At 72.3% G+C, this 56688-nt stretch carries 53 protein-coding genes, 1 pseudogene and 1 riboswitch (1 of these 55 cut by a window edge); of the genes and pseudogenes, 25 read left to right on the top strand and 29 right to left on the bottom strand.

Annotated elements, in window-relative coordinates; all coding sequences use genetic code 11:
• The 4 genes from Pma05_RS33490 to Pma05_RS33475 form a co-directional block, all read left to right on the top strand.
• On the top strand, nucleotides 1–72 hold the final stretch of the coding sequence (locus Pma05_RS33490; protein ID WP_203861515.1) for a hypothetical protein. Its footprint begins 1098 nt before the window's first position; 72 of the gene's 1170 nt are visible here — the last part of the coding sequence; its start codon lies off the left edge, out of view; it ends in the stop codon at nucleotides 70–72.
• 206 nt (nucleotides 73–278) lie between these two features.
• Nucleotides 279–1814 (top strand): multicopper oxidase family protein, encoded by a 1536-nt coding sequence (locus Pma05_RS33485; RefSeq protein ID WP_203861514.1) that lies wholly within the window; start codon nucleotides 279–281, stop codon nucleotides 1812–1814.
• A 112-nt stretch (nucleotides 1815–1926) separates the two neighbouring features.
• Nucleotides 1927–2775, top strand: coding sequence for an HAD family hydrolase (locus Pma05_RS33480; protein ID WP_203861513.1), 849 nt, complete (start codon nucleotides 1927–1929; stop codon nucleotides 2773–2775).
• A gap of 31 nt (nucleotides 2776–2806) precedes the next feature.
• Nucleotides 2807–5185: a glycoside hydrolase family 65 protein gene (locus tag Pma05_RS33475; protein WP_203861512.1), complete on the top strand. Its 2379-nt coding sequence runs from the start codon at nucleotides 2807–2809 to the stop codon at nucleotides 5183–5185.
• Nucleotides 5186–5260: 75 nt separating this feature from the next.
• On the opposite strand, the gene Pma05_RS33470 is transcribed toward Pma05_RS33475, so the two are convergent.
• Nucleotides 5261–6289: a coiled-coil domain-containing protein gene (locus Pma05_RS33470; protein ID WP_203861511.1), complete on the bottom strand. Its 1029-nt coding sequence runs from the start codon at nucleotides 6287–6289 to the stop codon at nucleotides 5261–5263.
• A 3-nt stretch (nucleotides 6290–6292) separates the two neighbouring features.
• A riboswitch (cyclic di-AMP (ydaO/yuaA leader) is annotated at nucleotides 6293–6423 on the bottom strand.
• 243 nt (nucleotides 6424–6666) lie between these two features.
• Nucleotides 6667–7131, bottom strand: coding sequence for a cupin domain-containing protein (locus Pma05_RS33465; protein ID WP_203861510.1), 465 nt, complete (start codon nucleotides 7129–7131; stop codon nucleotides 6667–6669).
• A gap of 116 nt (nucleotides 7132–7247) precedes the next feature.
• On the opposite strand from Pma05_RS33465, the gene Pma05_RS33460 reads away from it, so the two are divergent.
• Nucleotides 7248–7718, top strand: coding sequence for an RrF2 family transcriptional regulator (locus Pma05_RS33460; protein ID WP_203861509.1), 471 nt, complete (start codon nucleotides 7248–7250; stop codon nucleotides 7716–7718).
• A 75-nt stretch (nucleotides 7719–7793) separates the two neighbouring features.
• Here Pma05_RS33460 and Pma05_RS43040 read toward each other — a convergent pair.
• The 6 genes and pseudogenes from Pma05_RS43040 to Pma05_RS33435 all read right to left on the bottom strand — a co-directional run.
• Nucleotides 7794–7898: pseudogene (locus Pma05_RS43040) on the bottom strand (GntR family transcriptional regulator); the annotation flags it as partial.
• Nucleotides 7899–8019: 121 nt separating this feature from the next.
• Nucleotides 8020–8325: an XRE family transcriptional regulator gene (locus Pma05_RS33455; RefSeq protein ID WP_203861508.1), complete on the bottom strand. Its 306-nt coding sequence runs from the start codon at nucleotides 8323–8325 to the stop codon at nucleotides 8020–8022.
• Entirely contained in the window at nucleotides 8306–8695 is a 390-nt protein-coding gene (locus tag Pma05_RS33450; RefSeq protein ID WP_203861507.1) for a type II toxin-antitoxin system RelE/ParE family toxin, read from the bottom strand. Before Pma05_RS33450 ends, Pma05_RS33455 begins: the two co-directional genes overlap by 20 nt.
• Before the next feature lie 202 nt (nucleotides 8696–8897).
• Nucleotides 8898–9056 (bottom strand): hypothetical protein, encoded by a 159-nt coding sequence (locus Pma05_RS33445; protein WP_203861506.1) that lies wholly within the window; start codon nucleotides 9054–9056, stop codon nucleotides 8898–8900.
• Nucleotides 9057–9133: 77 nt separating this feature from the next.
• Complete coding sequence (locus Pma05_RS33440; protein WP_239313650.1) at nucleotides 9134–9328, bottom strand: DNA-binding protein; 195 nt, start codon at nucleotides 9326–9328, stop codon at nucleotides 9134–9136.
• A gap of 297 nt (nucleotides 9329–9625) precedes the next feature.
• Nucleotides 9626–9829, bottom strand: coding sequence for a hypothetical protein (locus Pma05_RS33435; protein ID WP_203861505.1), 204 nt, complete (start codon nucleotides 9827–9829; stop codon nucleotides 9626–9628).
• Nucleotides 9830–10043: 214 nt separating this feature from the next.
• Here Pma05_RS33435 and Pma05_RS33430 point away from each other — a divergent pair, with 214 nt between their 5' ends.
• Both Pma05_RS33430 and Pma05_RS33425 read left to right on the top strand, forming a co-directional pair.
• On the top strand, nucleotides 10044–10697 hold the full coding sequence (locus Pma05_RS33430; RefSeq protein WP_203861504.1) for a dienelactone hydrolase family protein: 654 nt from the start codon (nucleotides 10044–10046) through the stop codon (nucleotides 10695–10697).
• Nucleotides 10609–11481 (top strand): TIGR04222 domain-containing membrane protein, encoded by an 873-nt coding sequence (locus tag Pma05_RS33425; protein ID WP_307836967.1) that lies wholly within the window; start codon nucleotides 10609–10611, stop codon nucleotides 11479–11481. The genes Pma05_RS33430 and Pma05_RS33425 overlap by 89 nt, the downstream gene beginning before the upstream one ends.
• A gap of 59 nt (nucleotides 11482–11540) precedes the next feature.
• On the opposite strand, the gene Pma05_RS33420 is transcribed toward Pma05_RS33425, so the two are convergent.
• The 4 genes from Pma05_RS33420 to Pma05_RS33405 all read right to left on the bottom strand — a co-directional run bounded on the left by Pma05_RS33420 (nucleotide 11541) and on the right by Pma05_RS33405 (nucleotide 15680).
• Entirely contained in the window at nucleotides 11541–12368 is an 828-nt protein-coding gene (locus Pma05_RS33420) for an FAD:protein FMN transferase (RefSeq protein ID WP_372441599.1), read from the bottom strand.
• A 5-nt stretch (nucleotides 12369–12373) separates the two neighbouring features.
• Nucleotides 12374–12877 carry an FMN-binding protein gene (locus Pma05_RS33415; protein WP_203861502.1) on the bottom strand — a complete coding sequence of 168 codons (504 nt, stop codon included), beginning with the start codon at nucleotides 12875–12877 and terminating at the stop codon, nucleotides 12374–12376.
• 35 nt (nucleotides 12878–12912) lie between these two features.
• A complete protein-coding gene (locus Pma05_RS33410) occupies nucleotides 12913–14550 on the bottom strand; it encodes a ferredoxin reductase family protein (RefSeq protein WP_239313646.1) in 1638 nt (545 codons plus the stop codon).
• A gap of 347 nt (nucleotides 14551–14897) precedes the next feature.
• A complete protein-coding gene (locus Pma05_RS33405; RefSeq protein ID WP_203861501.1) occupies nucleotides 14898–15680 on the bottom strand; it encodes an LppU/SCO3897 family protein in 783 nt (260 codons plus the stop codon).
• A 504-nt stretch (nucleotides 15681–16184) separates the two neighbouring features.
• Between Pma05_RS33405 and Pma05_RS33400 the strand changes: the two genes are divergently transcribed.
• The 3 genes from Pma05_RS33400 (at nucleotide 16185) to Pma05_RS33390 (ending at nucleotide 20747) form a co-directional block, all read left to right on the top strand.
• Nucleotides 16185–19286, top strand: a complete 3102-nt coding sequence (locus Pma05_RS33400; protein ID WP_203861500.1) for an AfsR/SARP family transcriptional regulator — start codon at nucleotides 16185–16187, stop codon at nucleotides 19284–19286.
• A gap of 155 nt (nucleotides 19287–19441) precedes the next feature.
• Complete coding sequence (locus Pma05_RS33395) at nucleotides 19442–20197, top strand: helix-turn-helix transcriptional regulator (protein WP_203861499.1); 756 nt, start codon at nucleotides 19442–19444, stop codon at nucleotides 20195–20197.
• 94 nt (nucleotides 20198–20291) lie between these two features.
• Complete coding sequence (locus Pma05_RS33390; RefSeq protein WP_203861498.1) at nucleotides 20292–20747, top strand: nuclear transport factor 2 family protein; 456 nt, start codon at nucleotides 20292–20294, stop codon at nucleotides 20745–20747.
• Nucleotides 20748–20870: 123 nt separating this feature from the next.
• Here Pma05_RS33390 and Pma05_RS33385 read toward each other — a convergent pair whose 3' ends face one another.
• Nucleotides 20871–21284 carry a VOC family protein gene (locus Pma05_RS33385; RefSeq protein ID WP_203861497.1) on the bottom strand — a complete coding sequence of 138 codons (414 nt, stop codon included), beginning with the start codon at nucleotides 21282–21284 and terminating at the stop codon, nucleotides 20871–20873.
• Complete coding sequence (locus Pma05_RS33380; protein ID WP_203861496.1) at nucleotides 21281–22174, bottom strand: helix-turn-helix domain-containing protein; 894 nt, start codon at nucleotides 22172–22174, stop codon at nucleotides 21281–21283. The genes Pma05_RS33385 and Pma05_RS33380 overlap by 4 nt, the downstream gene beginning before the upstream one ends.
• A 118-nt stretch (nucleotides 22175–22292) precedes the next feature.
• On the opposite strand from Pma05_RS33380, the gene Pma05_RS33375 reads away from it, so the two are divergent.
• Nucleotides 22293–22919 carry an NADPH-dependent F420 reductase gene (locus Pma05_RS33375; protein WP_203861495.1) on the top strand — a complete coding sequence of 209 codons (627 nt, stop codon included), beginning with the start codon at nucleotides 22293–22295 and terminating at the stop codon, nucleotides 22917–22919.
• Nucleotides 22920–22979: 60 nt separating this feature from the next.
• Here the strand turns inward: Pma05_RS33375 and Pma05_RS33370 are convergent, their stop codons facing one another.
• The 6 genes from Pma05_RS33370 to Pma05_RS33345 all read right to left on the bottom strand — a co-directional run bounded on the left by Pma05_RS33370 (nucleotide 22980) and on the right by Pma05_RS33345 (nucleotide 29902).
• Nucleotides 22980–24194, bottom strand: a complete 1215-nt coding sequence (locus tag Pma05_RS33370; RefSeq protein WP_203861494.1) for an AI-2E family transporter — start codon at nucleotides 24192–24194, stop codon at nucleotides 22980–22982.
• A 142-nt stretch (nucleotides 24195–24336) separates the two neighbouring features.
• The gene (locus Pma05_RS33365) at nucleotides 24337–25269 is read right to left on the bottom strand and encodes a hypothetical protein (RefSeq protein ID WP_239313643.1); all 933 of its coding nucleotides are present in this window, start codon (nucleotides 25267–25269) and stop codon (nucleotides 24337–24339) included.
• A 168-nt stretch (nucleotides 25270–25437) separates the two neighbouring features.
• Nucleotides 25438–26124, bottom strand: a complete 687-nt coding sequence (locus tag Pma05_RS33360) for a response regulator (protein WP_203861493.1) — start codon at nucleotides 26122–26124, stop codon at nucleotides 25438–25440.
• Nucleotides 26094–27254, bottom strand: a complete 1161-nt coding sequence (locus Pma05_RS33355; protein ID WP_203861492.1) for a hypothetical protein — start codon at nucleotides 27252–27254, stop codon at nucleotides 26094–26096. The genes Pma05_RS33360 and Pma05_RS33355 overlap by 31 nt, the downstream gene beginning before the upstream one ends.
• Nucleotides 27244–28395, bottom strand: coding sequence for a sensor histidine kinase (locus Pma05_RS33350; protein WP_203861528.1), 1152 nt, complete (start codon nucleotides 28393–28395; stop codon nucleotides 27244–27246). The genes Pma05_RS33355 and Pma05_RS33350 overlap by 11 nt, the downstream gene beginning before the upstream one ends.
• Nucleotides 28396–28855: 460 nt before the next feature.
• Nucleotides 28856–29902, bottom strand: a complete 1047-nt coding sequence (locus Pma05_RS33345) for an L-dopachrome tautomerase-related protein (RefSeq protein ID WP_203861491.1) — start codon at nucleotides 29900–29902, stop codon at nucleotides 28856–28858.
• A gap of 329 nt (nucleotides 29903–30231) precedes the next feature.
• Here Pma05_RS33345 and Pma05_RS33340 point away from each other — a divergent pair, with 329 nt between their 5' ends.
• Nucleotides 30232–30855: a DedA family protein gene (locus Pma05_RS33340; protein ID WP_203861490.1), complete on the top strand. Its 624-nt coding sequence runs from the start codon at nucleotides 30232–30234 to the stop codon at nucleotides 30853–30855.
• Between the two features lie 92 nt (nucleotides 30856–30947).
• On the opposite strand, the gene Pma05_RS33335 is transcribed toward Pma05_RS33340, so the two are convergent.
• Nucleotides 30948–31583: a LysE family translocator gene (locus Pma05_RS33335; protein ID WP_203861489.1), complete on the bottom strand. Its 636-nt coding sequence runs from the start codon at nucleotides 31581–31583 to the stop codon at nucleotides 30948–30950.
• Nucleotides 31584–31847: 264 nt separating this feature from the next.
• Here Pma05_RS33335 and Pma05_RS33330 point away from each other — a divergent pair, with 264 nt between their 5' ends.
• Nucleotides 31848–32810, top strand: a complete 963-nt coding sequence (locus Pma05_RS33330; RefSeq protein ID WP_239313637.1) for an aminoglycoside phosphotransferase family protein — start codon at nucleotides 31848–31850, stop codon at nucleotides 32808–32810.
• Between the two features lie 181 nt (nucleotides 32811–32991).
• Here the strand turns inward: Pma05_RS33330 and Pma05_RS33325 are convergent, their stop codons facing one another.
• Nucleotides 32992–33516, bottom strand: coding sequence for a GNAT family N-acetyltransferase (locus Pma05_RS33325; RefSeq protein WP_239313634.1), 525 nt, complete (start codon nucleotides 33514–33516; stop codon nucleotides 32992–32994).
• Between the two features lie 201 nt (nucleotides 33517–33717).
• Nucleotides 33718–34119 (bottom strand): GntR family transcriptional regulator, encoded by a 402-nt coding sequence (locus Pma05_RS33320; RefSeq protein WP_203861487.1) that lies wholly within the window; start codon nucleotides 34117–34119, stop codon nucleotides 33718–33720.
• 222 nt (nucleotides 34120–34341) lie between these two features.
• Between Pma05_RS33320 and Pma05_RS33315 the strand changes: the two genes are divergently transcribed.
• From Pma05_RS33315 to Pma05_RS43620, 3 genes are all read left to right on the top strand, one after another.
• Entirely contained in the window at nucleotides 34342–35553 is a 1212-nt protein-coding gene (locus Pma05_RS33315; protein WP_203861486.1) for a helix-turn-helix domain-containing protein, read from the top strand.
• Between the two features lie 258 nt (nucleotides 35554–35811).
• The gene (locus tag Pma05_RS33310) at nucleotides 35812–36075 is read left to right on the top strand and encodes a hypothetical protein (protein WP_203861485.1); all 264 of its coding nucleotides are present in this window, start codon (nucleotides 35812–35814) and stop codon (nucleotides 36073–36075) included.
• Nucleotides 36072–36203, top strand: coding sequence for a hypothetical protein (locus Pma05_RS43620; RefSeq protein WP_275414791.1), 132 nt, complete (start codon nucleotides 36072–36074; stop codon nucleotides 36201–36203). Before Pma05_RS33310 ends, Pma05_RS43620 begins: the two co-directional genes overlap by 4 nt.
• Before the next feature lie 663 nt (nucleotides 36204–36866).
• Here the strand turns inward: Pma05_RS43620 and Pma05_RS33305 are convergent.
• A complete protein-coding gene (locus tag Pma05_RS33305; RefSeq protein ID WP_203861484.1) occupies nucleotides 36867–38300 on the bottom strand; it encodes an endo-1,4-beta-xylanase in 1434 nt (477 codons plus the stop codon).
• 444 nt (nucleotides 38301–38744) lie between these two features.
• Here Pma05_RS33305 and Pma05_RS33300 point away from each other — a divergent pair, with 444 nt between their 5' ends.
• The 8 genes from Pma05_RS33300 to Pma05_RS33265 all read left to right on the top strand — a co-directional run bounded on the left by Pma05_RS33300 (nucleotide 38745) and on the right by Pma05_RS33265 (nucleotide 45429).
• Complete coding sequence (locus tag Pma05_RS33300) at nucleotides 38745–38960, top strand: hypothetical protein (protein WP_203861483.1); 216 nt, start codon at nucleotides 38745–38747, stop codon at nucleotides 38958–38960.
• 53 nt (nucleotides 38961–39013) lie between these two features.
• On the top strand, nucleotides 39014–39844 hold the full coding sequence (locus Pma05_RS33295) for an NAD-dependent epimerase/dehydratase family protein (protein ID WP_203861482.1): 831 nt from the start codon (nucleotides 39014–39016) through the stop codon (nucleotides 39842–39844).
• Between the two features lie 71 nt (nucleotides 39845–39915).
• Nucleotides 39916–40524: an ArsR/SmtB family transcription factor gene (locus Pma05_RS33290; RefSeq protein WP_203861481.1), complete on the top strand. Its 609-nt coding sequence runs from the start codon at nucleotides 39916–39918 to the stop codon at nucleotides 40522–40524.
• Between the two features lie 224 nt (nucleotides 40525–40748).
• Nucleotides 40749–41507 carry an SRPBCC family protein gene (locus Pma05_RS33285; protein ID WP_203861480.1) on the top strand — a complete coding sequence of 253 codons (759 nt, stop codon included), beginning with the start codon at nucleotides 40749–40751 and terminating at the stop codon, nucleotides 41505–41507.
• Between the two features lie 150 nt (nucleotides 41508–41657).
• Complete coding sequence (locus tag Pma05_RS33280) at nucleotides 41658–41864, top strand: hypothetical protein (protein WP_203861479.1); 207 nt, start codon at nucleotides 41658–41660, stop codon at nucleotides 41862–41864.
• Nucleotides 41861–43396, top strand: a complete 1536-nt coding sequence (locus Pma05_RS33275) for a multicopper oxidase family protein (protein ID WP_203861478.1) — start codon at nucleotides 41861–41863, stop codon at nucleotides 43394–43396. Before Pma05_RS33280 ends, Pma05_RS33275 begins: the two co-directional genes overlap by 4 nt.
• A gap of 6 nt (nucleotides 43397–43402) precedes the next feature.
• Complete coding sequence (locus tag Pma05_RS33270) at nucleotides 43403–44755, top strand: sensor histidine kinase (protein ID WP_203861477.1); 1353 nt, start codon at nucleotides 43403–43405, stop codon at nucleotides 44753–44755.
• Nucleotides 44755–45429, top strand: coding sequence for a response regulator (locus Pma05_RS33265; protein ID WP_203861476.1), 675 nt, complete (start codon nucleotides 44755–44757; stop codon nucleotides 45427–45429). The genes Pma05_RS33270 and Pma05_RS33265 overlap by 1 nt, the downstream gene beginning before the upstream one ends.
• 93 nt (nucleotides 45430–45522) lie before the next feature.
• Here Pma05_RS33265 and Pma05_RS33260 read toward each other — a convergent pair whose 3' ends face one another.
• The 5 genes from Pma05_RS33260 to Pma05_RS33240 form a co-directional block, all read right to left on the bottom strand.
• Nucleotides 45523–46425 carry a hypothetical protein gene (locus Pma05_RS33260; protein WP_203861475.1) on the bottom strand — a complete coding sequence of 301 codons (903 nt, stop codon included), beginning with the start codon at nucleotides 46423–46425 and terminating at the stop codon, nucleotides 45523–45525.
• Entirely contained in the window at nucleotides 46422–47693 is a 1272-nt protein-coding gene (locus Pma05_RS33255) for a CHAT domain-containing protein (RefSeq protein WP_203861474.1), read from the bottom strand. Before Pma05_RS33255 ends, Pma05_RS33260 begins: the two co-directional genes overlap by 4 nt.
• A complete protein-coding gene (locus Pma05_RS33250) occupies nucleotides 47686–51150 on the bottom strand; it encodes a tetratricopeptide repeat protein (RefSeq protein ID WP_203861473.1) in 3465 nt (1154 codons plus the stop codon). The genes Pma05_RS33255 and Pma05_RS33250 overlap by 8 nt, the downstream gene beginning before the upstream one ends.
• Complete coding sequence (locus Pma05_RS33245) at nucleotides 51147–53660, bottom strand: NACHT domain-containing protein (RefSeq protein ID WP_203861472.1); 2514 nt, start codon at nucleotides 53658–53660, stop codon at nucleotides 51147–51149. The genes Pma05_RS33250 and Pma05_RS33245 overlap by 4 nt, the downstream gene beginning before the upstream one ends.
• A gap of 233 nt (nucleotides 53661–53893) precedes the next feature.
• Entirely contained in the window at nucleotides 53894–55144 is a 1251-nt protein-coding gene (locus Pma05_RS33240; RefSeq protein ID WP_203861471.1) for a WD40 repeat domain-containing protein, read from the bottom strand.
• A gap of 208 nt (nucleotides 55145–55352) precedes the next feature.
• On the opposite strand from Pma05_RS33240, the gene Pma05_RS33235 reads away from it, so the two are divergent.
• Nucleotides 55353–56324 carry an alpha/beta fold hydrolase gene (locus tag Pma05_RS33235; protein WP_203861470.1) on the top strand — a complete coding sequence of 324 codons (972 nt, stop codon included), beginning with the start codon at nucleotides 55353–55355 and terminating at the stop codon, nucleotides 56322–56324.
• Nucleotides 56325–56688 lie beyond the last annotated feature (364 nt).

Below are 56688 nucleotides of genomic sequence, written 5' to 3'. Positions count from 1 at the left end.
TACGCGTTCTTCCGCAGCATCGACGGCAACTTCTACGCGGAGATCCTGCGTAGCCTGGGCAGCCTCTTCTGAGGCCGCCCGGGGCCGTGCCGGTTGTCGCCGTCCCGGCGTGCGGCAGCCGATGTGTCGTCGCCGGTCCCGGTGGGGTTGCGGCTCCCCGGAGAGGCGTGTCCGGGTCTCCCTGAACCGTCCCTGAGTTCCGTCGCCCGGGATGGACGACGCCCCAATACGAAGGCAGGCTACATGTAGTCATCTGAGTTATGGGGAGGTGTCGGAAAATGGCCGGCGGGGGATCACGGCTCTGGCTCCGGGTGCTGCTCGGAGTCTTCTCGGTCGCACTGCTGCTCTGCGGGGTCGGCACGGCGGTGGGCACCTGGGTCTGGACCGGGAAGGTCGTCGACACCCGTGGGGAGGTCGACTTCGTCAACCGGCTCGCCGTACCGCCGCTTGCCGAGTCGCGGATCGACGGGCAGGGGCGCCGGGTCTTCGACCTGCGGGCCCAGCCCGGCCAGCGCGACTTCGGCCAGGGCGGCCCGACCGCCACGTGGGGCTTCAACGGCGACTACCTGGGACCGACCCTGCGGGCCAAGCGCGGCGAGCAGGTGCTGGTCAACGTGGTCAACGGGGTCGGCCGGCCGACCAGCGTGCACTGGCACGGCATGCACCTGCCGGCGGTGATGGACGGCGGCCCGCACCAGATGGTCCGGCCCGGCGCGACCTGGTCGCCGTACTGGAAGGTCGACCAGCCCGCCGCCACGCTCTGGTACCACCCGCACCCGCACGGCGAGACCGCCGAGCACGTCTACCGGGGACTGGCCGGGATGTTCATCCTGGACGACGAGCCGTCGGCCGCGCTGGCACTGCCCCGCCGGTACGGCGTCGACGACATCCCGGTGATCGTGCAGGACCGGAAGTTCGAGTCCGACGGGCGACTCGACGAGGCGAACTCCGAGCTGGGCGGGATCGGCATCCTCGGCGACACCCTGCTGGTCAACGGGACGGTCGGGCCGTACCTGGACGTCAGCACCGAACGGGTCCGGCTGCGGCTGCTCAACGGCTCCAACGCCCGGACGTACGACTTCGGGTTCGCCGACAACCGCGCCTTCGAGCTGATCGGCACCGACGGCGGCCTGCTGGAACGTCCGCACCGGACCGGCCGGATCCGGCTCTCGCCCGGCGAGCGGGCCGAGGTCGTGGTGTCGATGCTGCCGGCCGAGCGGGTGGTGCTGCGCAGCTATCCGCCGAACCAGGGGATCGACTTCGTCAACGACCGCTTCACCGGCGGCGACGACACGTTCGACGTACTCGAACTGCGGGCCGCCGCCAGCCTCGCGACGTCACCGGAGGTGCCGGACCGGCTGGTACCGGTCGAGCGGCTCGACCCGGCGTCGGCCGCCGAGACCCGCCGGTTCCGGCTGAGCGGGCGCCAGATCAACGGTCGGCGGATGGATCTGGACCGGATCGACTTCGCGGTCACCCGGGGCAGCACCGAGGTCTGGGAGATCGAGAAGCAGGACGGTACGCCGCACAGCTTCCACGTGCACGACGTGCAGTTCCAGGTGCTCTCGGTGGACGGTCGGGAACCCCCGCCGGAGTTGGCCGGCTGGAAGGACACCGTGCTGCTCACCGCCGGCGACTCGATCCGGATCATCGCCCGGTTCGCCGACTACCCCGACCCGAACATGCCGTACATGTTCCACTGCCACCTGCTCTATCACGAGGACCAGGGCATGATGGGGCAGTTCGTGGTGGTCGAGCCGGGCCAGCGACCGGGGCGGCCACCGAGCGGGCCCGGACACGCCCAGCACGGCTGAGCGAGCGGGCTCCCCCCGGTGACCTCGGTCGCCGGAGGGAGCCGTCCGGCGCATCGGCGTGGCCGAACCGGAAACCGTGCCGCGCGATGCCTTCCCGGTTAGGTTGTTAGGCGTGTTGGGCCTACCCGCGCACGTGACCGCTTGTCTCTTCGACCTCGACGGTGTGTTGACCCAGACCGCCCGGGTGCACAACGCCGCCTGGGCGGAGACCTTCGACGACTTCCTCCGGCGTCGCGCCGAGGCGACCGGCGAGCCGTTCCGGCCGTACGACCCCGGCGACGACTACAACCGGTACGTCGACGGCCGTCCCCGGGCCGACGGGGTGCGGACGTTCCTCGCCTCCCGGCAGATCACCCTGCCGGAGGGCGAGCCGGACGACCCGCCGACCGTCGACACCGTCAACGGGGTCGGCAACCGGAAGAACGTCGTCCTGCTCCAGCGGATCCACGATGACGGTGTCCTGCCGTACCAGGGATCGGTGGACTACCTGCACGCCGCGCGCGCGGCCGGGCTGCGCCGGGCCGTCGTCTCGGCCAGTGCCAACGCCCGGGACGTGATTGCGGCGGCCGGCCTCGAACCCCTGGTCGAGGCCCGGGTGGACGGCGTGGTCGCCCGGCTGAGCGGGCTGCGCGGCAAGCCCCATCCGGACACCTTCCTGGCCGGCGCCGAACTGCTCGGGGTCCGCCCCGACCAGGCGGTGGTCTTCGAGGACGCGCTGGCCGGGGTGGCGGCGGGCCGGGCCGGCGACTTCGGTTACGTGGTCGGGGTCGACCGGGTGGGCCAGGCGGACGCGTTGCGCGAACACGGCGCCGACATCGTGGTACGCGACCTGTCCGAACTACTCACCGAGGCGGATGGCGGCGACTCCGACCGCCACGGTGGCCCGGCGGCGACGGAGCGAGCGGCGACCGGTCGGGGTGCTGCCGGAAGAGCGGACGCCGGGCCGGAGGTGCTCCGGTGACCGCGCGGAGGCTGACTGCGAGGAGGCGCCGATGATCCGGGAACGGGCCTATCCCGTCGAGCCCTGGCACGTCCGGGAGACCCGGCTCGACCTGGACGTACTCGCCCAGTCCGAGTCGGTGTTCGCGCTCTCCAACGGGCACATCGGGCTGCGCGGCAACCTCGACGAGGGCGAGCCGCACGGCCTGCCGGGGACGTACCTGAACTCCTTCTACGAGCTGCGGCCACTGCCGTACGCGGAGGCGGGCTACGGCTTCCCCGAGTCCGGCCAGACGATCGTCAACGTCACCAACGGCAAGCCGATCCGGCTGCTCGTGGACGACGAGCCCTTCGACGTCCGGTACGGCGAACTGCTCAGCCACGAGCGGGTGCTCGACCTGCGCGGCGGCACCCTGCAACGGTCGGTCGAGTGGCGCTCCCCGGCCGGGCGTACGGTGCGGATCTGCTCGACCCGGCTGGTCTCGTTCACCCAGCGCTCGGTGGCGGCGATCGAATACCGGGTGGAGCCGGTCGACGGGCCGATGCGGCTGATCGTCCAGTCGGAACTGGTCGCCAACGAGCAGTTGCCGGCGCAGAGCCGGGACCCCCGGGTGGCGGCGGTGCTGGAGTCGCCGTTGCAGTCCGAGGAGCACCTCGTGCACAGCGACGGCGCGCTGCTGATCCACCGCACCAAGGCGAGCGGGCTGCGGGTGGCCGTCTCGATGAGCCACGAGGTGCACGGGCCGGAACGCAAGCTGGTCGGCACCGAGGCGTACGAGGACTGGGCCCGGACCACCGTCACCTCCGTGATCAAGCCGGGTGAGGAGCTTCGGCTGGTCAAGTTCGTCGCGTACGGCTGGTCGAGCCGGCGGTCCCGCCCGGCGCTGCGCGACCAGGTGGCGGCGGCGCTGGCCGGCGCCAAGTTCTCCGGCTGGGACGGGCTCTGCACCGAGCAGCGCGGCTATCTCGACACCTTCTGGGACGACTCCGACGTGCGGGTCGAGGGCGATCCGGAGGTGCAGCAGGCGGTCCGGTTCGGACTCTTCCACGTGCTCCAGGCCGGCGCCCGGGCCGAGCTTCGGCCGATCGCGGCCAAGGGCCTGACCGGGCCGGGCTACGACGGGCACGCGTTCTGGGACACCGAGACCTTCGTGCTTCCGGTGCTGACCTACACCCTGCCGTCGGCGGTCGCCTCCGCGCTGCGCTGGCGGCACTCCACCCTGCACCTGGCCCAGGAGCGGGCCCGGACGCTGGGACTGCGCGGCGCCGCGTTCCCGTGGCGGACCATCCGGGGCCAGGAGACCTCGGCGTACTGGCCGGCCGGCACCGCCGGGTTCCACATCGCGGCCGACATCGCCGACGCGGTACGCCGGTACGTGCAGGCGACCGACGACCAGCAGTTCGAACGCGAGGTCGGGCTCGAACTGCTGGTGGAGACCGCCCGCCTCTGGCAGTCCCTCGGGCACCACGACCGGCACGGCCGGTTCCACCTGGACGGGGTGACCGGTCCGGACGAGTACACGGCGGTGAAGAACGACAACGTCTACACCAACCTGATGGCCCAGCGGAACCTGCTGGCCGCCGCCGACGCCGCCACCCGGCACGGCGAGGAAGCCTGGAAACTCGGTGTCGACGACGAGGAGACGGCCGCCTGGCGGGACGCCGCGCACGACATGCACCTGCCGTACGACCCGGAGCTGGGCGTGCACCCGCAGGTGGAGGGCTTCACCCGGTTCCAGGAGTGGGACTTCGCGAACACCCCGCCGGAGCAGTACCCGCTGCTGCTCAACTATCCCTACTTCGACCTGTACCGGAAACAGGTGATCAAGCAGGCCGATCTGGTGCTGGCGATGCACTGGCGCGGCGACGCGTTCAGCGACGAGGAGAAGGCGGCCAACTTCGCCTACTACGAGCGGCGTACGGTCCGCGACTCGTCGTTGTCGGCCTGCACCCAGGCGGTACTGGCGGCCGAGACCGGGCACCTCGAACTCGCGCACGACTATCTGGGCGAGGCGGCCCTGATGGACCTGCACGACCTCAACCAGAACACCCGGGACGGTGTGCACGTCGCCTCGCTGGCCGGGGCCTGGATCGCCCTGGTGGCCGGGTTCGGCGGCATGCGTGACCACACCGAGACGCTCTCCTTCGCACCTCGGCTGCCGAGCCGGATCGACCGGTTGGAGTTCTCGCTCCGCTATCGGGGCGTGCACCTGCGGGTCGACGTCCGGCCGCGCGAGGCGACGTACTCGCTGCGCGACGGCGTGCCGGACGACGCCCTGGAGTTGCTGCACCACGGTGAGAAGCTCCGGGTCACCTGCCTGGAGTCGGTGACCCGGCCGATCCCGCCGGCCCGCCCGGTGGGCCCGCAGCCCGCCCAGCCGGCCGGCCGCGCCCCCGTCCGCCGCGCCCCGGAAAGCGAGCCGACAACCTGACCCGGCGGAAACTCCCAGATCTTGACGACTTCTCGTCGCCCCGACAGCGAGAAGTCGTCAAGATCTGATGAGCCCCTAGACGAGTGACAGGTGTACGTGGTTGGTGTGGTCGCTGGACGGGTCGCCGTGCGCCCCGCTGTAGGACTTCCAGCCGGTTGTCGGCAACCAGATCTGCCGGTACCAGATCACGTACAGCACACCGATCCGGTCGGCGTTCCGGACGAAGAACGCGGCGAGGTTGTTGCCGTACGTCCGGTTGGCGCCCGTGGCGGCACCCCCGAAGCCGCCCGCCTCGGCGGAGAAGTCGCAGGCCCGCCCCTTCGGGTGCTCGTACGGGCCGCCGGAGCGGTAGCACCCGGTGAACCGGGTGAAGCCGGCCCGACGCGCCTCCTCGAAGGCGTGCAGGGTGCGCGGGCTGATGCAGCCGGTGGTGGTCGGGTCGGGCAGGCTGCACGACTGCGGCGGCCAGGAGCCGTCGGCGCCACGTGGCGCGGGCCGGGCCACCGGCGAGCTGGCGACGACGAAACCTCCGGTCGAGGCGCCGCCGACCTGGGCCAACGCCCGCTCGGCGGCCTCCTTCTGCCGCAGCATGATGGCGAGCTGCCGGCGCTCCTCGACCACCTCGGCGTCCAGCGCCCGCTTCGCCCGGGCGGCCCGCTCCCGGGCCTGGCTCAGCGAGCGAAGCGCGTCGTTGTCCCGCAGGGCCACCGCCTCCAGCCCACGGGCCCGCTCCAGCAACTCGTCAGCCGAACCGCTGTGCAGTAGTGCCAGCACGGGGCCGATCCGACCGGTCTGGTACGCCGCCCGGGCCACCTCCTCCACCTGGGGGCGCAGCTCCGCGATCAGCCCCTCCACCCGGCGTAGCTCGGCGGTGATCCTCGCCTGCCGAGCCTGGGCGTTGGCCAGCGCGTTCCTGGCCTGTAGATAACCTCGACCGGTCGATTCGAGCACGTCACGCAGGAGCGGTGTGTCGCCTTCGTCGCCGAGGGCGGCGGGGCTGTATGCCTCCGCCACGCCGGGCCGGAGCGCCGCCCCGGTGAGCGCGCCGAACGTGGCGAGCAGGGCCAGGGCCAGCGGCAACCGCCGACGTGTGGATCCCGTCATGCATGTCCCTCCGTCGCCCGCCTACCGAGTTAGCTGACGGGTTCGGGACGGAACAAGTCCCTACCGCGGTTGCGGACTCACCCCACCTACCTGGGTCCCCGGCTCACCCGAAGGTGATTCGGCGGCGGTCACGCCGGCGCGGAGGGGTGCGCCACCGGGCGAAACCGGGGTCAGCCTACCTGATCAACTAGGTCGAACAGGTGCATTTAGGAGTGATCCGGCGTGGAATTCGTGCCAACAGTCGAGCCCGATGTCGTCCGGAACGCGCATTGCCCGTACCCGACGCGTTCGACGTCGCGCCCGATGAAACCGCGGGCGGGGCGGCCCGTCTCCGGCCGCCCGGCCCCGGTCCCGGCTGAGGTCAGCTCATGTCGTGGTCAGCCGCGTGCCGTCCACACCGGGCTGTCCACGTAGTGGTTGTCGTAGCGATCCTGGGTCTCGCCGACTTGCTGCCAGGTGGCTTCGCCCCGGTGCACCTTGTCGAGCAGCCGGTAGTAGTCGAACCGGGGCTTGCCGGGGGTGATCACGACGAGGAAGTCGGCGTCCTGGCCGGCGGCGGGGGCGAAGGCGTGCGGGGTGTTCGGCGGAACGAAGAGCGTGTCTCCCTTGTGCAGAGTGTGCAGCTCGTCGCCGACGAGCATTTCGAGGGCGCCGTCGAGTACGAAGAACAGTTCGCCGGAGCGGGTGTGCAGGTGCGGCGGGGCGCCGTCCGTGCCGCTCTTGAGCAGGGTGCGGTTGGTGGTCAGCGTGCCGCCGGTGTGCTCGGGGTCGAGTAGCAGGGTGATCACGCTGGCCGGGTCGCTCTCCAGAACCTCGGCTTCGAGTGCGCGTACCAGGGTCATTGCCGGCTCCTTCGTTGTTCGCTGATTTCTAGACACTAGATATCCAGAATCACTCCGCGCTAGCGATCATGGCGGGCGTCACAGTTTCTGGACATGTAGAGTCCAGGACTATGCGGATGAGCCGGGGCGTCGAATGGGCCCTCCACGCGTGCCTCAACCTGAGCTGGCTGGATGACCCGGTGCCGACCGGTACTCTCGCGGCGTTCTACGAGTTGCCGTCGGCCTACCTGAACAAGCAGCTCCAGACCCTGGTCCGGGCCGGGATCCTGACCTCGACCTCGGGGCCGCGCGGGGGCTTCCGGTTGGCCCGGGCCCCGGAGGCGGTCTCCCTGCTGGACATCGTCGTCGCGATCGAGGGTCCGGAGGAGCTGTTCCGGTGCGACCAGATCCTCAGTAAGGGGCCGGGGGAGCATGCCGGCGTCGACTATCGACAGTCCTGCGCGTTCGCCCGCGCCATGCGCGACGCTGAGCTGGCCTGGCGGCGGGAGCTGGCCGGCAAGAGCGTGGCTGACGTCCGGGCTGACGTCGAGCACGGGCACCCGGAGGCCCCGGCCAACACCAGGGCCAGGATCGCGGAACTGCGTTAGGGGGCGATCCCACGTCGGCGCGGGCATCGGGTACGGGGAGGAGGCTTCCTGATCCGCGCCGGTGGGAAACTGTCGTCAGCGAACCCGCTTGTCGGCGACGAAGACTCCGCGACCGGGTCGGCCGACCAGCACTCCGCGCTTGCGTAGCCTGGCCACCGCCCGAGAGACAGTCGACATCGACGCGCGCCGGGAAACCCCCCCCGGGCGCCGGGCGGGCTTGTCGACGGCACCGTGGCCCGCGCTATGGCCCTGTCGTATGTCGTCAGTGCCCAAGCTCAACGGAGAACATGCGAAACCTGGGTCAGCCCAGCACCAGCTTCTCGTCACCGAAGTCAGCGACGATCTCCAGGTGACCGCCCAGGGCGGCGATGTACCTGCTTATCGTGCCAACCTCGGTTGTCGACAGCTCGCCCTTCTCGATCGCTGACACGCGGGCCTGAGACACGCCCATCCGCTCGGCGAGCTGGGTTTGACTCAGCTCGTGGCGCTGCCGCATCTCAGCGAGTCGGGCGGCGCGGATCTCACCACGCATCCGCTCCTTGTGGGCCGCGACTCGCGCCTCGTCGAGCTCCACCTCGGCGCGCACCTCACGCCAGTCTCTGGTCATCAGCGTTCCCTCTCAACTCCTTGAGATGGCGGTCCAGTCGCAGATCTGCAATTCGGACGTTCTTTCTGTACCAACTGTCCCAGTCTCCGGACTTGTCTCCTGCGACAAGTAGGATCGCTTCCCGTTCGGGATCGAAGGCGAACAGGATCCGGACCTCGCTGGTGCCGGACGAGCCGGGCCGGAGTTCCTTCATGTTGCTGTGCCTGGATGCCTTGACGTGATCGACGAGGGGGCGGCCGAGTGCAGGGCCTTCCTCGGTGAGCATGTCGATAGCGGCTGCGACCTGTTCGGCCGAACCTGGGTCGGTCTTGCAGAGTTCCAGGTACCAGACATCCACCTCTTCGGTGAGGTTGACGCCCCAAGAGCTCATGCTCTGACTATAACTTGTACGTTGTACAATGCTCAAGTTGTGGGCGCTGGGCAGTCAATCGGGTGTGTATCACGGGGTGACCGTTACCGTGACCGACCTCGCCGGCCGGGTGGTCCACGAGAACTGTCCCCGCACCTGCCCGAGCCCCGCAGATGGTCGCCACTCAGCCCGGCGGCAAACCCGTCGTCCAACTGCCCGAACGCTACCGGCTGGCCCGGCTGGCCCGGCGCCTCGGCCAGTGCCGGGCGATCTCACCGAACTCGACGGCGGTCGGCAGCTCGGCACGGACCTGCGCGACGGGATCGTCACCCTGCACCGCTCCGGCGACGACGATGTTCCCGGGGTGCGCTCCCGTCGTCACGGGGGCAGTGCGACGGCCGTGCCGGGACGATCGAGGCGGCTCTGGGCGGGTGGCCGGTCCGGAAGTATCTGAGATAGCTATTCGTCCCGGCCGCTGTCCAAGCGCTCGCGACGACGTGCTGCGTACTCCCTGACGTCGGCGGCGGACCAGATCCGGCCGACGGTCAGCGTGTCCAGTGGTGCCGGAAAGTCGGGCCTGTCCACCAGGACTGCGGCGCGCTGGCGGCTGACCCCGAGGTGATCAGCCACTTCCGCGAGCGCCATGACGTGCATTCGGCGGACTCTCTAACCGAGGGGGTTGACAGGTTGCCTACCCCGGGGTTGACTAGCTGCCAACAGCGGCCGGCAGATGTCGAGCATGCCCGCTTGAGGAGACCACCGTGTCGGAGGCGCACAACCAGGGCGTACGCCATCGGGTGTTCTGTCCCCGGCGATTGCCCGACGGCCGGCGCTGCGGCTTGCGGATCGACCACGACGTTCCGTGCACCGGGCGGCGAATCCGGCGCCGGTCGATATGAGCACGGCACCACACTGACCAGCACACACCGTCAACGGCCTGGCTCGGCACACCTAACGGTCGCGCGGGTCCTCGGAATACCGCTCACCGCTGGACGGCATACCCACCGCGTCGCGGGGTGGCGTCCGGCGCGGGTCGTCGAGCGATCTCGCCTTGGCCGCCTCGTCCGCCCACTCGCTCCGGTCGGGATTCTGCTGCTCCGCCTCCTCGGTGCGGGCCGAGCCGGACTTCGCCTTGCCGGATTTCTGGCGGCCCATGGCATCCCTCACGTTCGTCTGCCGGTCGGCGCGTCGGCCGTCCCGGTGCCTGGTCGGACGTTCCGGCCTTCCCCCGCTGTGCGCCGGCAAACCCGGGCGCCGGGCGGCTGCCGGCGGGTGGTTGAGCCCGGCGCCGCCGGGTAAGGCCGACAGGACGGCGGCCGGCGCCACCCGCGCGACCATCCGCCCCGGAAGAGGCATGGGAGGCAGTCGGATGGACACCCGGACCACCGAGACCACGATTCCGGCCGGAAACGTACGACTGACCGGCGACCTGGTCGTCCCCGCCGACGCGCGTGGGATCGTCCTGTTCGCACACGGCAGCGGCAGTTCCCGGCACAGCCCGCGCAACCGGATGGTGGCCGAGGCGCTGAACCGGTACGCCCTGGCCACCGTGCTGGTCGACCTGCTGACAGCGGACGAGGAGGCGCTCGACGACCGGACCGGGGAGTTGCGGTTCGACATCGGCCTGCTCACCGGCCGGCTCGTCGGCATCGTCGACTGGCTGGGGACCGGTGAACCGGCCGGACGGCTCCCGATCGGGCTCTTCGGGGCCAGTACCGGAGCCGCCGCCGCGCTCTCCGCCGCCGCGCAGCGCCCCGACCAGGTGTACGCGGTCGTCTCCCGGGGTGGCCGCCCGGATCTGGCCGGCGCCGACCTGCGTCGGGTACCCGCCGAGACGCTGCTGTTGGTCGGCGGGCTCGACGACGAGGTGCTGCGGCTCAACAACCAGGCGCTCGCCGACCTCGACGGCAGCGCGGAACTGCGGGTGGTACCCGGTGCCAGCCACCTCTTCGAGGAGCCGGGCACCCTGGACCAGGTGGCCGAGGAAGCGGCGGAGTGGTTCGTCAGCCACCTGCCCCGCTGAGCACGCCGCCCTGACCGTGGCCCGGCGGGGCGCCGGTGACGGGCGTGCGCGGGTTTTCCATACTCGAAGGATGACGGCGGTGCCGCGCGACCTGAGTACGACGGACTTCGGCTACCTCGACGGTGGTGCCTGGGGTGCCGTCCGGGCCGGACTGGTGATGCTGCACGGCCGGGGCAGCGTCACGGCCACCCCACCCGGCCGGGTCAGCCGGACCGGCAGCATGCCGGCGTACGCGGAGCCGCTGGAACGGGCCATCTTCGGTGCGCTGTACGGCTCGATGTCGCCCCGCGAGGTGGCCAACCAGCGGCGGGTCCGGCAGGCCCTGGCCGAGCAGCGGGAGGGCCTGATCGGGCTGGGACTTCTCCGCCCGGCCTGGCGCCGGTCCCTGTTGCCGGCCACGCTGGTGCTCGTGCTGCCGATGGTGGTCGCCCGGCTGGTCGCGGCCGACCTGCTCGGTGTCGGAGTCGGCCTGCTGGTGGTGCTGGCGTTCGTCGGGATGGCCGGCTGGTTCCTGCCCCGCCGTACCCTCTCCGGCGGACGTACGCTGCGCGACGTCCGGCGCCGGCATCCGCTTCCGGTCGGTCCGGACGGGGTCCCGGCCGCGCACCCAGACGGACTCGATCCGGGGCTGGCGGTGGCGCTCTACGGCAGCACTGGGCTGCTGCCGGCGGTGCGGCGGTTCGCCCAGGAAGGCGGACTACTCGACGGCGGCAGGTGGTCACGCTTCGACGGTGACTCCCCGCTGAATACAATGCCGGCCGACGGCGCCACCGGGCTGGGCTGACCCCGCTCAGCCGGGGTGCGGGCTGGCCGGGCAGCTCAGCCCGGATGCGGGCCGGCGGGTCAGCTCAGCCGGGGGGCGGGCTGGCCGGGCAGGTCGGAGCGGGTGGTGGCGGGCCGCTGCGGCGGCTCGGTGGGCAGCACCGGGAAGCCGTCGGTGCGATAGCACAGTTCGTCGGAGGTGACGATGCCGACCTCGTGCTCCGGCAGTTCGGAGAGCCAGCGCAGCCCGGACTGACCCATCGCCACCCCGGCCGTCGCGTACGCGTCGGTGCGGCCCAGGTCGGTGCCGACCACGGTGACCGAGGTCAGCTCGGTGGCCGGGGCACCCCGGTACGGGTCGATCACGTGGAAACCGCGCTCGTACGTGCCGGAGGTGGCGACCGCGAAGTCGTTGCCGCCGAGTACCCAGCAGATCTTGTCCTCCTGCCACGGGTGCCGGATGCCGATCCGCCACGGCTCGCCGGGTCGGGGGCCGCCCCGGGCCCGGATGTCCCCGCCCGCGTTGATCCAGTGCGAGTGGCAACCGGCCGCCAGCAGCCGGTCCGAGGCCACCTGCACCGACCAGCCCTTGACATAGCCGGACGGGTCGAACCGGCCGGTCGCGTACGCGTCGAAGTAGCCGTCCGTCTCCCGCCACAGGTCGGCGCAGGTCTCGACCACCAGCCGCAGGTCGGCGGAACAGTCCTTGATGGAGAGTTCGCCCCGCTCGAACCGGTTGACCTCGCTCTGCTCCTTGTAGGTGCTGAACCGCTCGTCCACCTCGCGGAACCAGTCGAACGTCTGCTCGGCGAGTACCTCCAGGCGCCGGGCCGGCAGCGGGTCGGTGAGCTGCACGCTGATCGGCGTACCCATGATCTGTTCGACCCTGCGCAGCCCGGCGGTACCCATCGAACTCAGGCCTTCGCCTTGTCGAGCGCCGACTGGAGGGACGCCTTGTACGCCGCGCTGGTCAGGCTCGCCCCGGAGACCGTGTTCAGCTTGCTGGCGCTGGTCGCGGCGAGCGCCTGCTGGCGCAGCTTCGGGATCGCGTTCTCGTTGATCCCGGCGCTGGTCGGGTCCTCGTCCGGATAGGTCGCGTCGGCGTCGGTGACCTTGCCACCGGCGACCGTGATGGTCACCTTGATGGCCCCGTAGTCGTAGTTGGCGGTCGCACCGGCGAAGGTGCCGTCCTTCAGCCCGCCCGCCGGCGGCTTGGCCGCAGGCTTCTTGGCCGGCGGCGCGGTGGCCTTCCCGGCCGGGGCGGTGCCGCCCGGTGACGGGCTGGCGGACGCGTCGCCGGTCTCCTCCTCCAGCGCCACCTGGGTGCCGGGGTCGTCGGTCGAGGTGCCGAGTTTGGCGCCGATCAGCAGGGTGGCGCCGATGGCGGTACCGAGGACGGCGAAGGCGGCACGACGCACGGGATTACCTCCGTAGGGGTGGTGTGCGGGGGGAATCAGAATTCGAACGGGTCGAGGTGGATCTGCCGGCGCGGCACCCGGAGCTTGCGCATCGTCCGCATCGAGACGTCGACCAGGCCGGGCGGCCCGCAGAGGTAGATGTCCCGGCGGCGTACGTCCGGGACCAGCTCGCGCATGCCCTTGGCGGTGAAGAGGTGCCGGGACGCCGGGTCCTCGCGGGAGCCGATGACGTACCAGACCTGCGCGTTCCGGGACCGGGCCAGGAAGTCCAGCTCGTCGCGGAAGAGCAGTTCCTCCTCGGTCCGGGAGCGGTAGATCACCACGGTCTGCTCGGGCAGGTCCTCCAGCAGCGCACGGATCGGCGCGATGCCGCTGCCGCCGGCGATCAGCAGCGCCCGGGGCCGGATCGCCCGATCGGCGGTGAAGACCCCGGACGGCCCCTCGGCGAAGATCCGGGTACCCGGCTCCAGGTATTGCAGGGACTCGGTGTGGTCACCGACGACCTTGACGGTCAGCCGCAGCCACTGCTCGTTCGGCGCGGCCGAGAGCGAGAACGGGTGCGCCTGCCACCAGGCGCCCTTGGTCAGGAACCGCCACCGGAAGTACTGCCCGGCCCGGGCGTCCAGCTCGTCGAGGCGGTTGCCGGAGATGTAGATCGACACCATCTCGTACGCCTCCGGCACCACGTCCTCGACCCGCAGCCGGTGCCGCAGGTTGAACTTGATCGGGGCGATGATCCGTCCCCAGAGGACACAGGCGACGACGAAGACGTAGAGCCCGGCCCAGAAGTACTGCCCGAAGCCGGGCTTGGAGAGCTCCTGGCCGGCGGCGAACTGGTGGCCGTAGCTGAACAGCAGCACCAGATAGGTGCTCAGGTGCAGGTAGTACCAGAGTTCGTAGTTCATCATCCGGCGGATGGCCCGGATGGCCAGCAGCGCGATGCCGACCAGGATGCCGGTGGCCACCGTCGCGCTGATCATGTCCTCGTACGTGCTCAGCAGCCGCCAGGTGCCCTCGCCCACCGGCGTGTTGGTGAGCTTGCTGTAGCCGACCGCGATCAGTCCGGCGTGCGCCAGGATGGCCAGCAGCAGGAAGGCGCCCAGCTCCCGGTGCCAGATCAGCAGCGAGTGCGCGCCGATCCAGCGTTCCAGCCAGCCGACCCGGCTCATCAGCAGCACCTGGGCGAGCAGCAGGAACCCGCCGACCATGCCGGTGAGCCGGCCACCGGCGATCAGGATGTCGGCGGTGGTCCGGATCGACTCGGCCGGGGTGTTCAGCCACCACAGGTAGACACTGGTGGCCAGCGCCGACCAGAAGACGATGTGGAAGAAGAGCCGGCCACTGCGGTCGTACGGCTCGACCTCGGCGGTCTCCCGGTGCCGGGCCGCCTCCGCCGCCCCGCTGATCGGGTTGGGTCGGCGCGCGGGCGCCTCCTCGGCGTACGACCACGGCTCGCGGCCCCGGGACGGTTCACGGCCACGGGACGGGTTCGACCACCCGTCGTCGGTACGCGCCGGCTCGGCCGGGTCGTACCGCTCGAACTCGTCGTACGGTTCGCGGTCCCGCCCCCGGGGTGGCCGGTCGTAGGGGTCCTCGGACGGCACCCGGGGCAACAGGCCGGTCACCCATTCGGTGAGCGGCTCGGCCGTTTCGACATCCCGACGACGAGTCACGAAGAATATGTACCGGTTGTACGGGTCGGAAACCAAGCCCGAGCGGCCGGCTTAGTTCAGTCTTAAGAATCGCTTGGTTGGGGGCTAAGGAAGCGACCGTGCGGTGGCCCGGACGCTCCCCGCCCCGGACCACCGCACCCCCCGTTGGTCGACTGCCGTCGATCCGCCGCCCCCGGCGGCCGGCGGCGCCCGCTCACCCCTGCCGGCCCGCCCCCTCACGGGCCGCGAGGGGGCGGATTACTGAACCTTTTTCAACCTCCCCTTGCGGTCCGATGGACCGCGAGGTCGAACGCGGGGCGCGAGCGCCGCGCGGTTCAGGTGGAAAAAGGTTCACTCGCGGGCCGCCGTCAGCGGGCCGGAGCGACGCACAGGATGAAGTCCTGGAGCGTGCCGATCGTGCCGTCCTGGTAGAGGTACTGCGTGTAGTCGGTGGACTCGCAGGCGGACTCGCTGATGGTGCCGTCCTTGCGCAGCAGCACCTCGAGCGCGCCCTTGGCGCCGCAACTCGCCTCCTCGACCTCGTCGGTGATCTCGTCGATGGTGAGGCAGTCGCCCTTCTTGAACTTGTCGAGGTCGCCCTCGATCGAGTCCTCCTCCGGGGTCGGCGAGGCCTTGCCCTTCGGCGTCGTCTTCGGGCTCGGTGCGTCCGGGCTCTCGCTGGCGGCGACGCCCGGATCGGTCTCGTCGTCGCCGGCCCAGAGGGCCAGCGCGGTGCCGCCGCCGCAGCAGAGCAGTACGACGCCGAGGACGATGCCGATGATCAGCGGTGCCTTGCTCTTCTTCGGCGGCACCGGGGTACCGAACTGTGCGGGCGGACCGGCCGGCGAGGAGGGCGCCGACGCGTGCGCGCCCGACGACGGGTAACCGGACGCCTGCGGGTACTGCTGCTCCGACGACTGCGGGTACGAACCCGGCGACGAGGGCGGCGGGTAGGAGCCGGAGGAGGACTGCTGGTAGGAGCCGGAGGACTGCTGGTACGGGTCCGACGAGGGCTGGTAGGAGCCCGAGGAGTGTGACTGGTAGCCGGAACCGCCGCCCGCCGGAGCGCCGTACCCGCCGGACTGGCCGGAATAGCGAGGGTCGTTGGACGGCTCGCCAGGGCCGTAGCCCGGCGGTGGATATGTGGACATCATTGCCTTTCGGAAGAAAACTGCATGGTCGCGGCCGTCCGAGGCCGCTAGGCCCGGGTCACCCGGAGCGCCCCAGGGTCGCACAGGGGCGCACGGGGCGCACCGGTCGGACCAGCGCCGGCGCGCCCGGACCGGCGGCCGGGTCGGCCGGGGTCTACATCGGATGGTCGGGTGCCCGGCGCTCGATCCGGTGTCAGGGACACCTCCCCGGCACCCGAGTCCCCCCGAACGCCGACCCCCGTGACCGGCCCGCCCCCCGCGGGCCTCTAGCAGCTTGGGGATGCCCGCCACACAACTGCCACACGATCGAACCTTTCAACCTGAACCGCGCGGCACATGCGCCCCGCCTTCCACCTGCGGCCACCACGGACCGCAAGGGGAGGTTGAAAAAGGTTCGTTGCCACACGCCACGCCGACGAAGGGCCGGTACACCGCCACATCCAGGGCAGACAGCGTAGTACGGTTTCATGTCCGTGATTTGCCTGCGGCTCGGGGAGACGGCGAGTGAAGTTCGGGGTGCTCGGGCCGCTGCGAGTCTGCACGGACTCCGGCGCCGAGGTGGTGCTGCGCAGCCGGCACCAGCGCACCGTGCTGGGCGCGCTGCTGGTCGGCGCCGGCCAACTCGTCACCGTCGACCGGCTGGTGGAGACGCTCTGGGGCGACCAACCACCGGCCTCGTACGCCTCCAACCTCCAGACCTACGTCTCCCGGCTCCGGGAGCGGCTGCCCGGCGTCACCATCGAGCACCGCAGCGACGGCTACCTGCTGCGGGTGCCGACCGACGACGTCGACGTACTCGTCTTCCGCCGGGAGGTGGCCACCGGCCGGGCGGCGCTGGCCGCGGGCGATCCGGTACTCGCCGCCGACCGGTTCCGGCGCGGGCTGCGGCAGTGGCGCGGGCGACCCCTGGCCGACCTGACGGTGCCGACCCTGGAGCCCGAACTCGCACAGTGGGAGCTCGAACGGGTCGGCGCGCAGGAGGACTGCGTCGACGCCGACCTCGACGCCGAGGGTGACCTCGCCACCGTCCTGACCGAGCTGCACCAACTGGTCACCGAGCACCCGATGCGGGAGCGGCCGTACGGCCAGTTGATGGTGGCGCTGCACCGCGCCGGGCGCCGGGCCGACGCACTGGCCGCGTACCAGCGGGCCCGGGAGATCTTCGTCACCGAGCTGGGCGTCGAGCCGGGACCCGAACTGCGCCGGCTGCACCAGGCGATCCTGCGCGGCGCGGAGCCGTCGGTCGGCCGGGCCGGCAACCGGCCGGAGACCGTACCCCGGTCACCGTTCCCGGTCTGCCAGTTGCCGCCGGCCCTGCCGGGTTTCGTCGGCCGGGCCGGCAGCATCGAGCGGATCGAGCGGATGCTGGACTCGGCGGCCGGCGGGGTGCCGGTGGTGGCGGTCTCCGGCCAGCCGGGCGTGGGCAAGAGCGCCCTGGCGGTGACGGTCGCACACCGGATCCGGGAGCGGTTCCCGGACGGGCAGCTCTTCGTACACCTGGCCGGTGCCTCGGCCGCGCCCCGGGATCCGGCTGCGGTCCTGGCCGACCTGCTCCGGGTGCTGGGCGTGCCCGGCTCGGCGCTGCCGCAGAACCTCTCCGCGCTGGCCGCCGCCTACCGGGCCCGGCTCGCGGACCGGCGGGTGCTGGTCGTCCTCGACGACGCCGCCACCGCCGCCCAGGTCCGGCCACTGCTTCCGGGTACCCCCGGCAGCGCCGTGCTGACCACCAGCCGGCGCCGGCTCAGCGGGCTGATCGACGCCCGGCACCTGCCGGTCGGCCCGTTGACCGACGACGAGGCCCGGGCGCTGCTGGCCGACGTGGTGGGTCCGGAGCGGGTGGCGGAGGAGCCGGGCCAGGCGGCCCGGATCGCCGCCGCCTGCGGCAACCTGCCGCTGGCGGTCCGGATCGCGGGTACCCGGCTCGCCACCCGGTCGTGGCCGCTGGCGATCCTCGCCGACCGGCTCGACGACGAGCGGCAGCGCCTCGACGAGCTGGCCGCCGGAGACCTCCAGGTCCGGGCCAGCCTGGCGCTGAGCGTGCAGGCGCTCTCGCCGCCGACCCGGGAGGCGTTCGGCCTGCTCGGCTCGCTCGGCCCGGTCAGCTTCGCGGCCTGGGCGGTCGCCGAACTGCTCGACAGCGCCGACGCCGACCGGGTGTTGGACGAGCTGGTCGAGGCGAGCCTGCTGGAGGTGACCCGACCGCCCGACGGGGGCGAACCGCGTTATCGCCTGCACGACCTGCTCCGGGTCTACGCTGAGGAACTCGCCGTCGCCGACGACCGTCCACTCCCGACGGTGGGGACCCCGGCCGGTTCCCCCGCCGTCCCGGCCGGCCGGCCGGGACGCCGGGCCGGGGCCCGGGGTCGGCTGGTGGCGGCGTCCGCCGCGCTCGCCGGCACCGCCGCTCGCCGGCTGCCCCGGACCCTGACCTGGGCCCGCCTGGCGGAGCCGGCCGAACGGGTACGCCCGGCACGCGCCGCCGAGCGGGTCGCCGCCGACCCGCTGGGCTGGTTCACCGCCGAACTCGACTTCCTCACCGGGCTGCTCGGACTCGCCATGGAGTGCGGTGCCGAGCGGGCCGCGATCGATCTCGCCGAGCGGCTCGCCCCGTTCTGCTGGGTGCACGGGCACTGGACGGAACTCCAGGCGGTGCAGCGGCTGGCCCGGCAAGCCGCCGAGCGGATCGGCGACGACCGGACGATCGCCCGGGCCGACTTCGTGATCGGGTTGCTGCAACTGGCCCGGGGCGACCTGGCGGGCGCGGCCGAGCGGCTGCGCGACGGCCGGGACCGCTACGAGCGGCTCGCCGACCGGCACGGCCTGGCCTGCCTGCTCAGCGACGAGGCGGTGCTCTACGACTACCAGAACCGCGCCGAGGACGCCGCGTCGACCGCCGAGCGGGCGGTGGCGCTGTTCCGGGCCGAGGGGGACCCGCTCGGTGCGCTGCTGGCCGCGCCGGTGCTCTCGGCCGCGTATCGGGGGCTGGGGCGGCTGGACGAGGCGCTGGCGGTGGACGAGGCGGCGGTGGCCGAGGCCGACGAGCTGGGTGCCGCCGAGATCGTCACCGCCCGCTGCCTGAACGCGCTCGCGGTGACCCGGCTGCTCCGCGACGAGCCGGCGCTGGCGTACGCCGCCGCGGAGCGGGCCGTGGCGCTGCTGCGTACGGTCAACGACCGGTACGTGCTGCTGGCCGCGCTGCGGCACCTCGCCTCGGCGGCGGTCTGTCTCGGCCGGCGTGCCGAGGCGGTGCACCGGCTCCAGCAGAGCCACGACCTGGCGGTGCAGTTGGGTGACCGCCCCTGGGCCACCGGCCTGGCCCGGGACCTGGCGGTGAGCTGGATCGGCGAGGGGCGGGCGAACGCGGCGGTCGGGGTACTCCGGCGGTGCGTCCGGACGTTCGAGGAGATGAGCATGCCGTCGGCCCAGGCGGCCACGCTGCACATGCTGGCCCGGGCGTACGACGAGACCGGCGACCGGGACGCGGCCCGGGACGCCCGGTTCTGGGCCGGGATCCTCAGCGACCCCCGGGACACCCGCACCCCGGCGCTGGCCAGCATCGTACTGCGGCTGGCCGACGCGCCCGGACTGGTGAGCAGCGGCTCCTGACCGCAGTCGACGAGACCCGCCGCACCCTCGACCGGGCCGACATCGAAGCCCGACACCTCAGCAGCCAGCTGCCCGGGGCGCCGGGCCGGTGAGCAGCGGCTCGGGCCGGTGCGCGAGCCGGCGGAAACGTCATACCAGACCGGTAGTTTTGGCAGGTGAACCGTACCGATCGGCTTTATGCCCTGGTGGAGGAGTTGCGCGCGGTCGCACCCCGACCGCGCAGCGCACGCTGGCTCGCCGACCGATTCGAGGTCGACGCGCGTACGATCAGGCGGGACATCGGCGCCCTACAGGAGTCCGGCGTGCCCATCTACCCCGAGCTGGGCCGGGGTGGCGGCTACGTACTGGACCGGGCCTACACGCTCCCGCCGGTGAACATTACCCCGCGCGAGGCGGTCGCCGCCGCCGTCGCGCTGGAGACCATGGCCGACACTCCGTTCGTCGACGCGGCGCGTTCGGTGCTGCACAAGATCCTCGCGGTGATGCCACCCTCCGGTGTGGAGGCCGTGGCCGAGATCGCCGGCCGGATCAGGCTGACGGCACTGGAGCCGGAGCCGGCGGCGGCGCCCGCCCGGCAGGTGCTCCGGACCGCCGGTGACGCGCTGCTCAGCCGCACCGTGCTGGCGATCGAATACGTCGACCGCAACGGCGCGATCTCGCACCGGCTGATCGAGCCGGTGGAGCTGCTCGGCGCCGGCCGGCAGTGGTATCTGGTCGGCTGGTGCCGACTCCGGCAGGAGGTACGCGGGTTCCGGCTGGACCGGATGCGCCGGGCGGCGCCGACCAACGAGACCGCGCCGCCCCGGTCGATCGAGCCCGCCTGGCGGGGTGGGCTCGACGTGCCGGCGACCCGGCTGCAACTGCCCGGACGAGCGGATTCGTCGGGAAAAGCGGACAGGATGCTGTCCTGACCAGCGGCGAGAATGGTAGGTGACGAGGCCGGCGCGGTGCCGCCGAGCGATCGGCGGGCCGGGCCGGATCACCGCCCACGGGAGGACTCTCGCGATGACCATCAACACCAACCACAGCTCGGCCGTGGTCCCCGTCGACTCCCGGCCGATGCTCTGGCAGAACTGGATGGCGCTGCGTAACGGCGACCGGTCGCTCGTCGAGGAGATCCTCGCGCCCACGGTTCTCGCCCACCTTCCGGTGCCCGGCGGGTCGCCGGAGCAGGTCCGGGGCCGTCAGGCGCTGGTGGCCTGGGTCTCCGGCCGGCACGCCGGCTGCCCGGACGCCCGGCTGGCCGTCGAGGTCGGCCCGATCATCGGGCCCGACCTGATCGCCGGTCGGTGGAAGCTCACCCGGGCCGGCGACGACCCGAGCACTCTCTGTCCACACCGGATCATCGTGGCCTGCTCCGGGGTCGACATCCTGCGGGTCGACGGCGACCGGATCGTCGAGTACTGGAGCCACGACGACAGCGTCAAGTTGGACCGCTGCCTGACCTACAGCGCCGCATAGTGACGGCCCGGGAGCGGGGGCGGGACGGTTCACCGGTCCCCGTCCCGCCCCCGGCCCTCCCCACCGGCCGGGCCGGGCCCCCACCGTCGAGGCGGTGCGGGTTCCGGCCCGCCCCCGTGCCGGTCAGGAAGGTGTGGCCTCGCCCCGATAGGTGCCGAACGACCAGCGGTTGCCCTCCGGGTCACGGGCCAGGAATTCCCGTGAGCCGTAGTCGGTGTCCCGTGGCTCCTCGATCACCTCGGCACCGGCGGCGACCGCCCGGGCATGCAGCTTGTCCACGTCGTCGGTCACCACGTACGCCCCGAAGGTGCCCGGTCGCAGCGGCCACGGATCCGCCGGATCGTCCCGTACGGAGCCGAGCATGATGCCACCGCCGGGCGGCCAGCGCAGTTGGGCGTGGTGCACCACGTCGCCCTCGGCGCTGACCATGATCTCCTCGAAGCCGAACGCGTCGACCAGGAACCGGATCAGCCCCCGGGCGTCCCGGGCCCGCAGCGTAGGCCAGACCTGCGGCGGTGGAGGCGAGTTGACTGTCATGCCGCCGAGTCTGCCGACCCGGCCCCCGGCTCGGCTTGGACGTTTCGGAACCCGCCGCCGCCCTCGCCGCCGCCGGCCTCGTCGGCCAGCCATCGACTCGGCGGGCAGCCGGCGAAGGCCCGGAAGTCCCGGTCCAGGTGCGCCTGGTCGTAGTAGCCGGCCGCCGCGGCCACCTCGGCCAGCCCGCCGGGCCGGCCGGCGACGGGCGGGCGCTGGAGCAGCCGGCGGGCCCGGTCGAACCGCACCACCCGGGCGGCCCGCTTGGGGCTCAACCCGATCTCGATCCCGAACGACCGGCTCAGATAGCGGGAACTCCAGCCGGTCTCCCGGGCCAGCTCGGCCACCGGCACGCCGCCACCGCTGGCCAACAGCCGCCGCCAGGCGTGCACGAGTTCGGCCGGGAGCCGGGTGTCCGGGGCGAGCCGGTCGGTGAGCAGCCGGTCGAGCAGCGCGAACCGCTCGGCCCAGCCGTCCGCGCTGCGGAGCCGTTCCCGGAGTTCCTCGGCGAAGGGCCCGAGCACCGCCCCGGCGTCGAGGTCGATGTGCGCGAGTTCTCCGGCCGGCAGGCCGAGCAGCGCCCGCGCGCCGAGCGGGCTGAGCGCCAGTTGGATCCCGGACTGCCGGCCGGGATGCGCGATCAGCGCGGGCGTGGTGTGCAGGCCGCCGAGCAGCGAGTCGTACCGGCCCGGCGGCGTGGCCGGATCCGGATGGGCGACCACCACCAGCGGGTCGTCGAGGGTGAGGATCAGCGTCAGGTACGGCGACGGCAGCCCTCGGTGCCGCCCCGGCGGCAGGTTGCTCTCCCGGTAGCCGACGTACCCGGCGAGGTAGGGCCGCAGTGCCGGCGCCGGACGCCGTCCGACGAACTCCGACCTCGGCTCGGTCGTCACCGTGCCACCTCCCTCGGGGGTTCGACCAGCCTATGCCCGACGGTCGACGGGCGGGGGCGGGCGTTTGCCGGGTGGCTGGTCGGGTAGCCCCGGCCCAGGCGGTGGAAGGGGGAGGACCGTGCGGATCGGCATCGTCGGCACCGGGCACGTCGGCGGGACCCTGGCCCGATTGTTCAACAAGGCGGGCCACGAGGTGGCAGTGGCCAACTCGCGGGGTCCCGACACGCTCCGTGGGCTCGCGGACGAACTCGGCGAGCGGGTGCATCCGGCGACCGTGCCGGAGGCGGCCAGCTTCGGCGACCTGGTGGTGGTCTCGGTACCCGTCGGCCGGTACGCCGAACTGCCCGCCGAGCCGATGGCGGGCAAGACGGTGATCGACACCGGAAACTACTACCCGGAGCGGGACGGCCACTACCCGGAGCTCGACGAGGACCGGACCACCTCCAGCGAGCTGCTCCAGCGGCACCTGTCGGAGGCGCACGTGGTGAAGGCGTTCAACACGATGCGCTGGGAGCACCTGCGCGAGTACGGCCGTCAGTCCTCGGCCCAGCGCCGTTACGGCATTCCGGTCGCCGGCGACGACGTCGGCGCGAAACGGCAGGTCTCCGACCTGATCGAGCAGGTCGGGTACGAGCCGGTGGACGCCGGCCGGCTGGCCGAGGGTCGCCGGCACCAGCCCGGTACCCCGATCTACCTCGCCGACCTCGACGGTGCCGAACTGCACAGCCAGCTCGGCGCCCCGTAACGCCGGGTCTCCCGGCGATCCAGCCCGGCCGAGCCACGCGCGCACCAAAGCCGCGCCGGGTCAGCAGCCATCCGTTCGGCCGGCGTCGCCAGGTGTCGGGCCCGCCTCGTTCTCCTCGTCGGTCTTGCCGGCCGGCGCGCCGTCGGCCCGGGGCGCGTCCTGGCCCTCCGCTTGGTCGTCGGCGTTGCCGGCCCGGGCGTGGCGGTCGGCCGCCACCGTGCTGACCACGTTGTAGAGCACCGCGGCGATCGGCACCGCGACGAAGGCGCCGACGATGCCGCCGAGCAGCGTGCCGGCGGTGACCACCAGCAGCACCACCACCGGGTGCAGCCGGACCTGCCGTTTCATGATCAGCGGTTCGAGCAGGTTCCCCTCCGTCTGCTGCACGGCGATCACCGCGGCCAGCACCAGCAGCGCGGTGGTCGGCCCCTTCGCGGCCAGTGCGACGAGTACCGCGATGCTCCCGGCCACGGTGGCCCCGATGATTGGTACGAAGCCGCCGAGGAACGTGATCACCGCCAGCGGCAGCGCCAGTGGAACGCGGAGGATCACCAGGGCGATCCCGATCCCGATCGCGTCGATCGCGGCGATCATCATCGTGCCCCGGGTGTACGCGCCCAACGTGCGCCAGCCGGCCCGGCCCGCCGCCGCCGTCCGGGCCCGGGCCGGCTCGCCGATCCAGCCCAGCACCCACCGCCACATCGGGCGGCCGTCCTTCAACAGGAAGAACAACAGCACCAGGACCAGCAGCAGACCGCCGACCGCCTCCGCCACGGTGGCCGCCCCGCTGACCGGGTCGGGCGCCGACTTCTGGATCCCGGTCACGGCCTGCTGGGTCCACCTGTCGAGCTGCTGCTCGCTGATCGGGAACGCGCCGATGAGGAAGTCGCGGGTACGCTCCAGCCCCTGGTCGAGCTGCTGGGCCAGGTCGGAGAACTGGTCGGCGGTCAGCCGCCAGATCAGCAGTACGGCACCGCCGAGCAGCCCCAGCAGCAGCAGGATGGCGGCCAGTGCGGCCAGTGCGGGCGGGAAGCGGTGCCGGCGCAGCCGGCTGGCCACCGGATCGAAGAGCGCGGCCAGGAACAGGGTGGCCGCGAGCGCGATGCTCAGCGGGCCGAGCCGGATGGCGATCTGCGCCAGGACGTACGCCCCGGCGGTGAGGACGAGCAGGCAGGCGCTGGCCAGTACGGCCCAGCGCACCAACCAGGGGAGACGGTCCAGTAGCTGGCTGGGGCGCCCGGCGTACCCGTCCGACCGGTCGGCCGCGTTGCCCATGTCCGCCTCCCTGTCGACCTCGGCGTCACGGGTACCCGCCCGATGCCCGGGCGACACCTGCCGCTGTGGGTCGATCTGTTCGGTTCCGGCGGAGAAGGGACGTGCGACCGGTCCGATCAGGTCAGGAGGCGAGCCGATCAGGTCAGGAGGCGGAGCCCGGCTGCCGTTCCGACCAGCGGGCCGGTGGGCCGCCCGGCAGCCGGCCCGGTGCCGGTGAGTTCCGGCCTGACGGCGACAGGTTCCGGCCGGGCGTCGGCGAACCCGCACCCGGTGCCGACGAGTTGCCGGTCGGCGGGGCGGAACTCCGGCTCGGCGTCGGCGCGTTCCGGCGGCGCAGCGAGCGACGGTAGTAGTCGTCCCGGTGCGCGAACTCGACCGGCAGCGACCCGGGCAGGTCGACACCGCGCCGGGGATCGGCGAGGGCGTCGGCGTGCAGCGCCAGCCCGGCGCGGCTGAGCAGGGCGTCCCACTCCGGCGGGGCCAGCTCCACCATGGCCGGATTGGCGAGCCGGAACCCGGCCACCGCCCGCCGGATCACGGTGGCCAACCGGCGTACCCGCTGCGGCGAGTCGAGCGGGCCACCGGAGAGGGCGAGCGCCGGTCGGCCGGTGGCGCGTACCGCGTCGCAGACGACGAGCAGGCGCTCGCCGGCCGTACCCGGATCGGTCTCCGGGCCGGTGCCGGCGGAGAGGACGCGCAGCCCGGCGGGCCATTGCCAGCGGATCTGCCCGGTCACCACCCGGCTGCCGGCCGGCCCGGTCCGGCGCCGGTGCCGGGAATCGGCCTGGAGCCCGGGCGCCGGTCCGAGGTGGCAGTCCAGACAGACGTAGCACAAGCGACGGTCGGTGACGATCACCTCGGCCGGCTGAGGCAACGCCCAGGCCAACTCGTCCGGGCCGGCATCGGGGGCGAGCAGATATCCGGCGACCTCGACCCGGTCGCGCCACAGCACCCGCTCGTCGGTGTCCAGCACCAGCCGGCGGTGCCAGTCGAGCCGGGGGAAGTAGGTATCGTCCTGGTCCGGGTCGTCGAAACGATGGGGCCGGATGAAGAACGGGGACGCGTTCTCGGTCATGGGGGAGGGCCTCCCGGGTACGGGACGTCGTACCTCCTAGGCTGGCGGACTTCCGACCCGCTGTCACGACGGTTGTTGGGGGGTCGGACGCTCGGCTGACCCCTGCACGACCGTCGGCCGATGGGCGTTGGATCTACGGCTGCCGGCGACCGGCGGGTGGGGTCGGAACTAACTGCCGATCTCGTCGGCTCGGACGAGGCCGTCCTCGATGGCCCGGGCGAGCAGGGCGGCCTTGGTCGCGGCGGGCCGGCCGGCCCGGGCGTACTTGATCCGGGCCCGGTCGACGTACTGCTTGACGGTGTGCTCGCTGATGTTCATCCTGCGCGCCACCGACGCCTTCGACATCGACTGGAACCAGAGCAGCAGCGCCTCGCGTTCCTTGTCGGAGAGCACGGGCCGGCCGGTACGCCGGTCGCCGACGATCGCGCCGGCCAGCGCCGGTGGCACGTACGGCCGGTCGCTCGCCGCCGCGAGGACGGTGTCGACGCAGTGCTCCCGACCCTCGTGTTTGGCCAGGAAGGCGACCGCGCCGGCGTCCAGTACGGCCAGGATGGTGTCGGAGTCGCTGTGTTCGGAGTAGACCACCACCCGCCGTCCGGCGCCGCCCAGCTCGGTCACCTTGTCCAGCACCATCCGACCGCGCAGCCGCAGGTCGAGCAGGATCACGTCGGCCGTCGGCTGGTCGGCGGCGAGTACCCGATCCGGGTCCTCGCCGGTCGCCACCACCGCCAACCGTGGCTCGGTCGCCAGCCACGAGCGGATCCCCTCGATGACCACCGGGTGGTCGTCGACGATCGCGACCGTGATCCGCGACCGTTCCGGGGTCATGCCGCCCGCCACCGGGTCTGCACCCATACCAGTTCCTCGTTCTCCTCGTAGACGTACTCGACCTCGCCAGCGACAGCGGAGAAGTCGTCGCCGGCCCTTCCGATGGTGTCACCGGTGCCGCCCGGCTCGGCCGTGGTCGTAGACGTGCCGGGTGTGGTCAGGCTCACCACGACCTCGTCGGGCTGGCCGACCACGGTCAGCCGGGCCCACCGGGTCGCGGCGGTCAGGGTGGTGGTCAGCGGTTCGGCGAGCTGCCGGCGGATCTCCACCGGCAGCGGCGGCAGCGTGCCGACGGCCACGAAGTCGACCGGCAGGCCGTTGCGTTCCACCACGTCGACGCAGGCGCGCAGCTCGTGCAGCAGCGGATCCGGCACGTCGTCCGACTCGGCGATCAGCCGGCGCAGCCGGGACGCCTCCAGGGCGCAGCGGCGCTGCACGGCCGGATCCGCCGGGTCGGCCCGGCCCTCCGCGAGTTCGGTCAGGATGGCCCCGGCGGTCCGGTCCAGCGCGGCGAGCCGGTCCCGGCGGCTCTGGTGCATCCGGCCGGCGGCGGCCCGCTCGGTCTCGATCGCCGTCCGGGCCGCCGCCGCCCGGGCGGTGCTGCCGGCCAGGGTGCCGAGCAGGTTGACCGCGATCATCATCGCGATGGGCAGCGTCGCGTTGCCGTAGACGGCCATCGCGTACCGGCTGAGGTCTGCGGCGCCGGCACCGCGCAGCGCGAGTATCCCGACCAGGGCGATCGCCGCGCCGACCGCCAGTACCGCGACCAGGGCCGGGATCCGGCGACCCCAGAGCAGGAGTACGACGAACCAGCCGAGAGTCGCCCAGCCGAAGTTGGCGGAGTCGAAGACCAGCGATGCCGGGGTACAGGCGAAGACCAGCACGTCGACCAGGAGCAGTACCCCGACCAGCGGCCAGGTCGGCGAGGGTGCACCGCGCAGCAGGTTGACCGCGGCGACCAGACCGACCGCGCTGAAGACCAGCCACCCTGCGCCGACGACCCAGGGCAGCCGGTACTGCGGCCAGTTGCCGAGCACCGCCGGCAGGTTGATGACGAGGTGCCAGCCGAAGGCGATCAGTACGGCCGCGATCCGGGGACCTCGTTCGACGGTGGCGGTGACCGTACCCGCGGCACCGCCGGCCAGGTCAGTGGGCATCCGACCACTCCAGCCGGATCCGGGTGCCCTGACCGGGCGCGGACGAGACCTCGGCCCGGCCACCGACCGTCGCCATCCGACCGTGTACGGACTCCCGCAGGCCGTACCGGTGCCGGGGAACCGTGTCCGGGTCGAAGCCGGGCCCGTCGTCGACCACCTCGACCGCGACGGTGTCGCCGTTGCGGCACAGTCGCACCGAGGCGGTGGCCCCCGGCGCGTGCCGGAGCACATTGGACAGTGCCTCGCCGGTGCTGTGGGTGACCGCCTCGGCGACCGGGGCCGGCACCGCGCACGCCTCCAGCGCCGCGCTGGCCCGCAACTCCGGCAGCCGGCCGAGCAGCGCGCGGAGCCGCTCGTCGAGGGCGATCAGCCGGACCTCGGCCTCCGGCTCGGTGTCCAGCCCAGACTGGCTGCCGGCCAGGCCGGCCAGGGTACGCAGGTCGGCGGCGGCCCGCTCGCGCAGCAGCGGTGACCGTCCGGCCACCCCGCCGAGGCCGACCACGGTGAGGGTGGAAAGGACAGTGTCGTGCAGGTCGCGGTTCTGCTTCCGCTCGGCAGCCCGGGCGGCCCGTGCGGTCAGGGCGGCCCAGGCGGTCTCCTGGTAGGCCGCGAACGCCGCGTCGGCGAGCCGGCTGCTGCGCCGGGCCACCCCGGCCAGCGCAGCCGCGCAGCCGGTCTGCACGGCGAGGGTGATCGCGTGCCCGACCGCCTCGGTGTCGTCGCCGGCCAGGTGCGCGCCGATCCCGTACGCGGCGGCCACCAGCAGCCCGGCCGGGACCGAGCGGGTGATCGGCAGGACGAACTGGGCGACGATCACCGAGGTGCTGGACTGGATCGCCACCCAGCTCACCTCGCCGGGCAGTACCTCGGCGGCGACCACGTCCCGGATCAGCAGGCAGGTGCCGACGGTGAGCAGGACGTCGACGGCCATCGCGGGCGCCGGCCGGCGCCACCGGACCACCAGGGCCGCGAAGAGCACCGACCAGGCGGTCAGCAGGCTCACCACGACGACGAGCAGCGAAGTGGAGACCGGCGGGGTACGCACCGTGAGCGCCGCCACCGCGCAGGCGATCCCGCAGGTGAGCCGCAGCAGGGCCGGGAAGAGCGTGTAGACCCAGCTCAGCGCGCTGGCCGCCGGCATCTCGGTGACGGCCGGCGCCGGGTCGACCGGCCTGGGTTGCCCGACCGGGGCGAAGCCGGCGGCGCTGGGGGAGCCGGCGGCGCTGGGGGAGGCAGAGCTGCTGGGGGAGACAGACATGCGCGCCCGAACCCTCCCGTCGTTCCGCCGCCGCGCGGCAGCACGTCCACGTCAATGTCCATGTCCACACTGGACCGTGCCGCTACCCCTACGCATCGAAGCCGAAGAATAGCAGAGGAATAACTGCTGGTTTGTCCCAGATCGCACGTGGTTGCCGGTCGCCTCCCACCCGGGTAGGTCGGCGGACCGGCCCGGCGTGACCCGACCACCGAACGGGGGTCACGGTGACGGCCGGACGGGGGTCAGTCTGACAGCCGTACGGGGGTCGGCGCGACCCGTCGGTGTCACCGCCGGCTGCGGCGACGACGTACCAGGGTTGCCTGCCGCCGTACGGGTCGCGGGATCAGGCGTGGTCGTTGGCGGGCGGCGCCGCGTTGACCGGCATCCGGTAGATCCACACCGGGTAGTCGACACTGGAGGCGCCGCCGGCCAGTCCCGGAGTGCGGTTGAGCTGGGCCGCCGGGATCCAGAGCTGGCCGGTGCCGTCGAGCCACATCGCGTCGCCCCAGACCAGTCGGGGGTCGGCGACCAGGGTCTCGATCCGGCGGTCGAGTCCGATCGCCAGGATGCGCCGCCGGTCCACGTCGCTCAGATAGATCACCCCGGCCGCGTCGATCGCGGTGCCGCCGGTGGTCGGGGTGTCCACCCACGGCTCGACCTGCCCGGCGACGATCTCGGCGGGGATCTCCGGGTCGTCGAGGCAGCGCGTCTCGATCCGGTGCAGCGGTCCGGAGGCGGGCTGGAAGTAGAGGTACCGGCCGTCCGGCGAGACCTCCAACTGGTCGGCGTGGATCCGCAGTTCCCGGCCGTGCGCGTCCCGGAGCATCTCCCCGTCGGCCCGGAGCGGGCGGCGCGCGACCGTGCTGGCGTGCCCGTCGAGTACCCGGCGGCACGCCCCGGTCGCCAGGTCCAGCACGATCAGCCCGGGTGCGCCGGCGTCGGTCAGGTAACCCATCCGACCGTTGAACCGGACGTCGTCGACGTAACTGTTCGGCCGGAGCGCCGGGCCGAGGTCGTAGCTCCGGACCACCGTCGCCGACTCCAGCTCCACGACGATCAGCCGAGGACCTCCGGGTACGACCGGCAGCCCGATCCCGGGGCTCCCCGAGTCGACGATCCACAGGTTGCCGTCCGGCCCGATCCGCAGCGCGTTGACGTGCACGAAGGCGCCCTCGGGATCGAGGTCGTCGCGTACCTCGTTCCAGGCCGCGTCGGGATAGGGGACCACCCGACCGTCCGAGACCACCTCTCCGACCTGGATCCCGGGACCGTCGGCGGACGGAAAACTCACGAAGACCCGACCGTCGCCGGTGGTGGTCACGCCGGTCCAGACCCGGTCGGTGGCGGTCACCGGGCGCAGCCGGGGATTCTCCTGGATGGTGGGGCGCACGCCGCCGAGCCTATCGCCGGACAAGCCCCGGAACGTCCGTTTCGTAGCAGGTCGACCGGGCCCGCCTGAACAGTCGTACCTCCGGCAGTCGGGCGCCGGCAGTCGGGGTGACGGGTCGGCCGGGTACCAGCGGCGCTAGTCAGGGCATTCCCGGCGTTTCGGGTCAGCTCCTCGGGCACGATGGCCGGGTGGAGTTCGCTTCGGCCGGAACGCCCGCCGCTTGCCGCCGGCCCAGCGGCGCGGCACGGCGCGGCGTACTCCATCACCTGTCCGGCCGGAGCCGCGACGCCGGCCGGTCGGCTGCCGGTACCGGCTGACGGGCGGCCCGGGTGGACGGCGTCATCGAGACCCTCACCGCACTCTCCGGCTGGGCGGCGCTGCTGGTGGTCGGCGGGCTCGCCTTCGGTGAGTCCGCCGCGTTCGTCGGGCTGGTCCTGCCCGGTGAGACCGCACTGCTGCTGGGCGGAGCGCTCGCCGCCGCCGGCCGGGTGAGCCTGCCGGCGATGGTCGTGGTCTCCAGCGTCGCCGCCATCGCCGGGGACAGCGTCGGATACGAGGTCGGTCGATGGAGCGGCCCGCCGCTGCGGCGCAGCCGTCCGGGGCGCTGGGTCGGCGAACAGCGCTGGAGCCGGGCCGAGCGGTTCGTGGCCCGGCACGGACCGCTGGCGGTGATGCTGGGGCGGTGGGTCGGGGTACTCCGGACCCTGGTGCCGGCGCTGGCCGGGATGAACCGGATGCCGTACCGCCGGTTCCTGCTCTTCAACGCCCTCGGCGGCACGGCCTGGGCGACCACCGTGGTGATGGTCGGCTATCTGGCCGGCGCCTCCTGGCGGCGGATCGAGAACCACCTCGGGGAGGCCGGTGCCGGCCTCGTCGTGCTGGTGCTGCTCTGCCTGGCGGCCTGGTGGCTGATCCGGCGACGGCGCCGCGCACGCCGCCGAGCCCGGCCGTGACCGGGCAGGTCGGGCGCGGGGCGGAGCGGGGGACATCCGCTGCCAGGGCCGACGCCGAAGCCGAAGCCGAGACCGGTGACCAGGGACTCGGCTCACCGCTCGACGGCGAGCCGTACGCCGAGGCCGATGAAGATGCCGCCGGTCGCGGCGTCGATCCGGCGGCGTACGGCGGCCCGTCGGCGCAGCCAAGCGCCGATCCGCCCGGCGAACACTCCGACGGCACCGTCGACCAGGAACTCCAACCCGATCAGGATGGCGCCGAGGATCGCGAACTGAAGCCAGACCTGCCCCAACTCCGGACTGACGAACTGGGGGAGGAACGCGATCGTGAAGGTGACCATCTTCGGGTTGAGCAGGTTCGTCAACAGCCCGCTCAGGTACGCCTTCCGGCCCGACAGCCCGCCGTCCCCGGTCGGCAGCTCGGCCTGGGCGTCCCGGCGGCGGTGCCGGATCAACCGCACCCCGAGGTAGATCAGGTAGGCGGCGCCGACGATCCGCACCACCGCGAACGCGGTCGGCGCCGCCGCGAAGAGGGCGGCCAGCCCGGCCGCCGCCACGGCAACGTGCACCGCCTCGCTGGTCGCCACCCCGGCGGTGGCGAGCAGTCCGGCGCGGGAGCCGCCGCGCATCCCGCAGCCGAGCACGAACAGCATGTCCGGCCCGGGCGTGACCATGGCGACGATCGTGGTCAGGGTGAACGCCAGCAGTAGCTGTTGGTCGATCGGCATCCGGCGATCGTCGCATCCGTGCCAAGCCCGCGTCGCCGGGTTTCGCCCCGCCCGGCGGGTCAGTCCGACGCCCTGGCCGCGACCGTGCCACCCCGCCGGTCCCGCCAACCCAGCAGCAGGCCAGCCAGAATCGGCGCCGCCAGGCGGGGCCGAAAATGGCTGGGCCCGCCCGTCCGGCGGCGCCTACCCTGCCAGCAGCCGCAGCCGCAGCCACAGCCACAGCCGCGTGATCGTCAGCCATGCTCGATGTCGAGGGAGATCCGTTTGTCCACCGCTGATCCGTCTTCCGTCCAGGCGCAGGTCGACGAGGCTCTCGTCCGACGGCTGCTCGCGGCCCAGTTTCCGCAGTGGGCGGAGCTGCCCGTCGTACGGACCCGGATCTGGGGGACCGACAACGCGATGTACCGGCTCGGCGACGACAAGGTCGTGCGGCTGCCCCGCCTCGCCAGGTGGGCGCCGCAGGTCGACCGGGAACAACACTGGCTGCCCCGACTGGCCCCGCACCTGCCGTCGACCATCCCCGTTCCGCTCGCGCTGGGCCAGCCGGCCGAGGGCTATCCGTTCCGGTGGTCGGTCTATCCGTGGCTCGACGGCGAGAACCCGAGTCGCGAGGGCGGCGCCGACCCGGACCGGTTGGCGCGGGACGTGGCGGAGTTCGTCCTCGCGCTGCGCCGGATCGATCCCGCCGACGGTCCGGCGCCGGAGTCCAGCAACGCCTATCGAGGCGTACCCATGGGCGACAGCCGGCCGTCGATCGCGGCGGACGACTCGGTCCGCTCGCGGATCGCGGCCCTGGTCGGTCTGGTCGACATCGACGCGCTGACGGCGGTCTGGGAGGCGGCCCTGGCGGCGGGGCCGGCCTGGGACGGCCAGGGCGTCTGGATCCACGGCGACCTCTCGGCCGGAAACCTGCTGACCGTCGACGGCCGGCTCCGCGCCGTCATCGACTTCGGCTGCATGGGTGTGGGTGATCCGGCCTGTGACCTGATAGCCGCCTGGACGGTGCTGCCGGCGCACAGCCGTGCCGTGTTCCGGGCCGCGCTGTCGGTCGACGACGCCAGTTGGGCGCGGGGCCGGGGCTGGGGACTGGCCGCGCGGGTGCCGGCACCGGAGGACTTCTCGACCGCCGACCCGGACCGGGCCGCCTACGCCCGGCGGATCGTGGCCGAGTTTGTCGCCGACCACCGGCAGGACTCGGCGACGCCGGTCCCGGAGCGCAGACACTGACCGGCGGCATTGCCGAGACGGAATACTGGGGCCGGCTGGCACACCGGCTGCGGCGGGAGTTCGCCGGGTTCGCGGACCCCGAGCCGCAGCGGTACCGGTGCGCCGGGTTGGTGCCCGAGGAGTACTACCTGACTGCTGACGAGCCCTGCGTCCGGAGCATGTGCCGCCGGCCCTTCGACAATCAGCGGACTGGTAACGGCAGCACGAGTAGATCCATGGCAGGCCCCCACGGCAGATGCGAGCGGTCGGCCTTTCGCCAGCCGGCCCGTTCGTAGAGACGTCGGGCAAGGGTTCGTGGGTCGGATGCGAGGGTTGCCCATGTCTCGGGGCGGCCGACGAGGAGTCGACGCATCAGTTCGGCGCCGACGCCCTGCCGGCGGTGGTCGGGGTGGACGATCCATTCCATGACTGCAAGCTTGGTCGCAGCCAGTATCTCCGGAGCGGGGTCGGCGTCGGCGCGCGACCACCACACTCCGGCCGGCATCGTCCAGCCATAGGCAGCACCGATCAGATCCGAACCATCCTCGGCGGCTACCAGGGTGAAGCCGGGCCGTGCCGACTCCTCAGGAAGCTTCGCGGCGAATCCGGCCACCTCGTCCGGCCCCTCCTCGTACGGCGGCTCCGCGTACACGATGCCGTACAGGTCCACGAGCGGTGGGAAGAACGGCATGGCGGACAGGCCGTCGAGACGGCGGTAGGTGACCACCGTCGAAGGTTATGCCCGCACGGTCGGGATGCGGGCCTCCAGTTCGGCGACACCCGAGCGAGCGGTCCCCGACCGGACCACGGCGACCACCTGTCGGGCAACCCCGAGCGGGGCAGAGTGCCGGTCAGGCCGAGCCTAGGACGCCGTATCGGTCCAGCTGAGGGCCTGTTCGGCCAGAGCAGTTCAGGCCGGTCGGCACCATTAGGCGAAAGTCAAGACCGTCCGCTCAGCACTGAAGACTCGCGACCGGCCACCGATGGCAACAACCAGGACGGGTACGCCCTCGGGAATGTCGAGGGAGGCTCGCTCCTCCGGGCTCGGCATCCGCGCGGTGACCTTCGACCCACGCTGCACCCGGACTGGCTCTCGGTCGACCTCCTCGCGAACTTGGGTTCCGCGTCCCGGCGCGGCGTCGATGAGGCCCTCCCGACGCAGTTCTGCCACCGCGCGCCGGACGGTGCCTCTTCCGACTCCGTACTCGTGGCTGAGTCTGGCCTCGGGCGGAAGCAGCCCCCCGGGCAACCACTCGCCGGACGTGATCCGTCCTCGCAGCTCGGCGGCGAGCTGGCGATGGCGCGGAACGCCGGAGTGCGGATCTAGCACAGACCGGACGGTACGAGTAACCGGGCGAACATCCGCTGGGGCGGTTAGTCGAATGTACGAACAATAGATCTTGGCGTTAGCGTGGTGAGGACTGCTGGCCCTTCAGCGCTCGATGCTGTTGCGGGACCTTGCGGTAGCAGCGACCGACGGTGCGGCGTACCGTCGATTTCACTGGTCGGATGCAGTGCGGAACGCCGACCGCACCCTTTGTAGGAGGGCACCGTGGGACGTGACTACATCGGCCTGCGCATCGCACGCTGGCGCGACATCGCGCGCCTGACGCAGCAGGAGCTGGCCGACATCGTCGGCATCAGCCGCGAGCACCTTTCGCGTGTCGAGAACGGGCACAAGCCAGTCACCGATCGGCGGCTGCTCTACGCCTTCGCGACCGCGCTCGGCGTCTCTGCCACGGACCTCACCGGGCAGCCGGCCCAGCCGCAGACCCGAGATGACCTTGTCATCTACTCCGCCGTCCCGGCCCTGCGCGGTGCTCTCGACGACGACCCCGAGGACACCTCGCCAATCACGCCGAAGGTCCTGGCCGCCGAGATCGACCGCGCCATGGCCGCCCGGATGGCGTGCGACTACCAGACCCTCGCTGCTCTCCTGCCGCCCCTGGTCATGGACGCCCGTCGGCTGGCCAGCGTCAGCGGCGACGACGGCCGGACCGGTCTTGACCTGCTGGTGCGGGCTACTGTTTGTGCGTCGCTGACCGTCAAGCCGTTCGGCCACATCGACCTCGCGGCGAGGCTCGCCGAACGCGCCCAGGCCGCCGCTGGCCAGCTCGACGAACCGACCATCACCGCTGCGGCGGCCTTCGCCTCGTCACAAACCGCGTTGGCGAGCGGCACCGTCGGCGGCCGACGTCGATCCCTTGCCGTCGCCGCCCGAGCCGCCGACCAGGTCGGGGACATCGGCGGTGACGAGGCGGTGTCCTGGTACGGGATGCTGCACCTCCAAGCGGCGCTCTCTGCCGCCACGCTCGGCCAGACTGACACGGCCAGCGCTCATCACAACGAGGCCGAGCAGGCAGCCGGCCGGGCCGGTGCCGATCCGTGGCGGATGGAGTTGACGCCGGCCAACGTCGGCGTGTGGCGCGTCGCCGAGGCGCTGGAGGACGAGCCCGGCCGTGCACCGGAGTACGCTCGACGAGTCGACCGGACGGGGCTACGGACCCGTCAACGGCTCGCCCACCTGCACATCTCCTGCGGGCGAGGCTGGTACCAGGCTGGCCACCCGGACAAGGCCGTGACCCAGTTCCTCGCAGCCGACGAGGTGTCCCCGGCCGAGCTGCGGTCGCGACCGAGCGTGCGGGAGATCGTCGGCCAGATCGTCAGGGATGCCCGCCGGCAGGGCGGCGCCGAGCTGCGGGAACTGGCGGTTCGGGTGGGCGTTGATCCGTTGGACCCGGATGCCGATACCGGCCCCGTGTAGTGCTGGTCAAGATCGCCGATCTTGAAACGGTGTGACCGCGCGGTCACACCGTTCGTGTTTCTGCCCACCTACGGTCCGTTATGGACGCGGCGGACACCGATCTCCGTCAGCACTCTCTGGTACGGCTGCGCGTCGCGTCCACCGAGCTGGGCGCCGCCCGCCCCCGCAGTACCCCCGGGCGGCGCCCGCCAGGCGGGTGTGGCGGTCGGTGCCGGGGAGGGTCCGGCCGTCACCCCTCAGGTGCGAGGGAGGACGACGTTGTTCACGTGGTGGACGCGGTGGCGCGGCCGGCGGACTGAACGTCGCGCCGCCCCGCAGATCCTGGTCGCCGCCCAGCTCGACGACGCGGCCGAGCAGCGGGCCGCCCGAGAACGGGTCTTGAAACTGGCCAGCGCCTACCACGACGGGCGTGGCCGGGCCGTCCGTGAACGGGCCCGAGCTGCCTGGGCTGCTGAGACCCGATGGGACGGTCAGCCCATCATCACGACGGGTCAACGGCAGCAGTACCGGCGGCGGCCGTGAAGGTCGTTGTCCGGCTTGTCGACATCGTCCTCGACATCCTGGCGTGGTTGGTCGAGGAGCTGCACGGAGTCCGCGACTACCGGCGTGAGGACGGCCGGTGGCGCCGGGTGGACGGGCCGGACCGGTGAGCGGCGGGATCGCTGGGGACTGGAGCCCCGCCCTTGAGTACGCCACCGCGCGCACCGCGCGCCAGGTGCACGGTCGAGGCGGTCGCTGCCTGAATTGCATCCGGCGGGGCTGCCCGGTCGACGCCTGGGCGGCTGAGGTGCTGAGACGCGAAAGAGTAGTCCGGATTCTGCTCTCCGGCCTACTGCCCGAGGACGCGACCGTCGACGACATCCGAGCAGCCCTGGAGCACGTCCGATGACCGCCGGCCTGATGGTGGACCCCTCGGCCGTCTGTATGCCCTGCTGGCTCGCGGCCCGGGCGCCGGTGACCACCGACCCGCACGGCTGCCCCGGCTTTGTGGTCATCGCCTACGGCGGCGTGCCGTCCGTGAAGCCGTGTACCTGCCTGGTGTGCTGGCCCGACGGGCCGCCGTCGGCACCCGAGTCACCCTTCCGGTTGGCCTTTCCGGACGGGTGAGGTGTCGCCGTTGCAGCGGCGGCGCCGCAGCGCCCCCGGTCCGGACGGCAATCCGGACCGGGGGCGACGGCGGCATCTCCACCGCTACGACGAACGTGAACTCGAACGACACTGTCGTTCTGCAACTCAACGACTACGTCAACGGGCACAGAACGATGCGGAGGACCATCGCGGTCCTCCGCACCGGGTGTGTCGTCGCAGGTCGGTTAGCTGGCGCTACAGGTCGGTGACATTCCTGTGCCGCTGCCGGTGCCCTGGAAGCCGAACTCGGTCGACTGTCCGGCGGCTATCCGGCCGTTGTAGCTCACGTTGGTGAACGTGACCGCGCCGCTGTTGCCACTGCGGTTCGCGTTCCATGCGTTGGTGACGGTCGCGCCGGACGGCAGGGTCATCCCCACCGACCAGGCGTTGGTGCCCGACGAGCCGGCCGTCACCCGTACCGTGGCCACGAAACCACCGGTCCAGGAGTTCAGCGACACCGTGGCGGAACAGCCGCCCGGTCCCTGCGTCGGCGGGGTGGTGGGCGGGGTCGTCGGCGGGTTGGTCGGGTTGCCGGTCGGCGGCGTGGTCGGCGGGTTGGTCGGGGTGACGCCGTTGTTCAGCGCGCTGAGCGTCGCGTCGTACGCCGGCTTCTTGTTGCCGTTGCACTCGAACAGCAGCGGGGTGCCACCGCTCCGCCACGAGTCGCAGTCCCGTACGCCCCAGGTGGTGATCCCGCTACAGCGGGCGACGGCGAGGCAGTCGTTCACCACGTTGCGGTAGGTGTTGGCCTGGGTGGTGCCGGAACCCTCGATATCCAGCTCGGTGATCTGGACGTCGACACCGAGCGCCGCGAAGCTGGAGAGCGTGGTGCGGTAGTTGCTCGGGTACGGCGAACCGCTGTTGAAGTGCGACTGGAACCCGACGCAGTCGATCGGTACGCCGCGCTGCTTGAAGTCCTGCACCATCCGGTAGACGGCCTGGGTCTTGTCCCAGGTCCAGTTGTCGGTGTTGTAGTCGTTGTAGCAGAGCTTGGCGTTCGGGTCGGCGGTCCGGGCGGCCCGGAAGGCGGCCTCGATCCAGTCGTTGCCGGTGCGCTGGAGGTTGGAGTCGCGGCGGGCACCGCCGTTGCCGTCGGCGTACGCCTCGTTCACCACGTCCCAGGAGTCGATCTTGCCCGCGTAGTAGCCGGCGACCCGGGTGACGTGGTTGAGCATGGCCGAGCGCAGCGCGGTGCCGCTCATGTTCTGCATCCAGCCCGGCTGCTGCGAGTGCCAGGCGAGGGTGTGGCCCCGGACCTTCCAGCCCCGGCTGGTCGCGTGGTTGACGATCCGGTCCGCGTTGGTGAAGTTGAACTGGTTCTGCTGCGGCTCGGTCGCGTCGATCTTCATTTCGTTTTCGGGCGTGATCTGGTTGAACTCGCGGTTCAGTACCGTCGTGTAGACGCTGTCGCTGAGCTTGCTCGCCGCCACGGCCGCGCCGAAGTAACGGCCGCCCCGCTCCGCCGCCGACGCGCCGAGCGTCGTCGCGGCGTTGGCGGAGGAGGCGAAGGTGAGGGCCGCACCGGCGGTGAGGATGCCGACGGCGAGGGAGACCAGCGCGGCACGCGGGCCGGGTCTGGCCAGCAGGCGTCTGGGGTCAGGGACGGTCTTGTCGCTCATGGCCTGTTGCCTCTCGGGTCCGGGAAGGGATGGTGTGGGTGTGTCGTCGATGCACCCGTCCGCTGTGGTGCCGGCTCGATGGACGGTGTCGTGGGGGATGAGCGATCCGGGGCGACCCGTGCCCGGACGACGACCTCGGCGAGCCCGGCGCAGAGATCGGCGTGGTGACTCGTGCCGTGGTCGGGAGCGATGACCACGGCACTCGGCGCCAGCGGGGCACTAGCCCGTATCCCGGGCATGGGACTCCGTTCAGGGGGCACTCAACCTTACGCTGTATCGACAGGACTCGATTTCAGGAGGCTAACGGAAAGATTCCGAAACTTCAATCGCCCCCACTCTAGCCACATCGGCGCAGGTAAGGATATGGATAGCTCCCACCCGTCCCCCGAGGGCCGGTCGATCCGGGTCTAATCCCTGCTCAACAGCTTCAGGTGGAACGACGCCGTGCGGAGTCGGCCGAATCCCGGGCGGCCGAAACTTTTCGCGGGCGCGACGCATCGCCGGCCCACCGGACCGGTCGGGCGGTCGGCGCCGGAGTTCGTGGGCGAGCGGGTCGTCGTGATCTTCCGGGTCGGAGACCCCGGCGGCCTCGCCGGCGGCCTCCGCGAGCCGCCGCCGCAGGACTGCCCGTTCCGGTACGCCGCCGACCAGTTCGTCTGACGCCTGCGGTCCGTCGGACCGCAGGCGGTGGTGGAAAAAGGTTCAATGGTGGGATGCGTATTGCGGTGACCGGCGGTGCCGGTACGGTCGGGCGGTCGCTGGTCCGCTACGCGCTGGCCGAGGGGCACACCGTGGTGGAGATCGACCGGCCGTCGGCCCTGCACGCCGGCACCGACCCGCCGGCCGAGCTGGTACGCCGGCCCGCCGACGTGACCGACTATCCGGCACTGCTCCGGGTGCTGGACGGCTGCGAGGCGCTGGTGCACCTGGCGGCGTACCCGAAGCCGTGGGACGAGCCCGACCACGTGGTGCACAACGTCAACGTCACCGCCAGCTACAACGCGCTGCGGGCCGCCACCGAACTCGGCATCGCCCGGATCTGCCTCGCCTCCAGCGTCAACGCCATCGGCGGCGGATACAGCCGGAAGCCGCGCTTCGACTACTTTCCGCTGGACGAGCGGCATCCCAGCTACAACGAGGACCCGTACAGCCTGTCGAAGTGGCTCGGCGAGGCCCAGGCGGACAGCTTCGCCCGCCGGTACGAGAACCTCAGCATCGCCAGCCTGCGGCTGCACGCCGTACTGCCGACCCGACCGGCCGTCCGGCCCGAGGTGCGGTACTCGGCCCTCGCCGTCCGCGACCTGTGGGGGTACACCCTGGCCCGGCCGGCGGCCCGGGCCTGCCTGCTGGCCCTCACCGCCGACTTCACCGGCCACCAGGTCTGCTACGTGGTCGCCCCGCAGACCACGACCGGCACCCCGAGCGAGGAACTGCGGCGCGAGTACTACCCGGACGTGCCGGTCCGCGGCGAACTCCGGGGCAACCAGGGGTTCTTCGACTGTACGAAGGCGGAGCGGGTGCTCGGCTGGTGCCACGACGAGTAGTCTCCTGCGCGGGCTCGCCCGACAGCTTCGCTTTCCTTGACAAGAAGAGTTGTCGGTGGCAGGCTTGCCCCATGTTCGACATCGCAGTGATCGAGGATCCGGCGGCGGCCGCGGCCTCGCTCGACCCGATCCGGGCGCGGCTGCTGGCCGAGCTGGCCGAGCCGGCGTCGGCCACGATGCTCGCCGCCCGGGTCGGCCTGGCCCGGCAGAAGGTCAACTACCACCTCCGGGCCCTTGAGCAGCACGGGCTGATCGAGCTGGTCGAGGAGCGTCGCAAGGGCAACGTCACCGAGCGGGTGATGCGGGCCACCGCAGCGTCCTACGTGATCTCCCCGGTGGCGCTCTCCGCCGTGCGGCCCGACCCGGGCCAGTCTCCGGACCGGCTGTCGGCGCGGTGGCTGCTGGCGGTCGCGGCCCGGCTCGTCCAGGACGTGGGCGCGCTGATCACCGGCGCGGACCGGGCCAACCGGCGGGTGGCGACGTTCGCGATCGACGCCCAGGTGCGGTTCGCCTCGGCGGCCGACCGGGCCGCCTTCGCCGAGGAACTGGCGGGGGCGGTCACCGCGCTGGTCGGCAGATACCACGACGAGTCCGCGCCCGGCGGCCGTGACCACCGCGTGGTGATCGCGCTGCACCCGCACGTCCCGGCGGACCAGGAGAACACCGAAGCGACCAGCTAGCAGGGTGGCCGCCGAACGCGGCGGCCCGAGCGGCTGAGTCCCAGCGGGACCGAGCCGGCTGAGTCCCACCGGAAACGAGCCGGCTGATTCCCAGCGGGACCGAGCCGGCTGATTCCCATCGGGACCGAGACCGCCCAGACGTCCCGCAAAGCCATCACGACATTCCGCAAAGGCCGGCCGGACCGGCCTGTTCCGCACACGTCAGCGAATTGGAGAGTTCTACGGTGGGACACGAATTCGAGCTGCGCAAGGAGATCGAGCTGGCGGCGACGCCGGAGCAGGTCTGGGCGGCGATCGCCACCGGCCCCGGCATCGACTCCTGGTTCATGGGCCATACGGAGGTGGACCCGCGCGAGGGCGGGCGGAACACGTTCGCCATGGGCGGTGAAACCGAGGAGTCGACGGTGACCGCCTGGGAGCCCGGCAAGCGGTTCGGGTACGGCACCGAGCCCGGGCCGGACGGCACGTTCATGGCGATCGAATACCTGATCGAGGGGCGTGACCAGGGCAGCACCGTGTTGCACCTGGTGCAGAGCGGCGTGCTCGGCGACAACTGGGAGAGCGAGTACGAGGCGATGCGGGCCGGCTGGGGCATGTACCTGGGCAACCTGGCCGCGTACGTGCGGCACTTCCCGGGGCGGCACAGTGCCCAGGTCGCCGCGTTCCGGCCCGGTGCCGGCGAGCCGGACCAGGTCTGGGCGGCCGTGGCGGGGGCGTTCGGCATCTCCGGCCAGATCGTCGAGGGTGCACCGGCTCGGCTCACCCTCGCCGGCCTGCCGCCGATCGAGGGCGTCGTCGACCTCACCGGCCTGCCCAGCTACTTCGGGGTACGCACCGACGACGCGCTCTACCGGTTCCTGCACTCCGGCACCGACCGGGGCAGCGTGCTGGTCCTCGGCCACCACCTCTTCGGCGCCGACGTGGACCAGGCTCAGGCCGAGCGGGCCTGGCAGGACTGGGTCACCCAGCTTCCCCTCGACTGACTGTGAGCACGCCGGAAGGGGCCCCACCACCGGGTCCCTTCCGGCGTCCTCGCCCCCGACGCCGGGTCGGGGTCGTACTCCCGGTGGAGTACGGATTTCGACTCCGATCGGCAGACGTCCACCGGCGGCCCGGTTACCTAGCGTCGGGGCATGGCTGAACGACGTCTGCTCTGGGTCGGGCTGGTCGTGGCACTGGTCGGGCTCGCCTTCAATCTCGGCTGGTTCTTCGTCCCGCCGCACGTCTGGTTCGACGACCCCGGTCTGGTACCGATGCCCGAGGCGCTGCTCGGCTGGTGGGTGATCGCCATCGGGGTGGTACTCGCGCTCTGGAGCCTGCGGCCCCGGAGCCGGCGGTGACCACCCGGCGCAAGGTGCTCGGCTGGCTCGGTGCCGGTACCGGCCTGCTCGTCGCCCCCGCCGCCGGATTCGCCGGCTACCTCTGGGCGGAGTCCGGGCGGAGCAACGTCGGCACGCTGTCGTTCCGCAACCGGCTGCCGATCCCGCCACTGCTGCCGCCCGTCGTCGACGCCGACGGGCGCAAACGGTTCCGCCTCACCCTCGCCGAGGGCCGCACCGAACTGCTGCCCGGCACCGGCACCACCACCTGGGGTGCGAACGGGCCGATCCTCGGGCCGACGCTGCGGGCCCGTCGCGGTGACCGGGTGGCGGTCGACGTGACCAACAACCTGCCCGAGAGCACCTCGGTGCACTGGCACGGCATGCATCTGCCGGCGGTGATGGACGGCGGCCCACACCAGCCGATCGAGCCGGGCCGGACCTGGCAGCCGTACTGGACGGTGGAGCAGCGGGCGGCGACCCTCTGGTACCACCCGCACCTGCACCAGCGCACCGCGGCGCACGTCTATCGGGGGGTTGCCGGCCTGTTCCTGGTCGACGACGACGAGACCGACGCGCTGCCGCTGCCCCGCCGGTACGGGGTAGACGACATCCCGCTGATCCTCCAGGACCGGAAGCTGCACGACGACGGCTCGCTCGACGAGTCCGGCATGCAGTTCGGCGGCTTCTCCGTCACGGGCCTGCTCGGCGACCGGATCCTGGTCAACGGCGGCTACGACCCGTACCTGGAGGTCGGCGACGAGCTGGTCCGGTTCCGGCTGCTCAACGGCGCGAACGCCCGGGTCTTCTCGGTCGGGTTCGCCGACGACCGGGAATTCTCGCTGGTGGCCACCGACGCGGGACTCCGGGACACGCCGCTGCCGCTGCGCCGGCTGATGCTCTCGCCGGGCGAGCGCGCCGAGATCGTCGTCCGGTTCCGGCCCGGCGAGGAGGTGCTGCTGCGCGGCTTCCCGGCGCCGATGGGCGGCAACGTACTGATCCGGCGGATGGCCGGTGGTGCCGACACCTTCGACCTGCTGAAGATCGTCGCGGCGTCGACGCTGCGGCCGTCGCCCGCGCTGCCCTCCCGGCTGGCCGCCGCGCCACCGGTGCCCGCGCCGACCCGGGCCGAGCCGTACCGGATGACGATGGGGGACTTCCGGTTCGACGAGCGGGTGATGGACCTGACCAGGATCGACCGGGTGGTCCGGGCCGGCTCGGTGGAGATCTGGGAGATCGGCAACACCGGCGGGATCCCGCACAACTTCCACCTGCACGGGGCGGCGTTCCACCTGCTCGACGTAGCCGGCCGGCCGCCGGCGCCGCACCTGACCGGCGAGAAGGACACCGTGTACGTCCCGCCGGGCGGCCGGGTCCGGCTCGCCGTACGGTTCCTGGCGCACTCGGACGTGCGGAGGCCGTACATGTTCCACTGCCACCTGCTCGCCCACGAGGACGCCGGCATGATGGGACAATTCATTACCGTCTCGGCTCGGGACGAGCCCCAGGTGCCGGCCGACCTCGCCGGCCCGCATCCGGGGCACGGGAGGTGAGATCCGATGCGCCGGCTCGACGTGCCGCTCGCGCTGGCCAGCGCGGTCGCCATCGCGGTGGCGACCGAGGTGGCCGTCGAGCCGTCGAGCCGCGACTCCACGGTGGCGGCGGTCGCCCTGGGCGTCGTGACCGGCGGCCTGCTGCTGTTCCGGCGCCGGCATCCGGTACCGGTGCTGGTGCTTTCGCTGGTCGCCATCATGGGCTACAACCTGACCGACTTTCCCAGCGTCTCGCCGATCTGGCCGCTGCTGGTCCCGCTCTACACGGTCGCCCGGGCGGGTCAGCCGCTGATCGGGGTGGCGGTCGGTGTCTCGACCCTGCTGGTCTCCACCGGCTGGGTGCTGAACGCCGGAGTCGACCCGCTCCGGCTGCTCGACGGGGCGCTCCGGGAGGCCGCGATGCTGGCCCTGGCCCTGGTCGCCGGCACCGCCTTCCGCACCGCCGAGCTGTACGCCCGGGAGGCCGAGGCCCGGCTCGCCGCCGAGCAGGCGGAGCGGGTCCGGGAGTCCGCCCGGCTGGTCCTCGCCGAGCGGATCCGGATCGCCCGCGAGCTGCACGACGTCACCGCACACACCGTCGCGGTGGTCGGGATCCAGCTCAACCTGGCCCGGGAACTCGTCGGGCGTGACCCGGAGGCCGCCCGGGAGCTGCTGGACGGCGCCCGACAGGTCAACGTGGACGCGATCGACGAACTGCGCCGAGCGGTACGCCTGCTGCGCGAGCCCGGTGCCGCGACCGCGCCGGAGCTGCGCTCCCCGCCGGACGAGACGCAGCTTGGCACGCTGCTCGACCGGGCGGCCGAGGCCGGCCTGACGACGACGTTCGACCGCGAGGGCGAGCCCTGGCCGCTGCCGCCGACCGTCGGCCTGACCCTCTACCGGATCGCCCAGGAGTCCGTCACCAACGTGCTGCGGCACGCGGACGCCCGGTCGGTCACCCTGACCCTCCGGTACGCCCCGGACGGCGTCGGCCTCGACGTCCGCGACGACGGCAGGGGCGGCGATTCCGGGGCGGCATCCGCCGGACACGGCCTGACCGGGATGCGGGAACGGGCCACCGGGCTGGGCGGCACGCTGCACGCCGGCCCGCTGCCCGACGCCGGCTACGCCGTCAGCGCCTGGCTGCCCCGGACGATCCACCCCGCCGGCGGGAGCGTGCCGGCCATCGCCGCCGGCGGGTCCGGGCCGGCCGAGGTGGCCGAGGCGAGCGCCGTCGCCGACGGGACCGTGCCCGGCCGAGGTGGCCGAGACGACCCCGCCGCCGGCGGGAGCGTGCCGGCCGAGGTGGCCGATCGGGGGCGGGCGGTCGACGCCGGCCGGGTCGCGGGGGCGACCACCGCGCCGGACAGGGCAGGCTGATGACCATCCGGGTGCTGCTCGCCGACGACCAGCCGCTCGTCCGGGCCGGGCTGCGTGGCCTGCTCGGGTTGGACGGCGACATCGAGGTGGTGGCGGAGGCGGCCGACGGCGCGGAGGCGCTGCGCCTGGTCCGGCGGGTACGACCCGACGTGGCACTGCTGGACATCCGCATGCCGGGCCTGGACGGCCTGACGGCCACCGAGCGGATCACCACGGATCCGGCCACCGCCGGGGTACGGATCATCGTGCTCACCACGTACGAGATCGACGAGTACATCTTCTCGGCGTTGCTGGCCGGGGCGAGCGGCTTCCTGGCCAAGACCGTCAGCCGGGAGGAACTGTGTCACGCGGTCCGGGTCGTCGCGGCCGGCGACGCGTTGCTCAGCCCGAGCGTGACCCGACGGGTGATCGAGGAGTTCGGCCGGCGACCCGGGCCGGCGCAGGGCTCGGCGGAGCGGCTCGCCGGGTTGACCGCCCGGGAACGCGAGGTGCTGGCGCTGGTGGCGGGCGGGCTGAGCAACGCCGAGATCGGCCGGGCACTGCGGATGAGCCCGCTGACCGCGAAGACGCACGTCAGCCGGATCATCACCAAACTCGGTGTCCGGGACCGCGCCCAGTTGGTGATGCTGGCGTACGAGACCGGATTGGTCACGCCCGGCGGAGCCGACTGCTGAGCCCCGGCACGGCACCGGGCTTGCCGGGAGCGACCGGCTGATCCCGACCCGGAGCCGGGTCCAGATCGGTCCGGATCCGGACGCGGCCGGAGGTCAGGCCGGGATCCTCCGCTCGTCCTCCTCCGGGCGCTCGTCGGCACGGTCGTCGAGGTCGGCACGGTCTTCGGGGGCGGCACGGTCTTCGGGGGCGTCGAGGTCGTCGGGGTGCTCGACCTCGACGACCTCCGGCTCGGACCCGCCGTCGTCCGGGTCGGGCATGCCGGCATCCGGGTCGGGCGTTCCGGGGTCCGGCTCGCTGCCCCGGATCCGTGGCGGCGACAGCCACCACCAGCGATGCCGTACCCGTCGGCCCTGCCACAGCACCGCACCGCCCGTCGCGCTGGCGAAGGAGGCCGCGACACCGTTGCGGGCGGCGACCCGTAGCGCGGTACCGGCCGAGCCGAGTGGCTGGCCGAGCCCGTCGAGGCTGGCGTCGAGGTTGGCGCCGAGGTCGACGAAAGCCTCCCCCCGCCGGTCCCCGGAGACGACCACCAGGGCGGCGCTCGCCCGGGCCACCTCGCTGACCAACACCCACTCGCGCTGCCAGCCGCCGTTGCCGTACGCGGCGAGGATGCGCCGGTCCACCTGCCGCAGGTTGCCGATCCGGCGTACCGTCACCTGGTCGGCGTGCAGCACGAACGCCCCGGCCCGGGAGAACCGGACCCGCAGCGCGGCGTTGCCCACCGGGATGCCGCTCTGGGTCGGGTCGACCGAGGCGTTCGCCCCGGCGGTCACCTCGGCACCGTCGCTGGAGGCGTACGTGTAGTCGGTCGGGGTGCCGGCGTCCTCGGCCCGTACCGTGATGCCCAACTCGCGCAACGTCGTCTGCTTCACCCAGCCGCCGTCGCCGAAGACGCCCACGTCGCCGAGTTCCATCGGGGTACCGGGCAGCCAGACCGGCAGCCGGTCGAAGGCGCCCCGGGTCTCGTGCCACAGGCTGTCGACCAGCCGTCTCATCCTGCGCCTCCGCTCGGGGACCGGACCGGCGCGGGCAGCGGCCGGATCCGCATGTCGGCCGGACCGTGCAACGAATACAGCAGGCCGAGCAGGCTGCCCCGGTCCTCCAACAGCCGCCACTTCGCCTCGTGCAGCGCCTGCCCGACCGTCGTACCGGTGAGCAGACCCGTGTAGAACCACCTGCTCACCTCGGCGGCCACCCGGTCCGGGACGTTCGCCGCCGTCGCGATGACGCCCCGGTTCCGGTTGTGCTGGAACGGCTGGAGCAGCGACACCGCGCTGGCCGGGTCCATCACCGCCGTTCCGCAGGCGTTCAGGAAGACCAGGGGCTTCTCCGGCGTACCCCCGGAGGTGCCGTTCGTCCAGTGCAGCACCAGTTCACTCTTCAACTCGGCCAGCCGGACGAGCAGTTCCCGTTCCCGATCGTCGGCGAGCAGGTAGCCGTGCGCCTCCGGGTCCTCGTCCCGGGCGGCGCAGTCGCAGGCGAAGTGCAGCACCTGGTCGGCCGGTACGCCCCGCTTGCCGTCGACACCGAGTCGCGGGTCGCAGAGCTGCGCGGCCAGGGTCGGTGCCGCCCAGTCGTCGAGGTCGGCCGGGTACGGCCCCTCCAGCCGGATGTGCCGGCCCCGGCCTCGGAAGAAGCCCAGCTCCTGCCGGGCTCCGGGCAGCCCGCCGTGGTAGACCAACCGGACCGCCAGCCGGCCCGGCCAGCCGGAGAGGTCCGGGTGCGGCGGTGTCCGGTCCGGATCCTGCCGTTCCACCGTGGCGGCGAACCCGGTGAACGCCAGGGCGACCCGCTCCAGTTCCGACTGGTCCCGCACCAGGGACGGGGGAGCCGGGTCGAAGAGCGGCAGCAGTTCCCAGGGGAAGAAGTGTCCGGGCTCGGCGACGACGTACAGCAGGGGTGCCGGCACCGGCCGGGTACGCCAACCGGGGCAGGCGGCCCGGAGGAACCCGACCAGCCGACCGGAGTCCTCGGCGGCGTCGGCGAGTACGTCGAAGAGGAAGGTCCGGCCCAGCGCGGCCAGCCCGGCCAGCGCCTCCCCGGCGGTACGCACCGATGGCGGGGCGGCCCGGCGCTGCCGCTCGACGATCCTCGCCAGCCCGTTGCCCAGCTCGGCGCAGTGCCGGCGCAACTGGTCGGCCGGTACCAGCCGGACCGCCAGCCGGGCGCCGGTGGCCGGTGCCGTCAGGTCGAGCCGGAGGACCCCGTGCGCGTTCCGGGTGTGTACCCGGACCGACGGCTGGGCGGCGGCGCCGTCAGGCATCCCCGACCGCCTCGATCCGCAGTGGTAGCGACTGCACCAGCCGGGCCGAGGAGAGCAGGGTCACCCGCACGTGGTGCGTCCCCGGCTCGTCGAAGAGCAGACCGCTGCGGTGCTGTACCCGGGCGTTCTCGGTCGGGCAGTTGACGGTCAGTTCCGGTGCGGCCACCTCGACGAACGGGGCGTCGACCAGCACTGTCAGCTCGACCTCCTCGGCCGCCGTACCCGTCGTCTCGGCCGGCAGCCAGAGCCGGGGCGCGGCCATCGTCGGCCGCTGGGCGTCGTCCGCGTACGGCCGGTGCCCGGTCACCACCAGCACGGTGAGTTCGCAGCGCCGCCCGACCGGTACCCGCCAGAGCGGCGGTTCGCCCTCGCCGGCCGGCGCCTCCTCGGCCCCGTCCAGGTGCACCCCGACCGCACCTCGGAAGGCGGCCACCGGAGCCGGGACCAGGGCCTGCCGGATCTCCGCCTGGAGCCGCCCGCTGACCGAGCTGGTGACCCGGGCCGCCAACTGCTCGGTCGCGGCCGGCGACAGGCTGACCGGACCGGCCGGCAGCGCCGGATATCCGTTCCGGACGGTCAGCGGGTCGTCGGCATCCTGGGCGGGCTCGGCCGGCCGGTAGTACCCCGGCGGCCGACCGTGCTCCAGCGAGCGGAGCACGTCGCGCAGCGCCGCCCAGTCCTCCTCGCCGGCGAACGTCGCGGCGGAGGTCATCAGCAGGTGCCGGGCGCTCTCCTGGTCGCCGGCCCGCAGCCGCAGTTCGCCACGGAGCCGGTCCAGCCGGGCGGCCAGCGGCGCGAGCATCTCCGGTGACTCACCGGCGGAGTGCAGCCGGTCGAGTTTGCTGGCGGCGACGTGCGCCAGCCGTTCCGCCTCCACCCAGCGGTGCAGCGCGAGGACGGCCCGAGCCAGCATGCAGTACGCGCGTACCTCGCCGACGGGGTTGCCCATCTGCTGGAAGATGACCGCCGCCGAGGCGGCCCGGCGGGCCGCGCGTACCGCCAGCCCGGGGCGAGCCGACAGCGGGCCGGCCCCGTCCGGGTGCCCGTCGGCCGCCAGCGCCCGGCCGAGCAGGGCCCGGGCCATCCGGTACTGCACGGTGGCCCGGCGGCGCTGGTCGCTCTCCACGAGTTCCAGGGTCTCGGCGAAGTACTCGTCGGCGGTGTTCCAGTCGCCGCGTCGCCGGGCACCCTCGGCGAGGGAGAGCAGGATCCGGTAGCGGGTCGCGTCCGGTACCCGGGGGTCGTGCAGTTCGTCCTTTGCCGCCTCCGGCGTGTCCACGTGGTGCACCTCGCCGAGCAGCACCTGGATCAGCCGCCGCTCGGCGATCAGCCGCTGCTCGGAGAGGTCGTCGCTCCGCTCGGCGTGCCGGTACGCGTCCTCCAGCGCCTCGATCGCCTGCCGGTAGTGGGCGGCCTGGAGGTACGCCTCGCCGGTCTTGCGCCGGATGCTGACGAACCGGCGCATCACTTCGAGCAGGGCGGCCTCGTCGTCCTGCTCCTCCGCGCGGCGGCGCAGTTGCTCGCAGTGCGCCAGCGCCCGGTCGAAGGTCCGTTCCGCGTCCGCGTACCGCTCGATCGCCACCAGGAAGGTGCCCTTGCCGAGCAGTACGTCGACCAGACCGAGCGACTCCCGCTCGTTCTCGGCGGCCAGGACCGCGCTGTCGTAGCCGTTCAGGGTCTCCCGGGCGGTCAGCTCGGCCGGTACGCAGCCGTCCAGCCAGGCGCCGATCCGCCACCGGACGCTGTCCGGGGTACGGGCGGAGTTGATCAGCCGGAGCAGGTTGGGATATTCCGAGCGCACCCAGCGCTGCGGGTTGTCGGCGATCCGTTTGGGCAGCGTCGAGTTGCGGCCCAGCCAGTGCGACGGCACCTCGACGGTGAACTCCGGATTCAGCACGGTCAGCGCGGCGGCCACCGCGTCCAGGTACGCCTCGTCCAGTCGGGCGAACGCGGCGTCGACCGTCTTCTGGTCGATCCGTGCCGCCTGCTCCAGCGCGAAGAGCCGGACCAGCGGGTGGAAGCCGTACCGGGCCACCCGCTCGACGTCGTCCATGCCGTGGTCGTGCAGCAGTTGGGCCGCGGCGAGCCGGTCGACCAGCGCCTCCGCCTCGTCCACCGGCAACTCCATCATCGGCGCCAGCACCCAGGGTACGAAGGTCGCCGACGGGATCAGCGCGAGCATCGCCAGCGCCTCCTGCTCCGGCGGGAGCAGCCGGCCGTATTCCGTCAGCAGGTGCCCGTGCAGCGCCCGCCCCGGCCGGACCAGCCAGCCGAGCCGGGACCGCTCGCCCCGGAGCAGCCCGGCGATCTGGCAGGCGTCGGCGTGGTCGTCGGCCACCCGTTCGGCGGCGGCGCGGATGGCGAGCGGCAGCCGGTCGCAGTAGCTGACGATCTCGGCGACGCATTCGGGGCGGATGCCGTCCGGCAGGTTCGACACCGCGCCGAACATGTCGAGCGCGTCGTCCTCACTGGGCAACTGGAGATGGTACGACGGGGTCGGCAGGTGGTCCGGCCAGAGCAGGTCCCGCCGGCTGGTGATCAGTACGGCGGTGGCCGGGTCGTTCGGCATGATCAGCCGGACCTGCTCGGCGTTGCGGGCCGCGTCGAAGATGAACAGGATCCGCTTCCGTACCGTCAGCGAGCGGAGGACGGTGGCCCGCGCGGTGGTGGTCGGGGGGATCTCGCGGTTGCGCCAGCCGAGCGCGAGCAGCAGCTCCTGGAGGATCTCGTGCGGGGGACGGGCGGCGGAGCCGGTGCCCATGCTCACGTACACCTGGCCGTGCGGATACTGGGCGGCCAGGTCCCGGGCCAGCTCGTCGACGAGCGCGCTCTTGCCGACGCCGGGCATGCCGTGCACCCGCAGTACGACCGGGCCGGTGTCGGCCTGCCGGTCGGCCGAGCCGTTCCGCCAGAACCTGGGCCGCCGGGTCGACCACGGCCGTGCGGCGCGCTGCCGGTCGTGCTGTTCACGCAGTTCGGCAAGCTCCCGGCCGCGTCCCCGGAACAGCACGTCCCGGGGCGGCAACGTGGGTACCGCCTCGACCCGACGCCGTCCGACCCGCCAGCGCAGCCGCCGGCGTACCGGTTCGAGGGTCCGCTCCGGGGCACCCGGCCCGGACGGCCCGCCGGGCCGCGCCGGGCGGGTCGGCAGCGGGATCCGGCCGGCGCCGCGGGTCGGGCCGGCGCCGGCCCGGGGCGTGCCCGGCTTGCTGGACTCGCGCGCCTCCGGCGGCTCCAGTAGCAGGACGGCGACGGCTCCGGAGGCGCTGAGCAGGCCCAGGGCGACATACTGGAGCCGGATCGGGATGTTCTCGTAGACCGTGCTCAGGATGACCGACAGGCCCGTGAAGGAGGCACCGGCCCAGAGGCGGAACCGGGCCGCTCGGCGACGAAACCGCTGGAGCCGCAGGCGCAGCGGCGCCCGCCCGGTCGACCGGGCGCCGTCACCGATGATCATCTTGTGCCGACGGTCAGCACGGCGGGGCGGACGGTACGCGCCGGTCGGCGGCGTATGACGGCACCCACCCGGCTGCCCTGGCCCTCGCCGCCCGTCCGCTCCTTGGACTCCACCTCCCAGAGCAGCCGTGCGGTCAGCCACTGACCGTAGGTGTCCCCGACCTTCGTGTACGCCTGCCGGGCCGCCCTGAGCAGCGAACTCGCCTCCTGCACCCGCCCGTCCAGGTGGTACGCCTCGGCCAGCGTCGTCGCGGACTCGGTCATGATCCACCGGTCACCACAGCGCCGTAACGTGCCGTGGGACTCCTCCAGCAGCGGAATCGCCCGCAGCAGGTTCTGCTCGGCCAGGTACGCCCGACCGAGCGCCAGCCGGGCGTGCCCGGCGCCGTACCGGTGCCGCAGGCTCGTGAACCCGGCCAACGCGGTCAGGCTGAACTCCCGGCTCTGGTCGAACTTCTCGATCTGGAGCAGGAGCATGGCGTGTTGCAGGCGGATCCAGCAGCAGCGGAGTTGCTGGTGCGCCTCGGGATCGGCGGTCAGTTGCTCCGCCTCGGTGAGCAGGCTCCGAGCCTTCTCCGGGTCACCGCACAGCTGCTCCACCATCGCCTCGGCGAGCAGGATGCCCGGCCGCTCACGCAGCGCGGCGCCGCCGCGTCGGTCGCAGAGCTCGCCCGCCTGTTTCGCGTACGCCCGGCCCTGGGCGCAGTTGCCCTGCAACGCCTGCGACATGATCTGCTCGCGCAGTACCCGGAGTCGTTCCCCGTCGTCGTCGGTCTGCCGGACCGCCGCGAGGGCGCCGTCGAGGTCCGCGCCGGCCTCGGCGAACTGCCGCTGGGTCAGGCGCAGATGCCCGGAGAGCCGGAGCGCACGCGCCCGGACCAGGGGATAGCTGCTCAGCTCGCTGGCGTTCGCGGCGTACGCCGCGGCGGCGTCGATCCAGCCGAACTCGGCCACCACCTCGCCGAGGGCGACGTGCACCAGTCCCTCCCGGACCCGGGCCGCGTTCTCGTCGGCCGCCGAGACCGTGCCGGTGGTGTCCTCCCGGCACCACGCCAGCAGTTCCCGGGCGCTCTCCAGGGCCTCGTTGAGCCGCCCCTCGTCGAACTGCTGGTAGACGGTCTGGCCGAGCAGTCTCTGCACGTCCCGGGCGTGCCGCCCGACCCGCTCGGCCTGTAGCGCACGCAGCACGCTCGCCCGGGTCGTCGCCGGCAGCGCCGTACGCATCCGCTCGGCCGCGTACACCCGGGTGTAGTGCGGCAGCGTGTACGTCGAGACCCCCGACTCGTCGTCCACCTGCCGGTCGGCGAAGCGGGCCAGGGCCAGCCGGTCGAGCAGTCGCGCGGCCAGACCCGGCTGCTGCTGCTCGGTCCCGGGCTCGCTCGGCCGGTCAGCCTGCCCGGCCGCCTGCTGTCCGGCTAGCTGCTGTCCGGCCGCCTGCTGCCCGACTGGCTGCTGTCCGGCTGACTGCTGCCCACGCAGCATGGCGGCGAGCAGCCACGGCTGGACCTGACGCCGCCCGGCCAGCCCGAGCAGCAGGAGGGCGTTCTGCTCGGCGCGGGTGAGCAGCGCGTACGCCAGGTCGAGGATGCCCCGGAACGGGAGGTCGGACTTTGCCACCCGGTCCGGGGCGGACTCGCGCATCCGGCGTACGGCGATGTCCAGCGTCCAGTTGCGACGGCCGGCGAGGACGGCGCCGGCGATGGAGAGTGCGACCGGGTAGCCGCCGGACGCGGCCACGATCAGCCGGGCCGGTTCGGAATCGTGCGACACCCGGTCGCCGCCGACCAGTTGGTGCAGCAGTTGGGTGGCGGCCTCGGTGTCCAGCGGGGCCACCGGCAGGCTGAGCAGGTGTGGAAAGCGATCGCGCAGCTCGGGAAGGTCGTGTTCGGCCGTGACGATGGTCAGGCACTGACGCCCGGCCGGCAGGAGCGGGAGAATCTGGTCGGCGTTTTCGACATCGTCGAGGATCACCAGGACCTGTCGACGGAGGGTCCGTTCGTGGTACCAGCGCTGGTAGTCCGCCGGTTCCGGTTTGACGTCCTTCGGACCATTCAGTAACGCCCAGACGAATCCGTCGAGCTGTTCCTCCACCGTTCTGCCGTCCGAGGGATCGAATCGGAACAGCAGTTGACCGTCCGGATATTCCGCCGCAACCCGATGAGCCAGGTGTACGGCAAGAGCGGTCTTGCCGACCCCCGGCTTGCCGTGCAGCACGATCAACTGCGGGCCGGGTGTGTCGTCGGTCGGCCTGGCCAGGTGGTCGCGCATCCGGTCCAGTGCTTCGTCCCGCCCGATCAGCAGGCCAGGAGGTGGAAGCTCGGCCGGGACGACCGGGTGCTGCCGGTCCCGGTCGGCGATGCGTTCGAGGCCACCCGGCACGACCGCGACCGGTGGGGTGGCGGCACGCTGGCGCCGGCTGAGCGCGAGGACCAGGAACATCAGGAATGCCCCGACGCCGGCCGCCGCGACAATCTTGACCACTGCCGGCCAGGAGCCGAGCAGGGTGGGCAATATCGCTAAGATCAGAATTCCGGCCAGGGTAAGGAGGAATCGCGGCCCTGTTCGCATCGGAGCTCCCCTCTTGGTGGCTCCATGATGGGGGCTGCCGGCAAATGTAAGCCAGTCATCGGATCCCTTTAGCCCCTGAATAGGCCAGGGTGTGGTTTGACGCTTGGCCAATCAAGCAATGACAATCAGCCGTCTGGGTGATGGGGTCGTCACCGACCTGTCGGGTCGGCGACTGTTCAGAGCCTGCGGACGACGAGTCGGCCGGTGTCCCCGCCCGTCGCCATCAGCCCGCCGTCGCGGGAGAAGACGATCCGGTAGACCCGCTGCCAGTCCTGGCCCTGCGGTACGACCTCGGCCGGGTCCCGCGTGTCGGCCCGGTACAGGCGCAGGGCGCCGTGCCCCCGGTCGCCGACAGCCAGGAGTTGGCCATCCGGCGAGTAGCTCCAGCCGAAGCAGGTCTGCCAGCGGTCCGTCCGGCCGGTGGGGTCCGGAAACGCCCAGCACAGGCGGCCGGTCTCGATGGAGACGCCGCACGGCCCCTCCGCGTGGTTGACGTTTCCGACCAGCAGCGTCTCGGTCGGGTCGAAGCCCACGACGGTGAACTGGAGCGACGGCGGGACCGGGATCCGGGTACGCAGCCGTTGCTCGTCGACGTCCCAGACCTCGATCTCGTTGGTCTGGTCGTGTGCCGCGTCGGCATGGCCGTAGACGATCCCCCGACTCGGCCGGTACAGCGCCAGCAGCCGCCCGGATGGCGAGAGGGCGCCGGCCCGGCACTCCGTACTCCGTGCCGTGGTCGACAACTCGAACAGTTCAGCGCCGTCCGCGTCGAGCACCCGCGCCCGGTCCGCCGAGTCGAAGAGGAGTAGGCGGCGACGGGCCGCGTCCCAGGCCGGCCGGACGCAGAACGGGTTGAGTGTCCGATCCGACCAGCTCTGCCGGGTGTAGTCCGCGAGCAGCCGCTTCTCGCCGGTACGCAGGTCCAGCCGCCAGGTCTGCTCGTTCAGCGCGAATACCAGGCTGGTGCCGTCGGCGTCGAAGAGTACGGCGTGCAGGAACGTCTGGCGGTCACCGGCCGGCTCGCTCTGTACCAGCCGCCGCTGGCCCGTCCCGACGTCGACCAGATGGATCTCGGCTCCGTACCCCTCCTTCAGCATCGTGCCGACGGCGAGGGTGCCGCCGTCCGGGTGCAGGTCGAAGGCGGTGGACGTGGAGCGGTTCGGCGCGATGGTCTCCAGGACGACGTCGCCGGGGACGGCGGTGGCCGGTACGCGGAGCAGGACGAAACCGCCGCGCAGCCGCTTGTCCTTCTCCTGGCCGAAGGCCCGTTCCGCCGCGTGGTCGTCGTCGAAGTCGAGTACCGTCTCGCGCGGCTTGCTCCCGCCCGTCCAGCTCGTCCGGGTCAATCGGCTGCCGGCGAGCTGGAGCCGGCAGTGTCTCGGCTTCGGCGAGCCGGGATCGGTCAGGGTGACGTCCTCGTGCGGCACCGGGCGATGCTAAAGGAACGGGGCGACAACGCCGGTCGACCCGGGTGGCCGGTGTCGTCGCCCGGCGTACCCGTGGCGGGCCCTGGACCGGCGGGGAGAGTGCGTCGACGGCGTCCTGTTTGGACTCGAAGGAGTGGTGTTAGGTCTACCGACCTTTGGGGAGTTTGCTGGCTATCTGGGTCCTGAGCTGCGCCGATAGCGTGGCATCATGATTCAGAAGAGCCGACGAGATGTCCTCCGTGGCGCCGCTGCGGTCAGCGGAGGGCTGGCCGGTGCGTGGGCGGGCCAGAGCGCCGCGATGGCTGGTGTCGACGACCGGAGGGATCGACGAGCGCCGACCCTGGTGTTCGTACACGGCACCCACTCCTCGATGTCCTTCGCCACCGGACTGTTCACCGAACTGACGTTGCGCGGGCACCGCGCGATCGGTGTCGACCTGCCGGGGCACGGCGACGAAGCATTCTTTCCCCGCTCCTACCAGGCACCGCAGGACCTTGCCACACTCGCGGTCGAACCCTCCCCGCTCGCCGGATTCACCATCGACGACTACGTCGAACGAGTGGTGGACGTGGTACGCCGGGCCCGCCGTCGTGGTCCGGTGATCCTGGCCGGCGCCAGCCAGGGCGGTGTCACCGTGAGCAGAGTCGGTAACGCCATCCCCGAGCTACTCGACCGGGTCGTCTACGTCTCGGCGTACTGCTGCGTGGACCTGCCGAACATGGTCGCCTACCTCGAGACGCCGGAGAACAGCGAAAGCCTGGTACACCTGATGCCGGCGATGACGGTCGGTGATCCTGCGGTGCTCGGCGTGACCCGGATCAACTGGCGCTCGGCCGACCCGTCGGTATTCGACGGTGTCCGGGAGTGCCTGGCCGGCGGCTTCTCCGACGCTGCCGTGAGCCGGCTGTTGAACATGTTCCAGCCGGACGAGACCGCCAGCATCCCGATGGCGGACGGACGGGGGAAGGCGCACAGTTGGGGATCGATTCCCCGTACCTATGTGCGGTTCAGCCGGGACCGGTTGATTCCGTTGGCGCTACAGGACCGGTTCATCGCCGAGGCCGACCGGCTGACGCCCGGCAACCCGACAGACGTACGGACAGTCGCGGCGCCGCACGTCGGTCCGTTCGACCGGCCCGAACTGGTGAAGATCTTCGAGGACCTCCTCACCGTACGCTGACCGCCGCCGATCGCCGGCGTCGGCGCTGTTTCCGGCTTCTGTAAGCCCTTCGGGTGAGACGGCGGCGTCCCGAATCCCCGAACCCGGCCGCCCCAGACCGGCTGCCAGGTGCCTCGTCGCGTCCCACCCGTCAGGTCCCACTGGATCGGCGGGTGGGGCGGCCGAGGCGCGTTTGGTGTCGCTGCGGGCCGGGTGAGTGCCCCCGAGCCGCCAGACGCGAGGAAGGCGACGGACCGGTTTCACGTCGATCATGTGCGATCGGCACGTTGGTCCGTGGGCTGCCAGCGCCGATAGGTCCTGAGGTCCCTGCGGTACGCTGACACCCGCCGCCAGGTAGCGTGGATCACCGCGCCCTCGTAGCTCA

It is taken from the genome of Plantactinospora mayteni (assembly GCF_016862935.1).
Taxonomy (GTDB): domain Bacteria; phylum Actinomycetota; class Actinomycetes; order Mycobacteriales; family Micromonosporaceae; genus Plantactinospora; species Plantactinospora mayteni.
The sequence above is the reverse complement of the archived record's forward strand: the minus strand, read 5'-3'. Positions and strand labels throughout refer to the sequence as shown.

Bases quoted from the DNA above. Each gene is read 5' to 3' on its own strand.
- Pma05_RS33485 (WP_203861514.1), top strand. From the start codon at position 279: ATGGCCGGCGGGGGATCACGGCTCTGGCTCCGGGTGCTGCTCGGAGTC.
- Pma05_RS33475 (WP_203861512.1), top strand. From the start codon at position 2,807: ATGATCCGGGAACGGGCCTATCCCGTCGAGCCCTGGCACGTCCGGGAG.
- Pma05_RS33470 (WP_203861511.1), bottom strand. From the start codon at position 6,289: ATGACGGGATCCACACGTCGGCGGTTGCCGCTGGCCCTGGCCCTGCTC.
- Pma05_RS33465 (WP_203861510.1), bottom strand. From the start codon at position 7,131: ATGACCCTGGTACGCGCACTCGAAGCCGAGGTTCTGGAGAGCGACCCG.
- Pma05_RS33460 (WP_203861509.1), top strand. From the start codon at position 7,248: ATGAGCCGGGGCGTCGAATGGGCCCTCCACGCGTGCCTCAACCTGAGC.
- Pma05_RS33455 (WP_203861508.1), bottom strand. From the start codon at position 8,325: ATGACCAGAGACTGGCGTGAGGTGCGCGCCGAGGTGGAGCTCGACGAG.
- Pma05_RS33450 (WP_203861507.1), bottom strand. From the start codon at position 8,695: ATGAGCTCTTGGGGCGTCAACCTCACCGAAGAGGTGGATGTCTGGTAC.
- Pma05_RS33440 (WP_239313650.1), bottom strand. From the start codon at position 9,328: ATGCACGTCATGGCGCTCGCGGAAGTGGCTGATCACCTCGGGGTCAGC.
- Pma05_RS33435 (WP_203861505.1), bottom strand. From the start codon at position 9,829: ATGGGCCGCCAGAAATCCGGCAAGGCGAAGTCCGGCTCGGCCCGCACC.
- Pma05_RS33430 (WP_203861504.1), top strand. From the start codon at position 10,044: ATGGACACCCGGACCACCGAGACCACGATTCCGGCCGGAAACGTACGA.
- Pma05_RS33420 (WP_372441599.1), bottom strand. From the start codon at position 12,368: ATGGGTACCGCCGGGCTGCGCAGGGTCGAACAGATCATGGGTACGCCG.
- Pma05_RS33405 (WP_203861501.1), bottom strand. From the start codon at position 15,680: ATGTCCACATATCCACCGCCGGGCTACGGCCCTGGCGAGCCGTCCAAC.
- Pma05_RS33390 (WP_203861498.1), top strand. From the start codon at position 20,292: ATGACCATCAACACCAACCACAGCTCGGCCGTGGTCCCCGTCGACTCC.
- Pma05_RS33385 (WP_203861497.1), bottom strand. From the start codon at position 21,284: ATGACAGTCAACTCGCCTCCACCGCCGCAGGTCTGGCCTACGCTGCGG.
- Pma05_RS33370 (WP_203861494.1), bottom strand. From the start codon at position 24,194: ATGGGCAACGCGGCCGACCGGTCGGACGGGTACGCCGGGCGCCCCAGC.
- Pma05_RS33365 (WP_239313643.1), bottom strand. From the start codon at position 25,269: ATGACCGAGAACGCGTCCCCGTTCTTCATCCGGCCCCATCGTTTCGAC.
- Pma05_RS33360 (WP_203861493.1), bottom strand. From the start codon at position 26,124: ATGGGTGCAGACCCGGTGGCGGGCGGCATGACCCCGGAACGGTCGCGG.
- Pma05_RS33355 (WP_203861492.1), bottom strand. From the start codon at position 27,254: ATGCCCACTGACCTGGCCGGCGGTGCCGCGGGTACGGTCACCGCCACC.
- Pma05_RS33350 (WP_203861528.1), bottom strand. From the start codon at position 28,395: ATGCCGGCGGCCAGCGCGCTGAGCTGGGTCTACACGCTCTTCCCGGCC.
- Pma05_RS33335 (WP_203861489.1), bottom strand. From the start codon at position 31,583: ATGCCGATCGACCAACAGCTACTGCTGGCGTTCACCCTGACCACGATC.
- Pma05_RS33305 (WP_203861484.1), bottom strand. From the start codon at position 38,300: ATGAGCGACAAGACCGTCCCTGACCCCAGACGCCTGCTGGCCAGACCC.
- Pma05_RS33295 (WP_203861482.1), top strand. From the start codon at position 39,014: ATGCGTATTGCGGTGACCGGCGGTGCCGGTACGGTCGGGCGGTCGCTG.
- Pma05_RS33290 (WP_203861481.1), top strand. From the start codon at position 39,916: ATGTTCGACATCGCAGTGATCGAGGATCCGGCGGCGGCCGCGGCCTCG.
- Pma05_RS33280 (WP_203861479.1), top strand. From the start codon at position 41,658: ATGGCTGAACGACGTCTGCTCTGGGTCGGGCTGGTCGTGGCACTGGTC.
- Pma05_RS33270 (WP_203861477.1), top strand. From the start codon at position 43,403: ATGCGCCGGCTCGACGTGCCGCTCGCGCTGGCCAGCGCGGTCGCCATC.
- Pma05_RS33265 (WP_203861476.1), top strand. From the start codon at position 44,755: ATGACCATCCGGGTGCTGCTCGCCGACGACCAGCCGCTCGTCCGGGCC.
- Pma05_RS33260 (WP_203861475.1), bottom strand. From the start codon at position 46,425: ATGAGACGGCTGGTCGACAGCCTGTGGCACGAGACCCGGGGCGCCTTC.
- Pma05_RS33255 (WP_203861474.1), bottom strand. From the start codon at position 47,693: ATGCCTGACGGCGCCGCCGCCCAGCCGTCGGTCCGGGTACACACCCGG.
- Pma05_RS33250 (WP_203861473.1), bottom strand. From the start codon at position 51,150: ATGATCATCGGTGACGGCGCCCGGTCGACCGGGCGGGCGCCGCTGCGC.
- Pma05_RS33235 (WP_203861470.1), top strand. From the start codon at position 55,353: ATGATTCAGAAGAGCCGACGAGATGTCCTCCGTGGCGCCGCTGCGGTC.